Consider the following 57357-nt stretch of genomic DNA (forward strand, 5'->3'; position numbering starts at 1 on the left):
TGCACGCCCCCGGCTCGGAGCCGGCGCGGGCGCTGGGCGTCGACCTGGCCACGGCGCGCGCCGCGCTCGACGAGCTCGACCGGGTGGCGCTGCGCTCGATCGGCCTCGACCTCGGCGAGGCCCCGCGCGCGACGCCCCGGCGGCACCCGCCGATCTCCGGCACCGCCCTGACGTCGAGCGCCCGCACCGTCGTCAACACCGCCATCCGGGCCACCCGGACGAGAACGAGACCGCAAGTGCCCCGGCACCTGCTGCTCGCCCTCCTGGACCAGGACGGCCACGACCCGGTGGCCCACCTGATCGACCACCTCGGCGTGGACCGCGCGGCCGTACGCGCCCGCATCGCCTGACGCGCGACACACGGGAAATCCGGTTGAAGCCGCGGCGGGGGCACTGACAGGGTCGGAGGATGCGGCGTACATACGATGACCTGGTCGAAGAGGCCGACACCGTCTCGGTCGACGGCTGGGACTTCTCCTGGCTGGAGGGCCGGGCCACCGAGGAGCGGCCCTCGTGGGGCTACTCCCGCCTGCTGGCCGGGCGGATGGCGGCGGCCGAGGCGGCGCTCGACGTCCAGACCGGCGGCGGCGAGATCCTGGCCGGGCTGCCCGAGCTCCCGCCCGTCACCGTGGCGACCGAGTCGTGGCCGCCCAACCTCGCACTGGCCGCCGCCCGGCTGCGCCCGCGTGGCGCCCGGGTGGTGGCCGACGACGAGGAGCCGCGCCTGCCGTTCCGCGACGGCGTCTTCGACCTGGTGGTCAGCCGCCATCCGGTGGTGACCTGGTGGGACGAGATCGCCCGCGTGCTGCGTCCCGGCGGCGCGTACTTCTCCCAGCAGGTCGGCCCGCGCAGCGTGTTCGAGCTGACCGAGTTCTTCATGGGCCCGCAGGACGGCTCGGCCCGCGACCCGCGCGACGCCGAGGCGGCGGCCCGGTCCGCCGGTCTTGACGTCGTCGACCTGCGGGCCGAGCGGCTGCGGATGGAGTTCCGCGACATCGGCGCGGTGATCTACTTCCTGCGCAAGGTGATCTGGATCGTGCCGGGCTTCTCGGTGCGGCGCTACGACGACAAGCTGCGCGAACTGCACGAACTCATCGAGGCTGAGGGGCCGTTCGTCGCCTATTCGTCCAGGTTCCTCATCGAGGCCAGGCGTCCGCCGAAGCCGGCGGCGTGATCGCGGGCCCCCAGTACGGAGGCCTCCCCCGTCCTGCGGACGATGAGACGCACCGGCGCGCTACCGCCGCGGGCGTACGCCAGGCCCGCCTGAGCACTCCCCCGGGCGCACGCCGGCCGGATCCCGTCGGCCGATTCGCCCCGAGCCGGGAAGGCGGACCCTGGAGGCAGGACGAAGGAGGAAAGTCATGCACATGGGTTTCTGGCCGGTCATCCCGGTCTTCTGGGGGCTGTTCTGGGTCGCGCTCGTCGCGCTCGCCGTCACGGCCCGGCGCAAGGGGTGGTGGGGGCGCCGGCCGGCGGTCGCGCCGCACAGTCCCACGGCGTCGGCCGAGCGGATCCTCGCCGAGCGGTACGCCCGCGGCGAGATGAGCGACGACGAGCTGTTCGAGAAGATGTCCGTGCTCAAGGGCGCAACCACCTAAACATCACTAACGGTACAACAACTGTCACTGGCCGCATCCAGCCCACCGCGTTACGTTTCCCACAAAAGCTTCCAAGAAAGTGGGGACGGCCATGCGCTCCATCGTCAGCTCCCGCGACCGGCGCGCGGCCGGCCGCCCGGCGCCCGGCCGCTGAGCGTGGAGGCCGTCACCCTGTTCGCCGGGGGCGTGGCAGCCGGGCTGGTCGCGGGCACCGCCTCGTGCACGGCCGCCCAGGGCGGGCTGCTCATGGGCCTGGTCGGGCGGCAGGACGGGCGCGACCCCGTACAGGTGGCGTGGTTCCTGGGCGGCCGGCTGGCGTCGTACACGCTGGCCGGGACGCTGCTCGGGCTGCTCGGCTCGGCCGTCAGCCTGCCGCCGCGGGCGCGGGCCCTGCTCCTGATCGCGGCCGGCTGCGCGGTGATCGGGTTCGCCGTCCGGCTCCTGCGCGGCGGGAGCCACACCTGCGGCGAGCCCGCCCGGCCCGCCGGCTACCGGGCGCCGCTGCTGGGCGCGGCCACGATCCTGGTGCCCTGCGGGGTGACGCTCGGCATGGAGATGCTCGCCGTCTCCAGCGGCTCACCGCTGTCGGGCGCGGCGGCCATGGCGGGGTTCGTGCTCGGTACGGCGCCGGCGTTCGCGCTGCTCGGGTACGTGCTGCGCCGCGTCTCCCGTACCAGGCTGGCCAGGCTCGCCGGGATCCTCGCCATCGCCGCCGGACTCTGGACCGTCGTGGCCGGGCTCAACCTGGGCGGCTGGACGCAGGGAGCCGGCCCGGCCGCGGCGGGGCCCGCCGCCAGGACCGTCACGGTCTTCGCCACCCGCGACGGCTACCGGCCCGCCACCGTGTCCGCCCGCGCGAACGTACCGGTCGAGATCATCTTCAAACGGGTCGATCAGGGCTGCACGAGCACCGTCACCATCGACGGGCGCGACGTGGCCCTGCCCGCCACCGTACGGCTGCCGCCGCACCGCCCCGGTTCGCTGCGCTACGTGTGCGGGATGGGCATGTATTCCGGGTTCATCAGGTTCTCCTAGCGGCGTTGTCGGCGATTACGGTTCGCGATCGCGCGATCACGTGCCACGCTGTCGCCATGGCCTGGTGGCAGGGAGAGGTGGCGGCGCCGGCCGTTCCGGCGCCACGGGTGGGGGACGAGCCCGAGTTGACGGCCGCCGCGCGGGCGGGCGACGCCCAGGCGGCCCACCGGCTCGGCAAGCTCTACGCCCAGCGCGGCGACCGGGCGGCGGCCCGGCTCTGGTGGGAGCTCGCGGCCGGCGGCGGCAACGTCGACAGCGCCTACAACCTGGGCGTCTGGCACGAGAAACACGGCAGCCTGGAAGAGGCGGTCATCTGGTACGAGACGGCCGCGGCCACCGGCGACGCCGAGGCCGCCGCCAACCTGGCCACGCTCCTGCTGGAGCAGCGCGGCGACGCCGGGGCCGCGCGGGCCTGGTTCGAGCGTTCGGCCCTGGCCGGCTCCCGGACCGCGGCACGCCGCCTCGCGCTGCTGTGCGAGGACTACGGCGAGACCGGCGTGGCCCGCGAGTGGCACCGCAGGGCGGCCGACGACGGCGACATGGCCTCGGCCCACGACCTCGGCTTCCTGGCCTACTCCGCGGGCGAGGACGAGGAGACCGTGCGCTGGTGGGAGTACGCGGCCAGGGGCGGCCACGCCGACTCGGCCCACTGCATGGGCCTCTACCTGCACGCCAGCCGCGACCCCGAAGGCGCCGAGGCCTACTACCGGCTGGCCGCCAAGAACGAGCACCCCGGCGCCGCCTCCCGCCTCGGCGCCATCGCCCTGTCCCGAGGCGACCTGCGTACGGCCCGCGCCTGGTACGAGCGGGCCGCCGCCGCCGGACGGCTGGAGGACCAGCGCATGGCCGGGTTCGTCTGCGTTGAGCTCGGCGACACCCCGGCGGCCAGCCACTGGTTCGGCAGGGCGGCGGCCGGCGGCGACGCCGAGTCGGCCTTCAACTACGGCCTGCTGCTGATCGCCGAGTTCGGCGACCTGGCCGGCGGCCGCCACTGGTTCCGCCAGGCGGCGCGGGCCGGCCACCACGGCGCGGCGGTCGAGCTGGGCGGGCTGCTGACGGTGGCCGGCGAGCTGGGTGAGGCCGAGGAGTGGCTGGCCGACCCACCGCCCCCGGCGTGGGCCCGTACGGCCGAGCCCGAGCTGGCCGCCCGCGCCGAGCTGGCGGCGTCGGCCACGGGCCGCAGGGGCGGCGTGCCGCTGTCCGTGCCGGACCTGACGGAGATCCTGGGCACCTGGGACCTGGTGACCAGGCCGCTGCACGACCACTCCGACGTGATCGGCTGGCTGGTGGAGCGGAGCGGCGTGCACCGGAGCGCGATCGAGCACCTGGCGTCGGTGCGCGGCACGCTGCTGCGCCCCGGCAGCGCGCCCTGGCCGGGCACGGGCGAGATCGAGCACGTCCTCGCCACCGCCCGCGACCTGCGCCGCCGCCTGGGAATACGCTGAGGGGGCGCGGCCCGCCCGGACCGCGCCCCCTCGGGACACTCAGAGAACGTCGGCGACCGGCGTGCAGGCCAGCCCGAGCGCCTCGGCGACCGGCGCGTTGGTGAGCAGGCCGTCATGGGTGTTGAGACCGAGCGCGAGCGCCGGGTCCGCCTTCAGCGCCTCGCGCCAGCCCAGCTTGGCCAGCTTGACCGCGTACGGAAGGGTGGCGTTGGTCAGCGCGTAGGTCGAGGTGTTGGCCACCGAGCCCGGCATGTTCGCCACGCAGTAGAAGATCGATTCGTGCACCTTGTACGTCGGCTCGGCGTGCGTGGTCGGCCGCGAGTCCTCGAAGCAGCCACCCTGGTCGATCGCGATGTCCACGAGCACCGAGCCCGGCTTCATCCGCGAGACCAGGTCGTTGGAGACCAGCGTGGGAGCCTTGGCACCGGGGATCAGCACCGCGCCGATGACCAGGTCGGCCCCCAGCACCTCGCGCTCGATGGCGTACGAGGTGGACACGAGGGTCTTGAGCCGGCCCTGGTAGATGGCGTCGATGTGCCGCAGCCGGTCGATGTTGGTGTCGAGCACGGTGACGTCGGCGCCCATGCCGACGGCGATCTGGGCGGCGTTCAGACCGGAGACGCCGCCGCCGATGACGACCACCTTGGCCGGGGCCACGCCGGGCACGCCGCCGGGCAGTACGCCGCGGCCGCCGTTGAAGCGCATCAGGTTGTAGGCGCCCACCTGCGGCGCGAGCCGGCCGGCGACCTCCGACATCGGGGCGAGCAGCGGCAGCGTGTTGCCCACCTGCACGGTCTCGTACGCGATGGCGGTCGTCCCGGCGGCGAGCAGCGCGTCGGTGCAGGGGCGGGAGGCGGCCAGGTGCAGGTAGGTGAAGAGCACCAGGCCCTCGCGCAGGCGGTGGTACTCCTCGGCGATGGGCTCCTTCACCTTGAGGACCATGTCGGCCTGACCCCACACGGCGTCGGCGCTGTCGAGGATCTTCGCGCCCGCCGCGAGGTACTCCTCGTCCGTGATGTGTGAGCCGAGGCCGGCACCCCGCTGGACGGCGACGTCGTGACCGTCGCGGACCAGCTCGTGAACACCGGCGGGGGTGACCGCCACGCGGTATTCGTGGTTCTTGACCTCGGCAGGGACGCCGATCTTCATCACTGGGATCCTTTCGGAGACCGGCACATCGTCGTGCCGGATATGGAGGGTGTCACAGGCGCGCCCACGCTTCCGTGAGCACACCGCGAAGGATGGATCCGATCTCGTCGAACTCCTTGGGCCCCGCGATCAGCGGGGGCGCGAGCTGGATCACGGGGTCACCGCGGTCGTCCGCCCGGCAGTAGAGTCCGGCGTCGTACAGCGCCTTGGACAGGAATCCGCGCAGCAACCGCTCGGACTCCTCGGCGTTGAACGTCTCCTTGGTGGCCTTGTCCTTGACCAGCTCGATGCCCCAGAAGTAGCCCGAGCCGCGCACGTCGCCGACGATCGGCAGGTCGCGCAGGTCGTCGAGGGCGGCCTGGAAGAGGGGCTCGTTCCTGGTGACGTGGCCGAGCAGGTCCTCGCGCTCGAAGATGTCGAGGTTGGCGAGGGCCACGGCGGCGGACACGGGGTGGCCGCCGAAGGTGTAACCGTGGGCGAACATGGTGTCGCCCTGCTTGAACGGCTCGAACAGCCGCTCGTGCGCGATCATGGCCCCGATGGGCGAGTAGCCGCTGGTAAGGCCCTTGGCGCAGGTGATGATGTCGGGCACGTAGTCGAACTTCTGGCCGCCGAACATCGTGCCGAGGCGGCCGAAGGCGCAGATGACCTCGTCGGAGACGAGCAGCACGTCGTACTCGTCGCAGATCTCGCGCAGGCGCTGGAAGTAGCCGGGGGGCGGCGGGAAACAGCCGCCGGCGTTCTGGACGGGCTCGGCGAAGACGGCGGCCACGGTGTCGGGGCCTTCCATCTCGATAGCGCGGGCCACGCGGTCGGCCGCCCAGATGCCGTATTCCTCCGGCGACATGCCGGAGATGCCACTGATTTCGTCGGCGCGGTAGTAATTGGTGTTCGGAACGCGTACCGAGCCGGGCACGAGGGGCTCGAACATCTGCTTGAACGCCGGGATGCCGGTGATCGACAGGGCGCCCTGCGGGGTGCCGTGGTAGGCGATCTGGCGGCTGATGACCTTGTGCTTGAGCGGCTTGCCGACGAGCTTGTAGTACTGCTTGGCCAGCTTCCACGCGGTCTCGACGGCCTCGCCGCCGCCGGTGGTGAAGAAGACCCGGTTCAGCTCGCCCGGCGCCTGCTCGGCCAGGCGGGCGGCCAGCTCGGCCGCCTTGGGGTGGGCGTAGGACCACAGCGGGAAGAAGGCCAGCTCCTGGGCCTGCTTGGCGGCGGCCTCGGCCAGCTCGCCACGGCCGTGCCCGACCTGGACCACGAACAGCCCGGCCAGACCGTCGAGGTAACGCTTGCCGTGGATGTCGTAGATATAAGAGCCCTCACCGCGCACGATGGTCGGGATCTCGTTCTCCTGGTAGGCGCTGTGCCTCGTGAAGTGCAACCACAGGTTGTCCTGCGCGGCCTTCAGGACGTCGTTTTCCGGCTGCGTCATGGTTATCTTCCCTCGTGTCGAACTCCCCACAGTTTGCATGTTCACCTGCGGTTTGCCAAGCGAATCGGTCGCAGCACTATGCAAGAAAATCGAGATCCGCAGAAGCGTTGTGTAACAGCAACGAAATCCGCAGGTAGATTATCGCGCGGGTCATGCCTGTTTCCGTACTGCGGAACCTTCTGTGATCCAATGAGACCAAACTGTCGAGAACGACCCCCGGGGGACCGTCCCGTGACTCCTGACCAGATCGAGAGCGCAGTCGCCGCCGCGATGCCCCAGGCCATCGAGGAGCTCAAGCGGCTCGCCGCCATTCCCTCCGTGGCCTTTCCCGGCCACCCGGAGGAGCCGGTCTACGCCGCCGCCGCGGTGGTGGAGGAGCTCGTACGCTCGGTGGGCCTGCCGCACGTCCAGCAGGTCGCCGTCGAAGGCAGCTTCCCCGCGATTTACGGCGAGGCGCCCGCCCCGCCCGGAGCGCCGACGGTCCTGCTGTACGCGCACTACGACGTGCAGCCCGCCGGGGACCTGGCCGCGTGGCGCACGCCGCCGTTCGAGCCCACCCTGATCGACGGCAAGCTGTTCGGCCGCGGTTGCGCGGACGACAAGTCGGGCGTCATCTCCCACATCGCCGCTCTGCGCACCTTCCAGGGCCGCTTCCCCGTGGGCATCAAGGTCATCATCGAGGGCCAGGAGGAGTACGCGGGCGAGCGCCTGGAGTCCTTCGTCGAGCGCAACCCCGACCTGCTGCGCGCCGACGCGATCGTGGTGGCCGACAGCGGCAACCCGCGCGTCGGCGACCCGGCGGTCACGACGTCGCTGCGCGGCATGGCGGCCTTCACCATCGAGGTGCGCACGCTGCGCGAGGCCGTCCACAGCGGCTCGTTCGGCGGCGCCGCCCCCGACGCGCTGGCCGCCCTGATGCGCATGCTGACCGCGCTGCACGACGAGAACGGCGACATCCGGGTGCCCGGCCTGCCGCGCGGCAGCTTCCTCGGCCAGGGCCCGTCGGAGGAGGAGTTCAGGAAGACCGCCGGCGTGGCGGACGGCGTCTCGCTGGTCGGGTCCGGCTCGCTGGCCGACCGGCTGTGGGCGTCGTACGCGATCACCGTGACGGGCCTCGACGTGCCGACCGTGTCGGGCGCCGTGAACGCGGTCCAGCCCGTGGCGCGGGCCCGGGTGACCGTCCGCGTGCCCCCGTCCGGCGACCCGAAGACCACGGTCAACGCCGTGGTGGAGTTCCTGCGCCAGGTGGCGCCGTGGGGCGTGCAGGTGTCGTTCGGCGACTTCACCGTCGGGTCCGGCTTCCAGGCCGACTCGGGCGGCAAGGCGCGGGCCGCGCTCAACCGGGCGATGGAGCGGGCGTTCGGCCGCCCGCCGCGCGACGTGGGCGCGGGCGGCTCGATCCCGCTGGTGAACACGCTGCTCAAGCAGTACCCGGCGGCCGAGATCCTGCTGTTCGGCGCCGAGGACGAGGACGCCGCCATCCACGCCCCCAACGAGCGGCTCGACCTGGAGGAGCTGCGCCGCGTGGCCACCGCCGAGGCGCTGTTCCTGCACGAGCTGGGCGGGCCTTCGGCGCTCGGCGTCTGACCCGCTTCACCCACGCCCCGGACGGCCCCCCGCCGTCCGGGGCGCTTCGGCGTTCAGGGGCAACGGACCAGAGGCGTCTCGTAGTAGCTGAAGTTCGCGATGGACATCCAGCCCGTCGTCCCGGTGCCCTTCACGCGGGCGAAGACCCAGAGGGTGCCGTACCTGTTCTTCGTCCAGCAGTGGAAGTAGAGCACCGTGCCCCTGCCGACCGAGGTGACGATCGCGCACCTGCGCCCTGCGTACGGTCCGACCTTGAGGTTGAACCTTCCCTTCATGACCCCGTAGCCCGGGTCCACGTTGGCGACCGAGATCGGCGGGCACGAGCCCGCGGTGGTGGCCTCGGCCGCCTCGGCCGGTCCGGTCATGGCCATGGTGCCGGCGATCGTCCCGGCCGCCGCGAGGACCGCGAGTGTCCTGATCGTGTGCCGCATGCCGCCCCTCTCAGAGATCGACTGATGCGCACATCGTGCGTCCGGGGGCGTTGAGGGTTTGTTGAGGATCTGTTGACCCCCGCTCGGCGGGTCAGGCGTGCCGGTCCGCCAGGCGCGGTCCTTCGTACGTGCCGCGGCACACCAGGCGCAACCCGGCCTCCACCAGCGCCCAGCCCAGCCGCAGCTCCCATGTGGCGGCGGCCGTCCCCCGCCGGGCCCGGCCGTGGGCCTGGGCGGCGGCCCGCAGTTCCTGTGCGCGAACCCGTTCCACCAATAGGTATGAGTCGGGATACATCCTGCGCTCCTCACGTCCTGAACGGGAATCCGTACGTGTGCACGGCGGTGTTCTCGCGGCCCTCGGTGTCTCCCGCCTCGCGGGCCGCCTTGCCGCGGGCCTTCCACTTCTCGACGACCTCGCCGAGCTCCACACCCAGCGCGCGCAGCTCTTCGGCGGTCAGCGACAGCAGGCTCTCGGAGCTGAAGGCCGAGTCGCGCCAGGGCTCGGCCCAGGCCGCCTGCGTGTCGAGGTAGCCGTCGTACATCTCGGCGAGCTGGCGGCTGTGCAGGCGTGACATCGCCCGGTGGACCGCGTCGCCCTCAGGGGTGTCGCGGAAGTCGGAGCTCCTGGTCGAGATGCTGTCCGCCGACGGTTGCCACCAGCGCTCGCGGGCGTCGCCCCGGCCGTTGCCGGCCTCCTCGATGAGGTCGTGCTCGGCCAGTTTCCGCAGGTGGTAGCTGACCAGGGAGACCGCCTCGTCCACCTGGTCGGCCAGTTGCGAGGCCGTGGCGGTGCCGGCCACGGTGAGCGCCCGGTAGAGCCGCATGCGCAGCGGGTGCGCCAGCGCCTTGAGTGTGCCGACGTCCCGGATGCGCTGTTTCTCGTGCCGTGCCATACCTCCACGGTAGATGCGCAACAAAAATTGCGCAAGGAAAATTGTGCAATAAAAATTGCGGACCTTCTCAGAAGCGCCAGCGGGTCTGCGCGTAGTCGCCCTTGCGGAAGGCCAGGATCTTGGCGGGGACGACCCTGAAGACCAGGGCGGCGCCGCCCCCGCGGTTGAGGAAGACGCCGTCGCCGAGGTCGAAGTGCCATTCGGGGCCGTACTTGGCCTCCCACGCCGCGGCCAGGCGCTTGAGCCCGGCCGGGTCGGCGACCCGCTCGGCCGTGCCTTCGACCACGACGTCGAGGCCCTCGTGCAGGGCGCTCGCGCCGGTGGTGAGCGCGCAGCGCGGGCCGGCGGCGAGGTTCCTGGCCTTCTGCTCGTCGGCGCCCGTGGTGAAGTGCGGCGCGTCGTCCAGCCAGACCGCCAGCAGGGGCGTGACGTGCGGGCGGCCGTCGGCCCGTACGGTGCTCAGCCAGTACGTCTCGGCGCGTTCGAGCTGGTCACGGGCCTCGTTCCAGGTCGTGGGCGTGGCGCCGTCCGCGCTGAAACGGTGGTCGAGCTCGCCTGTCGGTTCCATGGTCGCTCCCTTTTCCGGTTGTCTCCCAGGACAGACCTGCCCGAGGTCAGGAACTCATCGCCGGACGCGGGAACAGGGTCAGGAAGCGGCGTACGGCCTCGCGGTCCCCTTCGACGCGCACTCCTTCGCCATCGAGGGCGGCGCCCATGAAGGCGAGACCGCGCAGCCGGTCGGCGTCGGCCTCCAGCACCGCGTCCACGCTGCCGGCGACGCCCCTGACGAGGGTGAGCCCGCCGGCCGCCACCTCGGCGAGGAACCGGTCGAGGCCGACGCGCAGCTCGACGCGGGCCTCGAAGCCGCGCGCCGCCTCGGCGTCGAACGTGGTCCGCAGGGCCACCACCAGGGCGTCCACGCTCAGGGAGCCGGTCGAGGGCATCGGCATCCGGCTGCCCCAGCGGGCCAGGGCGAGCACCGCGGGCTCCAGCTCCAGGCCGCGCTCGGTCAGCTCGTAGACCTGGCTGGCGTACGGCGGCGGCAGCCGGTGGCGGCGCAGCACGCCCGACTCCTCCAGCTCGCGCAGCCGCTGGGACAACACGTTGGGGCTGGCCGACGGCAGGCCCGCACGCAGGTCGGTGAAGCGTTTGGGGCCGAGCAGCAGCTCACGGACGATCAGCAGCGCCCACCGCTCGCCCACGTGGTCGAGCGCCCTGGCGATCCCGCACGGGTCGTCATAGGTGCGCATCCGGGCCTCCTTGTAGTTCAGGACTAGCTGGTACTAGTTTAGGACCATCGACGAAGGGAGCAAGAGCCATGAGCGAGTTGCCGCAGGGCGACCTTCGCCTGCTCGGCCATCCGGTCGCGCGCGGGCTGCTGGTCTCGTCCGAGCTGGCCAGGGTCGCGTACGTCGCCCGCGACGGCACGCCCCGCGTGTTGCCGATGTTGTTCCACTGGAACGGCGAGGAGCAGGGCACGAAGAACGTCGAGGCGGCCGACCGCCCCGGCGTCAGGATGGGCCGCATAGCCGTCCGCCCCACGTGGGTGGGCGTGCTCGACTTCCAGACGCGCCTGCCGGGCGCACTGACGAGGGGGTGACGCGGATGGCGACGTTCGCGCTGATCCACGGCGGCGGCAGCTCCGCGTGGGACTGGCATCTGGTCGAGTCCGAGCTGCGCGCCCGGGCCCACCGCACGGTGGCCGTCGACCTGCCGATCGAGGACGACTCCGCCGGCCTGGCCGACTACGCCGACACGGTGGCGCGGGCCGTCGGCGCGGCGGACGACCTGGTCGTGGTGGCCCACTCGTGGGGCGGTTTCGTCGCCCCGCTGGTCTGCGACCGGCTGCCGGTGAAGCTGCTCGTACTGGTCACGGCCATGATCCCGGTCCCCGGCGAGCGGCCGGGCGAGTGGTGGGCCAACACCGGCTTCCAGGGCTCCGACCTGGATCTCGTCGCCCAGTTCATGCACGACGTCCCGGCGGAGCTGGCCGAGGAGGGGCTGCGCAGGGGGCGTCCGCAGGCGGAGAAGTCGTCCGCCGAGCCGTGGCCGGGCACGGCCTGGCCCGACGTGCCGACGAGGTTCCTGCTCTGCCGGGACGACCGGTTCTTCCCGCCGGAGTTCATGCGGCGGGTGGTGCGCGACCGGCGCGGCGTCACGCCGGACGAGATCGGCGGCAGCCACATGGTCATGCTGGCGCACCCGAAGGAGCTGGCCGAACGCCTAGAGGCGTATCTCACAGCATGACGCGGCGCGCCATGGGCTATCTTTTGTACTGACTGGTCAGTTCAAGAGATGGGGTCGTGGTGATCGTCGCCGTGGGGTTGTCGCTCAAGGGGGTGTATCCGGAGGTCTCGCTGAAGGCGGGCCCCGGCACGCTCACGGCGGTCGCGGGGCCGGCGGGCAGCGGGCGTACGAGCCTGCTGCTCACGCTGGCCGGGCGGATGAGGCCGACGACGGGCACGCTCGCCGTCGCCGGGCACACCAGGCCGCGCGCCGTCCGCAAGGTGGCGGCGCTCGCGCTGGTGGACGGCGTGACGGATCTCGACAGGGCGCTGACGGTCAAGGAGCACCTGCGTGAGCGCAGGCGCAAGCCGTACCAGGAGGCTTTGGAGCGGACGGGGTTCGCGGTGCCGGACACGACGCCGGTGCGGGAGCTGGACCGCGAGCAGCAGGTGCGCCTCGGCCTCGCCCTGGCCCTGCTGGACGAGCCCGCGGTGATCCTCGCCGACAACGTGGACGCCGGTCTGCCCGACGACCGCGTACGAGGGCTGTGGGATCTGCTGCGTGACCTCGGCGGCGACCTCGGCACGGCCGTGGTCGCGAGCTGCGTACGCCCGCCCGCCCGCTACGACCACCTCGTGGAGCTGTGATGAAGGGCATGTTGCGGTCCCGGTTGACCCGGGCGGCGCTGGCGGCGGTGATCGTGCTGCCACTCCTGTACGCCGGACTGTATCTGTGGTCGTTCTGGGACCCGCAGGGCAATCTGAACCGGGTGCCCGTCGCGCTGGTCATGGAGGACCGCCCGGCCGCGGTCGACGGCAAGCCCCTGCACGCCGGCCAGGACCTGGCCGACGAGCTGCGCGAACGCGACACCTTCGCCTGGCACGAGGCCACGGCCCGCGAGGCCGCCGACGGCGTGGCCGACGGCAGCTACTACCTGTCGCTCACCGTGCCCGCCGACTTCAGCGCCCGCCTGGCCTCCCCCTCCGACGACGCCACCATGCCCACCCCGGCCCAGCTCGGCCTGCGCGTGGACACCGGCCGCAGCTACATCGTCGGCAGCATCTCCGACGCCGTCTTCAACGAGGTACGGGCCGCCGCCGAGCGCACGGCCATCCACGACTACTTCGACAAGGTCTTCGTCTCGATCGGCGACATCCACGAGGCGACCACCGAGGCCGCCGACGGCGCCGGCAAGCTGCACGACGGCGCGGTCAAGGCCGGCGACGGCGTCTCCAAGCTCAACTCCGGCCTCGGCACCGCCGAGAACGGCGCCCAGCAGCTCTCCGTCGGCCTGAACAGCGCCAACACCGCCACCGGCAAGCTGCGCGCGGGCTCGGCCCAGGTCACCGGCGGCATCGGGAAGGCGCAGCAGGCCATCGGCGAGCTGCGGGACGGCCTGACGAAGCTCCGCCGCGAGGGCACCTCCGAGCTGCGCAAGGGCACCCGCGAGGCGGCCGGCCAGGTCCACACCCAGACCCGCGCGGTCAACCAGCTCGCCGACAAGTACGTGCCCGTACTGAACGAGTGGGGCCCGAAGGTCGCGGACGCGGCCGAGGAGGTGGCCGCCGCGGCCGACCGGCTGGCGGACGGCGGCGGCAAGGGCACCGGCGCGACCCGCGCGGCGGGCAGCGCCCGGGAGGCCGCCTCCCAGGCCCAGGCCGCGCTCGACCGCCTCGGCGCCGACGCCGACCCCGAGCTGCGCTCCCTCCTGCGCAGCGCGGCGAACGCCGCCGAACGCGCCGCCGAGCAGGCCGGCTCGGCGGGGACCGGGGGCGACAGCGGCGCCTCCGACCTGTCCGCCCAGGCCCGCGCGCTGGCCAGGAACGCCAGGAAGATCGCCGCCGTGGCCCCGCAGATCGGCCCCAAGGTCGACCAGGTCAGAACCCAGGTGAACGCCCTGGACGACGGCCTGGCCAAGCTGGCCGCCGGCGCCGCGACCGTGGACGCGAGCCTGGCCAAGGCCGGCACCGGCGCGGGCACCCTCTACCAGGGCGCGACCAAGCTGCACGACGGCTCGGCCAAGGTCACCAGCGGCCTCGGGCAACTCGGCGGCGGCCTGGTCAGGCTGGGCGACGGCGCGAGCACCCTGCACGCCGGTGTCGACCGGCTGCACGACGGCGCCGGCCAGGTGGACAAGGGCATGGACCAGCTCGCCAAGGGCTCGAAGGACCTGGCCGGCGGGCTCGGCGAGGGCGCGGAGAAGATCCCCGACTACGACGCGCGACAGCGCGCCGCCCGCGCCGACGTGATGAGCGACCCGGTGCGGCTGGCCAAGACGGTCGACAACGAGGTCCCCAACTACGGCACCGGCTTCGCGCCGTTCTTCCTGCCGCTGGCGTTGTGGGTGGGCGCGATGATCGCGTTCATGGTGCTCAAGCCGCTGAACCAGCGGCGGCTGGCCGGGACCACGGGCGCGCTGCGCATCGCGCTCGCGGGCTGGCTGCCCGCGGCGGCGCTGGGCGCGGCCCAGGTCGGGGTGCTGGCGGCGGTGCTGCGGTTCGCGCTCGGGCTGGAGGCGGCGCACTGGCTCGGGGTGATCGGGCTGCTGCTGCTGGCGGCGGCCGCGTTCCTGGCGGTGGTGCAGGCGGTCAACGCGCTGCTCGGGCCGCCCGGCCGGGTGGTGGCGCTGGCGCTGCTGAGGGTGCAGCTCACCTCGGCGGCGGGGACGTACCCGATCGAGACCTCGCCCGGCTTCTTCCAGACGATCTCGCCGTGGCTGCCGATGAGCTGGGTCGTCTCGGCACTGCGCAGGCTGATCAGTGGCGGCGATCTGACCGTGGTGTGGCAGGCTTGCGGCGTGCTGTCCGCATTCCTCGTGCTGGGGCTCGCGCTCACCACCCTCGCGGTGGAGCGCGGCCGGGTCTGGTCCATGAAGCGCCTTCACCCCGAGCTGTCGCTGTGAGCAGGCAGGACACCCGGCTGAAGGTGTTCACGGCGGCGGTGGAGCTGATCGCCGAGCAGGGCTACTCGGCCACCACGGTCGACGCGATCGCCGAGCGCGCCGGGGTGGCCAAGGGCACCGTGTTCTACAACTTCGGCAGCAAGGAGGGCCTGTTCTCCGCGCTGCTCGACCACTCGATCGAACGGCTGGCGGGCGCGCTGGCCGCCGCCGACACCGGGGAGAGCGGCGTGGCGGCCCTCGACTCCGTCGTGCTCGGCCAGCTCCGCTTCTTCGAGGAACACGGCCCGTTCGCCCGCGTGCTGCTGGCCGAGATGTGGCGTACGGCCTGGCAGGAGGCGGTGGCGCGGCTGCGCGAGAGCGCGCTCGGCGTGTACGCGGCCGTGCTGCGCAGGGCGGCGGCCGCCGGCGAGATCCGGGCCGACCTCGACGTGGAGACGGCGGCGACGGCCCTGTTCGGCATGGTGCTGACGGTCGCCATCGAACGCCGTGCCCTCTATCCCGAGCGGCCGATCGAGCAGACCCACCAGACCCTGGTCGAGCTGCTCCACGGCCGCATCAGGTGAGGCGTCAGCGCACCGGCAGCTCGTAGACGCGGCGCACGCTGCTGCCCAGCTTGCCGACGTCGGCGCCGTACACGTGGAGGGAGACGCCGACCTCGTCGCTGGTGTTGCGCACCATGTGGATGTCCCCGGGCGGGGCGAACCCGCTGACCTCGCCCGGCCGGTTGCCGGCACGGCCGATCTCCACCAGGTGGTCGCCCATGTCGCGGTAGAGGGTCTCGTGCTCGATGCCGCTCAGGATGCCGAACGTGCACCACGAGACGTGGTCGTGGATCACCGTGTACTGGTCCGGACGCCACACGACGGCCACGATCGAGAACTCGTCCTGGGCGTGCAGCAGGTGGCTGGTGTAGCGGTCGGGCGTGCCGAGCCGTTCCTCGGGGGTCAGGACGTCCAGCCCGGGCAGCCGGTCGCGGAGCAGGTCGGCGACGGCGAACGCGGTCTCCCGGGCGACGAGTCCCCGGCCCACGATCTCCGAGATGCCGGACACCAGCACGTCGAGTCCGGGCCTCATTGTGGTCGCGACCATGTTCATGGCGTCTCCCTAGGAAAAAGCCGACAATTCGCCTTCCCTTCCTACGGTGGCCCATCGCTATCGATAGGTCCAACAGAAGTCTTCTGGCCTATCAATAGATACGATTGATGAATGCTCGACGTCGCCCGGCTCCGCGTCCTCGTCGCGGTCGCCCGCAAGGGGTCGCTCACCGCGGCCGCCAAGGAGCTCCACTATTCCCAGCCGTCCATCAGCCACCACCTGGCCCGGCTGGAGGCCGAGACCGGCGCCAAGCTCGTCCAGCGGGTGGGCCGCGGCATCCGGCTGACGGAGGCGGGCCGGCTGCTGGCCGACCGAGCGGCCGACATCATCGGCCGGCTCGACGCCACGGCCGAGGAACTGGCCGCCCACGTGGGCCTGCGCGAGGGCCGCGTCCGGCTGGCCGCCTTCCCCTCCGCGCTCGGCACCTTCATCCCGGCCGCCGCCCGCCGCCTGTCCGCCGCCCACCCCGGCCTGCGCCTCCAGCTCACCGAGACCGAGCCGCCCGAGGCCCTGCGGCTGCTGCGCGCCGGCCGCGTCGACGTCGCGGTCATGTTCCGGTACGACGACACCGCCCCCGAGGACTCCGGCCTGCACCTGATCCACCTCCTCGACGACCCCAGCTACCTGGTCTCCCCCGAGGCGGGCGGCACGCTGGCCGACCATGCAGATTCGCCCTGGATCGCCGGTTGCGACCGTTGCCGCAGCCATTTGCTCGACATCTGCGCCAAGGCCGGGTTCGAGCCGCGGATCTCGTTCACCAGCGACGACATCGTGGCCGTACAGGCGCTCGTGGCGGCCGGCATGGGCATGACCGTGCTGCCCGGCCTGGCGCTCAGCGCCCACCGCAACCCCGAGGTCGAGATGACCCGGGTGCCCGGGTCCACCAGGCACGTCTACGCCGCCGTCTACGGCGAACCGCCCCACCCGCCGGCCACCGGCGCCCTGCTCGAAGCCCTCGCGGAAAGCCTTTGACGCCGTTCCTACGATGAGCACATGCCAGACATCGCAAAGCTCGCGCTCTTCTGCGCGGCCACGCTCACGCTCCTGATCGTGCCCGGGCCGGCGGTCCTCTACATCGTCACCAGAAGCGTCGCCCAGGGCCGGTCGGCCGGGTTCATCTCGGTGCTCGGCGTGCACGTCGGATCGCTGGTGCACATCGCCGCGGCGGCCCTGGGCATCAGCGCGCTGATCGCGGCCTCGGCGACCGCGTTCACGGTCGTCAAATACGTCGGCGTGGCGTACCTGCTCTGGCTCGGCCTGCGGAAGCTGATCCGCCGCGGCGGCGGCGAGGCCGAGGAGGTCGTCGAGTTGCAGGTGCAGTCCAGGAGGCGGCTGTTCTGGGAGGGGTTCGTGGTGAACGTGCTCAACCCGAAGACGGCCGTGTTCTTCCTGGCGTTCCTGCCGCAGTTCACCGACCCCGCCGCGGGGCCCGTGGGGCCGCAGATCCTGGTGCTCGGCGTGGCGTGGCTGGTGCTGGGGATGGCCAGCGACGGCACGTACGCGCTGCTGTCGTCGGCGCTCGCCGGGCGGCTGCGCAGGTCCGTACGAGTGCGGCGGGGGCTCGACGTGGGCAGCGGCGTGGTGTACCTGGGATTGGCCGCCTGGCTCACCACTGAGAAGGCATGACAAGCCAGGAAATTTCGTGCTCATAATGCGATAGTGAGATCAATCGGGGGGACGACAAGCCGGGACGTAGCAGGACGTAGCAGCTAGGCGGATCCATGCACGCGCCACCGCACCGCCTCGGCCTCGAACGGGTTGTCGAGGTCTACTCGGGTCACGACAACGTGGTCGGCGTGACCGGATCCGGACATGTGATCGGCGTCGACCTCGTACTGACCTCGGCCCTCGTGGCCGACCTCGGGACACCCTGCCAGGTACGCCCGCTGTGGTCGTCCCGGTGGGCGGCGGCCGAGCAGATCTGGCGTGGGCACGGCGTGGCGCTGCGCGGGGTGGCCGAGCCGCTGTGGGGCGACGTCCCGGGCATCGACCACGTCCGGTGGGCCGTCCTGGAGGGTGCGCGGGTGCCGTGCGTGGCCATGGGCTTCCCGCAGGTGCGGCGGCGGTCGGGATTCCGTGACGTACGGGTGTTGTCCGGCGTGGCCGCGGCCCCGACGAGCCCCGCGGCGCGGACGCTGTCCATGGACGTGCTCAGCCCCTCGCCCGACGCCGTTGCGGCGGAGGTGTGGGCGGGCCTGCCGGGATCCGCCGTGCTGACCGATCCCACCGGCCACCTCGCCGCCGTCGTCACCACCACCCACGCGCTCTCCGGGGCCGCCGGGCGGCGGCTGGTCGCGGTGCCTGTGGGGGTGTTGCTGGCCGATGACCGGTTCAGGGAGTTGACCGGGGCGCCGCCGGGGCCGCCGGAGCGGGTGCGCGCCGATGATGTCCGGGTGGTCCTGTCCGGGCTGCTGCTGCCGGCGCGCGAGCCGTTGCCGTCCGACTGCCCCGACTGGCGGCTGCTGCTGCCGCGGCACGCCGTGGTGCCGTACACGGGGAGGGAAGGGCAGCTCGCGGCGCTGCGGGCATGGGCGGGGGAACCGGCGGCCCTGTCGGTCGCGGTGCTGACCGGGCGCGGCGGCACCGGCCGTACGCGGCTGGCCGGGGAGTTGTGCGAGGAGCTGCGGGAAGCGGGCTGGGACGCCGGTTTCCTGCCCCTGGACACCGCGCTCGCCACCCTGTCCGGCCCGCCCGGCGGCCCGGCGGCGATCCTGGAGGCGGTACGCCCCTCGCTGGTGGTCGTGGAGTCGCCGGAACCGTCCGCGCCGCTGGTGGGCGAGCTGGTACGACGGCTGGCCAAACACGGGCACAACCCCCGCGTACGAGTGTTGCTGCTGGCCCGCGAGCCCGGCGAGGCGGATTGGTGGCGGCGGCTGGACACGGCGTCGGGCGGCTGGCTGCGCCGGCTCAACACCACGACCGTCCAGCTCAACCAGCACCCGCTCACCCTGAACGAACGCACCGAGCACGCGTTCGCGGCGATGAAGGCGTTCGCGCCGAGCCGCGCCGCGCTCCCCACGCCGCCGCGCCTGGACGACCCCGAGTACGGCCTGCCGCTCCGCGTCCACCTGGCGGCCCTGCTGCGGCTGCGGGGCGGGGAGACCGAACTCCTGCCCGCCCCCACGGTCCAGGGCGCCCTTCCAGGCAGCGGCATCGGCACCCCTCCCTACCGAAACCCCCTCCCACCTCCCCGAACCGGACCTTCGACCGCCGGGCCGCGTACGGCCTGGAACGCCTTCCATCCCGGCGGCGGGCGGGCGCGTGGTACGGCGACCGGCGGTGAAGAACTGCTCAGCCGCTTCCTCGACCGCGAACGCGACCAGTGGGCCACGGTCTGGCCCACCGGCCGCGAACAAGTGGACGAGACCACCGCCCGGCAGGCCGTCGCCCTGCTCACGCTCGCCGCCCCCACCCCCGCCGAGCTGCCCGTCCTGCTGTCGGCCGTGCCCGGACTGCACGGCGACGCCCAGGGGACGGCGGTCGTCGCGGATTGGCTGGGGCGCATCTTCCCGAGCGTGGACCGGTTGTGCCCGCTGGGCCCGGACCTCGTGGCCGAGCAGGCGCTCGCCGAGACCGACGACCTGGACACGCTGGTCCTGGCCCTGCACGACCACGAACGGCGTTCGGCCGGGCATCTGGTGCGCATGCTGGACGTGCTCCGCCTGGGCGCGGGGCGGCCGGAGGTGGGACGGGCGCTGCGGGTGCTGGTGACGTCCAGGATCGGGATGCTGGTCGCGGAGGCGACGGCGAACCCGGCCACACGTCTCGGCGACCTGCTCAACGCGGCCCTGTCGCTGCTGCCCGCCGACCGCCCGCCGACCCGAGTCGTGGGTGAGTTGCCCGCATGTCGGGCGGTGGTCGGGCGGGTGGAGGCGCCGCTCGGGTTGCGGGCCCTTGAGGTGACGCTGGCCGAGCTGGCTGTCCGGCACTTCAGGGAGGGGGGCAGGCGTACCGCGCCGGCGGGGGCGCTGGCCCGCCTGTCGGCCCGGCTGGCGAACGTGGGCCGGGTGGGTGAGGCCGTGGTGGCCGCCGCCGAGGCCGTGGAGATCTTCGCCGCCGCTCCCCCGTACGAGGAGGCGGCCGGGCACGCGGAGGCGCTGTTCACGCTGGGGGCATGCCTGCTGCTCGCGGGCGAACCCGGCAGCGCGCTCAGGCCCGCCCAGGAGGCCGCCACCCGGTTCCGCATCCTGGCCGAGGAAGCCCCCCGGTACGCGGTCCAGGCGGCACAGGCGTACCACAACCTGGCGTGCGCGCTGCTGGAGACGGGACGACCGGCCGAGGCCGTGGAGGCGTTCGAGGAGGCGGGCGGCGACGACACGTTCGCCGCGGCCCTGGCGGGCGTCCTCGTTGTCGGCACTCAGGAGCCGGTGCGTGGCCCGTCCCCAGGTAGCGGCGGCGGGTCTCTGGAGGGGGGTGCGATTGCGGTGGTCAGGGGGACGCCCGCGCCGGTGCCGCCGCTCGCCGTACCCGATCCGGGCGCGTTGCCCGAGCTGGCCGCCGGTCTCGCCGTCACCGCGACCGCCGCCGTGAAGGGCCTGGCGCCGACCGATCGGGACCTGGCCCACCGCCTGTGCCTGCTGGCCGCGTGGCTCGGCGACCACGGCAGGACGTCCGAGGCCGTCGCCCCGGCCGCCGAGGCCGTCGTACGGCTGCGCGGCCTGGCCGGCGAGGAGCCCGGCCTGCGGTCGATGCTGGCCGAGGCCGCCGGCCTGCTGTCCAGGCTGCACCGCGACCTGGACGACCTCGACCCGGCCGAGCGGTTCGCCGCCGAGGCGGTGCGGAGCCTGCGCGCGCTCGTGGCGCTCGAACCCGACGAACATCGTCCGGCTCTGGCCGCCCAGCTCCTGGACCTGGGCGAACTGCTGCTGGCCGACGGCCGGCCCCGGGAGGCGCTCGACCCGCTCCAGGACGCCGCGATCCTGGCCGCCGCGCTGGACGCACCGCACAACGCGGCGAAGGCCCGGTCCGGGCACCTGCTCGGGCTCTGCCTGGCCGAGCTCGGCCGTCCCGCCGACGCCCGTGCCCATCTGGCGGCAGCGGCCGGTCTGTACGACGCCTTGAGCGGTGACGACCCGGCCTGCCTGCGCCATCGCGAGGAGGTCCGGGCCGCGCAGGAGCCGGCGAGCGGCCCGGCCACCGCCGCCTGGGAGGCTGAGCAGCCCTGGATGCTGGCCCTGATCACCCCGCCCCCCGACGTGGCCAGAGCCGAACGCCACCTCGCCGACCAGCGGGCGGCGGTCGAGGCCGCGGCCGCCGAGCAGGCAGGCGTCACCTCCGCGGAGCCCGACGGCGGGGAGGCGCGGGAAGGGAAGATCGGGGACACGCGGGTGCACGCGTACGTCTTCGCGCAGGCGACCCTGGCTCGGGCCTGGGCCGACGCGGGCCGGGTGCACGACGGTCTCGTGCTGGCGACCCAGGCCGCCGAGCTGCTGCGACGGGCCTCCGTGCCGGACCGGCCGCCGGTGGTGCTGGCGGGCGCGGTCGCCGGGGCGCTCGGGCGTACGCTCGTCGGGCTCGGCCGCGACCAGGAGGCGCTGCCGCACCTGCGGACCGCCGTCGAGTCGTACGGGCCGCAGGCCGAGACCAGCTTCGTGGTCCAGCAGGAGCTGGCCAAGCTGCTCGTCCTGGAGGTCGTGGCGCTGGACCGCGCGGGCGGCCGTCCGGACGACGCCGACGCCGCCGCGGAACGGCTGGTCGCGTTGTGCGAGGGCCTGGTGGCCGAACGCCTGGAGTCACCGGTCGCGCTCGCCGGGGCGTTGCGCCTGCACGCGGGACTCCGCCTGGCCGCCGGGAACGTGACAGGAGCGCTCCAATCGGTCACCCGCGCGCTCGACATGCTGGTGCCCGAGCCGCCCGAGCGTACCCGCCGGCTCACCGCCACCTGCCTGGAGCTCAGCGGCCTGTGCCACGCCGACCTGGGCGAACGGGACCTCTCCGCCGCGGAGCTGGCCAAGGGCAGCGCCCTGATGGCCGAGGAGGGCCCGCTCACCCGCGACCTGACCGGCGTGCACGTACGCGCGCTGGCCCGCCTGGCCCGGCTCCGCGTCACCGGGCACGGCCCGACAGCCGGAACCGACCTGTACGCCCAGCTCCTGCGGGTACGTCCGCTCCCCCACGCGGACGTGCTCACCGAGGTCGTGGACGAGCTGTCGGCCCACCTGCGCGCGGTCACCGCCCGGACGGCCGCCAGGCTGCTGCCGCAGCTCGCGGCGTTCGCGGAGGCGCTGGAGCGGGAGGCGCCGGTGAGCGAGCACCCGCTGCTGCACGACCGGCTCGGCCGCTGCCTGATGCTGACCGGCGTGACGGCGGCGCCGGCCGTACGCCTCTACAAGGGCCTGGCCGCGGCCGACGCCCGCCACCGGCACGCCCTGGGCCTGGCACTGGCCGGGCTCGGTGACGCCGGTCTGCCCGCCCTGGAACAGGCCGTGGACCTGCTGTCCGAGGACGGGCGGGCGCTGGCCGAGACGCTGAACAGGTACGCGGCCAAGCTGCTGGAGGCCGGGCGCGCGGTGGAGGCGCTGGCCCACACCGAACGTGCCGCCGACCTCTGCGACGAGCTGGACGAGCCCGCCCTCGCCGCCGTCACGTACGCGCAGCTCGGCGCGGCCCTGGCCGTCCTCGACCGCCCGCAGGCCGCGCTGGAGGCGGTGACCTGGTCGCTGGCCGAGCAGGAACGCGCGGCGGCCGAGCAGGGCGGCGAGGCCGGGCTGCTCGGCGTGCGCGCGCAGGCGGTCCAGGTGCGTGGGCAGGTGCTGCGCGCGTCCGGCAGGGCCCAGGAGGCGCTGGCCCACCTGGTGGAGGCCGTACGGCTGTACGTCCGGCTCGCGCGGCCCGCGGCCGCCGCCGAGGTGGCCGGGACGATCGCCGACGACCTGCTGGCCGCCGGGCGTCCCGAGGAGGCCGCCGAGTACGCCAGGATCGCCGCCACCGGCCACCCGCCGCGCACGCTCAGGCATGCCCTCGCCGTCCAGCGCCTGGTCAGGTGCCACATGATGCTGGGCGAGGCGCGAGAGGCGGGCGCGCTGGCCGAGGAGCTGATCCGGCTGGCCAGGCGCGCGCCGGGTGAACTGACGTACCGGGCGATCCTGGCCGACTCGCTGGCGCAGAGCTCGGAGCTGCTGCCCCTGCTGCGCCCCGGCGCGGCGGAGGAGGCCGAGGAGCGGGCCCGGGAGGCCATCGCGATCTACGACGAGCTGCTGACGACGGGCATGAACGCCGAGGCGCTGCACGTCAGCCGGGCGGGCGCCGGGCTGACGCTGGCCGCCGCGCTCAGCCTGCGCGACCAGCCGGCGGAGGCGGTGGGGCCGCTGCGCGAGGCCGTCGCCGCGCTCGAACGCCACGCCCCCGCGAACTCCCTGCTCGGCGGCCTGCTGTCCCGGGCCATGCTGATGCTGGGCGACGCCCTGATGGAGTCGGGCCGCCCGCTGGAGGCGAGCCTGGTCTTCCACCGTGCCACCCAGGTGGTCGGCGACGAGCCGTCCGGCGCCGTCGCCCATGCCCGGCTCGGCTTCTGCCAGGAGGAGCTGGGCCGGGGCGACGCGGCCGACACCGCGCTGCGGGTCGCCCACGGCCTGCTGCGCGGCCTCCTCACGGACGGCGGCGCCCCGAACGGCACCGGTGAGCTGACCGAGCTGCTCCGCGACGTGCTGCGTGCCCGGCTGAGGTTGCTGGAGAAGTCGGGCCGGCGCGAGGAGACGGCCCAACTGGAGAACGAACTCCGGACGATCTAGGCGTCGGCCGCCTCGACCGTCTCCCTGGCCCACCGGTAGTCGGCCTTGCCCGCGGGCGAACGCACCATTTCCTTCACGAACGCGTACGAACGCGGCACCTTGTACCCCGACAACGATCCCCGGCAGTGGGCGTCCAGCTCGGCGGCCGTCACCTCGACACCGGGGCGCGGCTCGACCACGGCCGCCACCCTGCTCCCCCACCGGTCGTCCGGCACGCCGGTCACCACCGCGTCGAACACCGCCGGGTGGCCCTTGAGCACCGCCTCGACCTCCTCGGGGAACACCTTCTCGCCGCCGGTGTTGATGCACTGCGAGCCGCGGCCGTACACGTGCACCGTGCCGTCGGCGTCCACGGTGGCCAGGTCGCCGGTGAGCAGCCAGCGGGTGCCTTCGGCGTCGGTGACGAACGTGCGCGCCGATTTGTCCGGGTCGTTGTAGTAGCCGAACGCCACCCGCCCGGACCTGGCGACCGTCCCCATCTGCCCGGAACCGGGCGGGACGGGACGTCCCCGCTCGTCCAGGACGCTGATCCTGGCCGACGGGTTGGGCTGGTAGCGCAGCCCGGTCTCGGGTGTGGAGCCGGGCAGCGCCGAGGCGGTGTACCCGGACTCGGTCGAGCCGAAGCTGTCCATGATCACGATGTTGGGCAGCAGCCCCTGGAGCCGGTCGCGGACCGCGCCGCTCAGGATCGCGCCGGTCGAGCTGACCACGAGCAGCGACGACAGGTCGTACGAGCCCGTCTCCAGCGCCTCGGCCAGGGGCCTGGCCATGGCGTCGCCGGTGATGCTCATGGTGAACACACGCTCGCGCTCGACCGCCCGCCACACCTCGCCCGCCTCGAACCTGGGCACGAGCACCATCGTCCCGCCCATCCACCAGCTGATGAACGTGGCCATCTGCGCGGCCCCGTGCATGAGCGGCGAGGTGGCCATCATGACCATGGGGCCGGCCTTGACCGCCTCGTCCACGACCTCCTGCGGGGTGGCGCGCGGCTCGCCGTACGGGTTGCCGCCGCCGAAGGCCATGAACAGGTCCTCGATGTGCCACATCGCGCCCTTGGGCATGCCGGTGGTGCCGCCGGTGTAGATGATGTAGACGTCCTGGCCGGTGCGGGGGGCGAAGCCGCGTTCCGGGTGGCCGCGCTCCAGGGCCGCCGCGTACGGCACGGCCGAGGCGATCGACGGCTCGCCCCCGACCGCGATCAGGTGGTCGAGCAGCGGCGCCCGGTGCACGACGGCGGCCACGCGCGGGTCGAACTCGACGTCGTAGATCAGCGCGCGCAGGTCGGCGTCCTGGTAGAGGTAGAGCAGCTCGGCCTCGACGTACCGGTAGTTGACGTTGATCGGCACGGCCCGGATCTTGAGCGCGGCCAGCAGCCCGGCCAGGTACTCCACGCCGTTGTACAGGTGCAGCCCGACGTGCTGGCCCGGCCGCACGCCGAGCCCGGTGAGGTAGTGGGCGAGCCGGTTGGCCTCGGCGTCCAGCTCGGCGTAGGTGCGCCGGTCGTCGCCGCAGACGACGGCCGTGCGGTCCCCGATCGCGTCGGCGAGTCCTTCGAACAGGTCCGCGTGGTTGAACTCCATCAGGGTCTCTCCCGTCCGACGATCCACATCGCGAAGAACTGGGCTCCCCCGCCGTAGGCGTGGCCAAGCGCCGTACGGGCGCCGTCCACCTGGTGCTCGCCCGCCTGGCCGCGCACCTGCAAGGCGGCTTCGGCGAACCTGATCAGTCCCGAGGCCCCGATCGGGTTGCTCGACAACACGCCGCCCGAGGCGTTCCACGGGATGTCGCCGTCGAGCGCGGTGGCGCCGGACTCGGTCAGCTTCCAGCCTTCGCCTTCCGCCGCGAAACCGAGGTTCTCCAGCCACATCGGCTCGTACCAGGAGAAGGGCACGTACACCTCGGCCACGTCGATCTGGCGGCGCGGGTCAGTGATGCCGGCCTGGCGGTAGACGTCGGCGGCGCAGTCCTTGCCGCCCTGCGGGCTGACGGTGTCGCGGCCGGCGCGGAAGATCGGTTCCGAGCGCATGGCGGTGCCGTGCACCCAGGCGGGTACGCCGGTGACCTTGTGCTCGGCGGCCAGCACGATCGCGCACGCGCCGTCGCTGGACGGGCAGGTCTCCAGGTAGCGGATCGGCTCCCAGAGCATCGGCGTGGACTCGACCATCTTCTGGTCGATGCCGGGGATCCGCAGGTGGGCGTAGGAGTTCTTCAGCGCGTTCAGCCGGTCCTTGACGGCGACCAGCGTGCCGATGTGGCCGGGGGCGCCGGACCTGCGCATGTACTCGCGGATGTGCGGCGCGAAGTAGCCGCCCGCGCCGACCACCAGCGACGCGCTGAAGGGCAGGTGCGTGGACAGCGCCCAGGTCGCGTTGGACTCCGACTGCTTCTCGAAGGCCACGACGAGCACCCGTTCGTGCACGCCGCCCTGGATGAGGCTCGCGCCGACCAGCGCCGTCGAGCCGCCGACGCTGCCCGCGGTGTGCACCCGCATCATCGGCTTGCCCGCCGCGCCGAGCGCGTCGGCGAGGTACGACTCGGGCATCATCACGCCCTCGAACAGGTCGGGCGCCTTGCCGACGACGACGGCGTCGATGTCCTTGAACGTCAGCCCGGCGTCCTCCAGGGCCCGCAACGCCGCCTCGCGCACCAGGCCCGCGATGGAGACGTCCCTGCGTTTGGTGGTGTAGCGCGTCTGCCCGACCCCGATCACCGCACACCGGTTACCCATGGTTCACGCCTCCAGGACCGTGACGAGGTTGTGCTGAAGGCAGGGGCCGCCGGCGGCGTGCCCGACGGTGCGGCTCGCGCCGCCGTCGAGGATGTGCCGCGCGGCCTCGCCGATGCGGATGAGTCCCGTGGCCATGACGGGGTTGGCGGCCATCGGGCCGCCGGAGGGGTTGATCACGGTGTCGCCGCCCAGCTCCAGCGCCTGGCGCAGGATGAGCTCCTCGTGCGGGAACTGGGCGTGCAGCTCGGCCACCTCGACCGGCCCCTTGCCGACCCCCGCGGCACGTGCGGCGTCGGCCGCGGACGCCGACCGGGCCAGGTCCCGGACGCCCAGGTAGTGGGGCTCGATGCGATGGGCGATGCCCCTGATATAGGCGGGCCGGCTGGTGAGCCGCCGGGCCAGTTCGTCCGTGGCGAGCACGATCGCCGCCGCGCCGTCCGTGACGGGCGGCACGTCCGTCTTCCTGAGCGGTCCGACCGCGACGTCCTCGTCGTCCGGATCGGGCAGGTCGAGCGCGTACGGGTTGCTCCTGCCGTCCGCCCGGGATCTCCGGACGATCTCGTCCAGGTCCTTTCTGTCCGCGTCGAGCGCGTTCGCCTGGAGTGCGGCCAGGGAGAGCTGGTCGAGGCCGAGAGGTTCGAGGTAGTAGGGGTCGAGCTGGAGAGTCATGATCGTGCGCAGGTCGCCGAGCGACGACTTGCCGAAGCCGTAGACCAGGGCCGAGTCGATGTCACCGTGCTGGAGGCGTACCCAGGCTTCGTACAGGGCCCAGGCGCCGTCCATCTCGACGTGGCTCTCGGAGATGGGCGGCCAGGCGCCGAGGGCGTCGAGCGCGCTGACGAACGAGAACGGCGCGCCCGCCAGGTAGTCGCAGCTCCCCGAGCAGGTGAAGCCGAACCTGGTCAGCCCGGTCCGCTCCTTGACCTCGCTGATCACGGGCAGGATCAGTTCGGGCTCGGTCAGCCCGGTGTCGTGGTCGGTGTGGCGGGTCTGCGCGAACGCGACGATCGCGACCTCTCTCATGACAGCTCCACGTCGGGCTCGCCGGTGGGGGCGAACCAGCGGATGTTCGCCATGGACTTGGTCCGTTCCTCCTCGGGCACCCACACGGCCCTGACCCGCATGCCCTGGCGCACCTCGTGCGCGGGTATGTCCCCGATCAGGGCGATCATGGGGATGTCGGTGCCGTCGAGCAGGATGTAGGCGGAGACGAACGGCACTTCCGGAGCACGCGGATCCGGCAGGTTGTTGATGGCGAACGTGGTGATCGTCCCGGTGTCGGGCACTTCGAGCGTGTCCGCGATCAGGCTTCCGCACTGGGGGCAGGACATCCGGTACGGCACGTACACCTTGTCGCACTGGTCGCAGCGCCCGCCGAGGAAGACGCCGCGTTCGACGCCCTCCAGGAAGACGCGGAGCGAGCCGCCGGCCTGGAGGCGGTACTCGGCGCGCACGTTGGACACGATCTTCGTGACCTCGGGCGCGAAGTGGGCGATGTCGGTGATGTGGCCGGTGGGCCGGTCGCGCCAGACCGGCCAGACGCGGGAGCCCTTCGACAGCGCCTTGGGGTCGTCGGCGGCCACGCCGCGCACGAGGGCGGTGTCGGCGCCGTCCAGCAGGATCGTGGCCCAGGCGAAGGGGCGGTCGAGCGGGTGGCCCGGCAGGGGCTCGGGCACCCAGGCCCAGGAGGTGACCGTGCCGGCGGGGCCGACCTCGACGTACTCGGGGGTGACGGGCTCGCCGGTGGCGGGGTCGTATTCGAGGGGCGGTACGAGGACCTTGCCCTCTTTCGTACGCACTCCCACGATGCGGCGGCCGCGTAACTCGGTGAGGAAACGCCCGATCACCGGCCCGGTCGTCCGGGTGTAGCCGCCGGGGAACTCCAGGACATGCCGGGCGACCAGCGGATCGTCAGATGGCACGGTCGTGACCCTCCCAGTACGGTGCGCGGAGCTTGCGTTTGAGCAGCTTGCCGTTGGGCTCACGGGGCATCTCCGCGATGAAGTCGACGCTCTTGGGCCACTTCATCCGGGCCAGGCGGCCCTCCAGCGAGGCGATCAGCTCGGCCGCGAGCTCGGGGCCCGGCGCGATCCCCGGCGCGGGCTCGACGACGGCCTTGATCTGCTCGCCCCAGTCGTCGTCCGGGATGCCGAACACGGCCACGTCCGCCACCTTGGGGTGGACCATGAGCTCGTTCTCGATCTCGGCCGGGTAGATGTTCGTCCCGCCGGAGATGATCATGTCGGCCTTGCGGTCGCAGAGGAAGAGGAAGCCGTCCTCGTCCAGGTATCCGATGTCGCCGACCGTGAAGTAGTCCTTGAGCCGGTTCGCGGCGGTCTTGGCGGGGTCGCCCTTGTACTCGAAGGGCACGCCCATCATCTTCATGTAGATCGTCCCGGGGCTGCCGGTCGGTACGGGTTCGCCCTGGTCGTCCGCGATCAGCAGCTCGCTGATCGGCCAGGCGGAGCCGACCGTTCCCGGGTGGGACTTCCAGCCCTCGGGCGTGGCCAGGGTGCCGCCGCCCTCGGTGGCCGCGTAGTACTCGTAGATGCAGTCGCCCCACCACTCGAACATCGCCCATTTGACCGGGACCGGGCAGGGGGCGGCGGCGTGGATCATCCACTTGAGCGAGGACAGGTCGTACCCGGCCCTGGTGGACCCGGGGAGCGCGAGCAGGCGCTTGAAGTGCGTGGGGACCAGGTGGGAGTTCGTGACGCGGTAGCGCTCGCACAGCCGGAGCGTGTCCTCGGCGTCCCACTTGTCCATGTAGACGAGGGTGTGGCCCATGTGCAGCGCGCTGCCGCCGAACTGGGTGACAGCGGTGTGGTAGCTCGGGGAGGTGACCAGGTGCGCGTTGGGTGGTCCGGCCGTGATGCCGAACAGGCCGAGGAGGAAGGTCATCAGCTCGGCGCCGTCGTCGGGGTCGAGGCCGCTCAGCGTGCGCCTGACGCCCTTGGGCCTGCCGGTGGTGCCGGAGGTGTAGTGCATGGTGGCCCCGGCCGTACGGTCGGGCGGCGCGGTGTCCGGCTGCCCGTCGGTCAGCTCGGCCGCCGGGCGGAAGCCGTCCTGCTTGCCGTCCCCGAGGAGGAAGCGGCGGTGCGGCTCGATCGCCTCGGCTCCCCTGACGCCCTCCTGGAGGAACCTGGGATGGACGAAGTACGCCTTGGCCTCGCTGTCGGAGACGATGTAGCCGATCTCGGGGCCGGTGAGATGCCAGTTGATCGGCGTGTAGTACCAGCCCGCCTGGAGCGCGGCCAGATAGAGGACGAGGCCGTCCGCACCGTTCGGGACCAGGCCGCAGATGCCGTCGCCCGGCTGTAGGCCGAGCTCGCGTAACCCGTGGACGAGGCGGTTCGAGCGGGCCAGGAGGTCACCCGCGCGGTGCTCCGTGCCGTCGGGGTCGACGGCCGCGATCCACTCGGGATCCGCCTGCGCCAGCCTCCAGAAACCGAGCGTGCCCATCTGATCTCCTCAGCTCAGGCGTAGCAAAACAGGAACTTGTTCTCGTTTGCTGTGGGGAGCGTATCCCGCGGGTAAAGTTCGTAGCAAGCGCTTGATTCAGTAGCTTCTGGGACTTGGGAGGCGTACATGGAGCTTCTGCCGATCAGCACCCCGCACTGCCGGGTGGAACGCGACGGCCACGTCCTGACCGTCACGATGAACCGGCCGGAGGCCCGCAACGCCCTCTCCTCGGACATGCTGATCGGGCTGGCCTCGGCGTGGGCGTACGCGTCGGCCGAGCCGTCGATCCGGGTCGCGATCCTGACCGGGGCGGAAGGGACGTTCTGCGCCGGGGCCGACCTCAAGGCCATGGGCCAACCCTCGACCGATCCGGAGGTCCAAGCAAGGGCCGCCCAGATCCCGAATTTTCACTGGAAAGGGCTTTTAAGGGAGGATTTGCCGACAAAGCCGATCATCAGCGCTGTCGAGGGCTACGCGGTGGCCGGCGGTACGGAGCTGCTGGTCGGGACGGATCTGCGGGTCGTGGCGGAATCGGCCACCCTGGGGCTCTTCGAGGCCAAACGCGCACTCTTTCCGATGGGCGGCTGCGCGGTGCGGCTCCCCCGGCAGATCCCGTACTGCCACGCGATGGACCTGCTGCTCACCGGCCGTGCCGTCACCTCGGCCGAGGCTCTGGCGATGGGGCTGGTCAACCGGGTCGTACCGGACGGGCAGGCGCTGGCCACGGCCCGGGAACTGGCGGAGGACATCGCGAGCTCGGGGCCGCTGGCGGTGCAGGCCATCCTTCGGACGTACCGGGACACGCTGGGAATGCCGGAGCCGGAGGCGCTGAAGGTGTCGGACGAGCTGGGATGGCCGGTGATCGGCTCGGAGGACGCCAAGGAGGGCACCCGCGCCTTCCGTGAAAAGCGCCCACCCCGCTACGAAGGCCGCTGACCTCTCCTCGCCGTCCGGGTGCGCGGCGGGGAGACGCATGTCACATCCGTTCCTGTCATGAAGTCGTGAGCTGTCCCGTCAGAGAGGTGGAAGCAGCGAACCACGGCAAGGAGCGCATCATGGAAGCTCGTATGAACCTGTTCGAGAACCAGGTCACGGTCAAGGTGCTGAAGCACCTCATCAGCTCGAACAAGATCATCACCGGCTCGACACTGCCGATCGCGACGCAGGAACTGGTGAAGATCCGTGCCAGCCAGATCAACGGGTGCGGCTTCTGCACCGACATGCACACCAAGGACGCGGCGCACGCCGGGGAGACCTCGGTGCGGCTCAACCTGATCGCCTCGTGGCGGGAGGCCACGGTGTTCACCGAGGCCGAGCGGGCGGCGCTGGAGCTGGCCGAGCAGGGCACCCGCAGCGCCGACGCGGCCGGCGGGGTGCCGGAGGAGGTCTGGGCGAACGCGGTCAAGCACTTCGACGAGGAGCAGCTCGGCGCGCTGGTGTCGCTCATCGCCCTCATCAACGCCTTCAACCGGGTGAACGTCATCACCCAGCAGCCGGCGGGCGGCTACCAGCCGGGCATGTTCGACTGACGCAGGAAAGGCGGGACGGGGGCGGGGCGCGGGGGCCGGGGCGGCGGGGTGCACGGATCGGGCCCGGCGGGGTGCTCAGGCCTGTTGGGCTCGAAGGTCGGCGAGGATCGTCGTCACCAGGTGTTCACGGGTGCCGTCCGGGTCCGCACGGCCCGGATGCCAGGTGCAGGCGAGGTTGAGGGCGGCGAGCCGCCCGCTGTCCAGCACCACGCGCGCGGCCCGCAGCAGGGCCGCGACGCCGGGCCCGTCCGCCGCCGGGTACCTCAGCCCCGGCAGGCAGGACGGGTCGAGGACGTCCAGGTCGAGGTTGAGCAGGATCGGACCGGGCGGCAGGGTCTCGGGCGTCAGCGCGTCGAGGCCCGACCGGCTCACGCCCGACGACGCCAGGTAGTCGGCCTCGGGCGGATCGAGGTCGCGGGCGTCCACGAGGAGTACGCGCTCCTCGGCCGGCGGGCGCAGGGCCAGCCGGTCGGCGACGTGGTCGGGCCGGTAGCCGAGCAGGAAACGCAGCGCCATGCCGCCGAGGTAGCCGGACGGCGTCGTCTCCAGCGTCTGGAGGTCGCCGTGGGCGTCGATCCAGACGATCGAGGGGTCGAGCCCGGCGCGTTGCAGCCCCGCCGTCATGCCGATCGACACCGTGCAGTCGCCGGAGACCACGACGGGCAGGGTCCCTGCCCGTACGGTCCGCTCGACGGTGGCGGCGACGGCGTCGTAGAGCTGCCCGAGGCGGGACCAGACGTCGGGTCCGGGCAGCTCCACGGCGAACTCGGCGACGGGGACGCCACCGGGCAGCGGGACGTTGAGATCGGGCTGGTGCTCATCGAGGTGGTACGGCACATACAGGACCGACACCCCCCAACGGTAACAGCCGGACGATCAGTCCTGGGTGATCCGGTCGAGGCGTTCCAGGGCCTCCGCGTACTCCTCCACGAGCCCGAACATCACGTCCTTGGTGGAGCGCACCTGGTTGGTGAGGCCGATGACCTGCCCGGCGGGGAACGTGGCCAGCTCGGAGGCGTCCGAACGGCCGATCCGGCGCAGCGCGTCCGACACGAGCATGAACTGCAGCGGCATCGGCAGGGTCCCGGGCGACTCCTCCGCCTCCCACGCCTCGGTCCACTCGTTCCTGAGCAGGCGGGCCGGCTTGCCGGTCCAGCTCCGGGAGCGCACGGTGTCGCGGGAGGTGGCCTCCAGGATGCGGCGTTTCGCCATCTCGGGGGTGTCGGCCTCGTCCACGGTGAGCCACAGGGAGCCGGTCCAGACACCTTCGGCGCCCAGCGCCATGCCGGCCGCCATCTGCCGGCCGTTCCCGATGCCGCCGGCCGCGAGCACGGGGACGTCCACGGCGTCCACCACCTGCGGGATGAGCACCATGGTGGAGATCTCGCCGGTGTGGCCGCCGGCCTCGGTGCCCTGGGCGACGACGACGTCCACGCCCACCTCCACCTGCTTGAGCGCGTGGCGGGGGGTCGAGGCGAGGGCGGCGACCTTGACGCCGTGCCGGTGGGCGAGGTCCACGACGTCGGCGGGGGGCGGGCCGAGGGCGTTGGCCAGGAGCGCGATGGGGTGGCGGAGGGCGACCTCGACCTGCGGGCGGGCGGTGGCGTCCGTCCAGCCGAGCAGGACCCTGCCGGGGTCGGCGTCGGACGACAGGGGCGGGACGCCGTGCTTGCCGAGCAGGTTCTCGACGAACGCCCGATGGCCCTCGGGGATCATGGCCTGGAGGCGGCCGACCAGCTCCTCGGGGGCGAAGTCGGCGCCCTCGTAGGAGGCGGGCATGACCACGTCCACCCCGTACGGTTTGCCGTCCACGTGGTCGTCTATCCACTTGAGCTCGGTCTCGAGCTCTTCCGGGGTGAAGTAGAGCGCGCCGAGCACTCCCATGCCGCCCGCGCGGCTGACCGCGGCGACCACGTCCCTGCAGTGGCTGAACGCGAAGATCGGGAGCTCGATTCCGAACATGTCCGTGACACGTGTCCGCATGGCCCGACGATAAGCCGCCCGACCGCCGAACTGCAACGTGTTCTACTCTAGAACCTTCCGTCGGTACGGCCCGGCGTACCGGAACCGGTTCTAGCGCGGCAGCCTGCGCCAGAGGGGCCGCGGGAGCAGGCGCAGCAGCCCGAACGCCGGCCCGAGCGCGCGCGGCACCCACACCGACGACGCCCCCTCCCGCAGCGCCCGTACGGTGGCCAGGGCCACCTGGCGGGGCGTCGAGGACAGGGGCGCGGGCGGCAGGCCCTTCGTCATCCGGCCGACGACGAAGCCCGGACGGACGATCAGCACGCGCGCGCCCGAACCGTGCAGCGCGTCGCCGAGCCCCTGGGCGAACCCGTCGAGCCCGGCCTTGGCCGAGCCGTAGACGAAGTTGGCCTTGCGCACCCGGGCGCCGGCGACCGACGAGAGCATCACGAGGGTGCCGTGTCCCTGCGCGCGCAGGACCCGGGCGGCGTGCAGGCCCACCGAGACGTGGCCGCCGTAGTTGACCGCGACGGCCTCGGCGGCGGCGGCCGGGTCGGCGTCGTAGTCGTCCTGGCTGCCGAGCACGCCGAACGCGGAGATCACCACGTCGAGGTCCCCGACCAGGTCCACGGCCTTGGCCAGGACGGCGGCGTGCGACCGCACGTCCAGGGCGTCGAACGGCAGGACGTGCACCTCCGCGTCCAGGCCCGCCGGCGGCGCGAGGTCGCCCCGGGCGGCCAGCACCACCCTGCTCGCGCCGAGCCCGACCAGCAGCCGGACGATCTCCATGCCGATCTCGCTGCGCCCGCCCAGCAGCAGCACGCTGCCCACGGCCCCGAGCGCGTCCCTCACGCGGCCACCTCCCGAAGCGAAGCCGCCCGCCGAGGGGAAGCCGCCATCCGAAGCGAAGGCACCCTCGGAAGCGAAGCCGCCCTCCGAGCCGAAGTGCTGGGGTTCACAGTCGCAGTCTCCTGGACAGGTCCGAGCGGAACAGGCCCGTGGGGTCGGCCTCGTCCCTGATGGTCCGCCATCGTGCCAGTTCCGGGTACATCGCCGCCATCATGTCGGCGCGCAGCCGCGCGTCCTTGGCCAGGTAGACCCGCCCCCCGGCCGCCGCTACGCGCTCGTCGAAGCCGCGCAGGAGCCCGCTCAGGCCGCGCTGACCGGCGGGGATGTCCAGGGCGAGGGTCCAGCCGGGCACGGGGAAGGACAGGAAACCACCCGAACCGGGACCGAACCGCTTGAGCACCGTCAGGAACGACACCGTCCCGTGCGCCGACAACGACCCGACGATGCCGCGCAACGTCTCCTCCGCGCCGAACGGCACCACGAACTGGTACTGAACGAAGCCGCGCGAGCCGTACATGCGGTTCCAGCCCTCGACGAAGTCGAGCGGATGGAAGAACGGCGCGATGCCCTGCGTGACCGTCGCGCTCCGCGGCGCCCGGCGGTACCAGACCTCGTTGAAGGCGCGCACGCTGAGCCCGTTGAGCAGCCCGTCCGGCACCCACGGCGGCGCGTGCAGCCGGGCGCGCGGCGCGAAGACCGGCGGCGGCTTCCCCGCGTCGCGGGGCGCGTGGTCGCCCCTGGTCAGGACGCTGCGGCCCATCGAACGGCCGCGGGCGAGCAGGTCGATCCAGGCGACCGTGTAGCGGTAGCGGTCGTCGGTGCGGGTCATGACGTCGAGGGTCTCGTCCAGGTCGGCGGTGCGCCGTACGTCCACCCGCATGCTCGGCGTCTCGACCGGCACGCAGCCGAACGTCGCCTCCGCCACCACCCCGGTCAGCCCCATGCCGCCGACGGTCGCCAGGAAGAGCGGGTCGCCGGGACGCAGCACCCTGGCGGCGCCGTCGGCGGTCACGAGGGTGAGTGAGCGGACGTGCGCGCCGAAGGAGGAGTCGCGGTGGTGGTTCTTGCCGTGCACGTCGGCCGCGACGGCCCCGCCGACGGTGACGTGCCTGGTGCCGGGGCTCACGGGCACGAACCAGCCCCGGGGCACCAGCGCCGTCATCAGGTCGTGCAGGCTGACCCCGCCCGCGGCGGTCACGACGCCCGAACGCTCGTCGAAGCTCCAGTCGTCCAGACCGGTGCAGTCGAGGACGAGGCCGCCGGCGTTCTGGGCGGCGTCGCCGTACGAGCGGCCGAGGCCCCGGGCGACGACCCCGCGGCCCGGCGCGGCCAGCACGAGGTCACGCAGCTCGGCCAGGGTACGGGGACGCCGCAGGTCGGCCGGAGTGGGCGAGGTGCGCCCCCAGCCGGTGAGCAACGTGCTCATGCGTAGATCCCCAGTGCCACCAGGACGACCAGCGTGGCGGCGAAGACGAGGGTGGGCCGGTCGCGGATCACCAGCTCCTCGGGCTCCTCCCCGCTCCCCCGCTCGACGAGCAGGTTGTGCCGGAGCACGAGGAGCAGGAACGGCACGATGCTGAGTCCGTAGAACACGTTATCGTGCGCGTTCAGCGCCCACAGGCAGTACGTGACGATCATCGCCCCGGACGCCATGATCCGTACGTGCGTCAGGTAGGCGGCCGGATACGCGGCGAGCGTGGCCCGCGTGCCGGACACGCCCCGGGCGCGCAGTTCGGCCTCGCGCTTGCCGGCCACGAGCTGCAGCGCGGCCAGCGAGACGACCACCAGGAACCACCCGGTCACCGGCACGCCCACGGCGACCGCCCCGGCGTAGGCCCTGATCACGTGGCATCCGGCGACCGCGATGAGGTCCACGACCTCCTGGTGCTTGAGCCACGTCGTGTACGCCAGCGTCAGGGCGACGTACCCGGCGACCACCGCGGGTGACTGCCAGCCGCCGGTGAGCGCGGCGACCGCGGGCGCGAGGACCAGCAGGACGACGCCCGCCACCCGGGCCGTGCGCACCGACACCGCGCCGGAGGCGACGGGCCGGTGCCGCTTACGTGGGTGCAGCCGGTCGGCCTCGACGTCGGAGGCGTCGTTCAGCAGGTAGGAGCCGCTGGCGGCCAGGCAGAAGGCGGCGAGGACCAGGAGCGCGGCGAGCAGCCGGCCCGGCTGTCCGAGCACCCCGGCCGCCATGGGGGCGGCCAGGACGAGCAGGTTCTTCAGCCATTGTCGCGGTCTGGCCGCCCTGGCCAGGGCCAGTGCGGGCGCGGGCGACCAGGGCCGCGCGACCGCGCCCTGGCTCATGCGGCGCGGCGGCCGCGCAGGGCGAGCAGCAGGCCGCCCAGGAGCAGGACGACGCCCACGACGTCGAGCACGATCGGCAGGGTGGTCCTGATCAGCATGATCTGGCTCTTGCCGTCGGCGGCGCTGTCGACCAGGCCCTTGACCGTGTCGTCGGTCATCTTGGCGGTGGCCACGAACGCCTTGGAGCGCTCGATGCCGTCCTGGCTCTTGAGCACCTCGTTGCGGACCTGCTCCTGCTTGACGGGGGCGCCGGTGGTGGGCTCGATCCAGTAGGTGACCGTGCCGGAGTAGAACCGGTTCAGCTGCACGTCGCCGGAGGTGCCCATGCCGAACCAGGCGGCGGGCGCGTTCAGGGTCTGCGTCCTGGTCTCGGGGACGGTCTGCTCGAACTTGTACGTGGCGAGCCCGTTGACCTGCTCCTCGCCGACGAACCTGGCGTCGAACGCCTTGCCCGCGCTGGAGTTGAAGACCAGGTACGTCTTCTTCTCCACGTCGAACGGGAACTTGTAGATCTGCCCCTGGAGCTGGACCGGGGCCTTGTCGATGCTGACGCCGCAGCAGTTGAGCCCGACGCCGGAGCGCTTGTCGAAGGCGCTGCGCCGCTCGCTGAAGTTGATGCCGGGCTTGCTGTTGGTGACGTCGTTGACGGCGGTGAACTCGTCCCAGACGACGCGGTCGTCGCTGGCCTCCTTCACGTCGCCGCGCGTGGTGACGATGATGTCGAGGTCGGCGGTCAGCACCTTGCCGTCGGGGATGCTGAAGTACTGGGCGCCGGTGGCGTGCAGCTTGCTGATGCTGTACTGGTCGCCCTTGGCGGCCATGAAGGCGGGGGCGACCTGGAGGCGCACCAGGGGAGCCAGAACGATGAGGAATGCCCCGACGGCGATGAGAACGCTGCCAACGACGACCCGGTTCATGGACCCTCCATGTGCGCAGGTGCACGGACGCCTGTTTGGGTGGTTAAGTACTGAAACGAACTACCTACTCGCCGGTATGTTATTGCGACGAGTGACCGACGTCACCAGGGATGCGGAAACGTGACCGAAACAGGTTCTACTTCGGGCGGGGTTCCGGTGGTCTCAGGACACCAGACCTCCCTCGACGGCGTGCGCGCCGTGGCCGCCTTCGCCGTCCTGCTCTTCCACGTGTCCATGGAGGCGGGGACGGCGCTGGAACCGGGGTTCCTGGGCGGCGTGCTGGCCAGGGGTGAGATCGGCGTGCCGATCTTCTTCACGCTCTCCGGCCTGCTGCTGTATCGGCCGTGGGCGGCCCAGGTCCTGCTCGGCGACCGGGCCCCGGACACGCGCCGCTACCTGTGGAAACGCTTCTTCCGGATCATGCCGGCGTACTGGCTGGTGGTGGCCGTGGCGCTGCTGCTGTGGGGCGACGCGCACCGGGCCGACCCGTGGACGTGGGGGCAGATGTTGTTCCTCGTGCACACCTACGACATCACCCCCTGGTGGTACGGCCTCGGACCGAAGGGGCTCGGCCAGATGTGGAGCCTCGCGGTCGAGCTGACCTTCTACCTCACGCTCCCGCTCATGGCCGCGATCCTGCGCAGGTTCGCCCTGCGCGGCGACCCCGACCTGCGGACCAGGGCCAGGCGGCTGCTCGTCGGCCTGGCCGCCTTCGGCGCGCTGTCGTACGTGTACACGGTCTTCGAGTACTTCCCCGACTACCGGCCCTGGATGAACGTGTGGCTGCCCCGCTCCTGGACGTTCTTCGTGCCCGGCATGGCGCTGGCCGTGCTGACCGTCTGGGCCAGGGCCGAGGACGGCCGCGCGCGACGGCTCAGCGCCGCCCTGGCCTCCTCCTGGGGCACGTTGTGGGTCATCGCGGGCCTGGCGTACCTCATCGCCTCGACGCCGCTCACCGGGCCGCGCGCGGTCGGTCTGGGCAGCATCTGGACCGCGTTCTACGAGCAGGGCCTCTACACGCTCGTCGCCTTCTGCCTGGTCGCCCCGGCCGCGCTGGAGCCCGGACGGTCCACCCGGGTGCGCGAACTTCTCGGCGGCCGGGTCATGAGCTACCTGGGCCAGATCTCCTACGGCGTCTTCCTGTGGCAGTTCGTCATCCTCTACCTCTGGTACGACTTCACCGGGCAGAAGCCGTGGACCGGCAACCTGCTCCTCAACCTGGTCGCCGTCACCGCCATCACAGTGGCCATGGCCGGGCTCACCCACCGCTACGTGGAGGAGCCCGCCAGGCGGCTGATCCGCCTGCTGCCTCAGCGCGCCGCCGGCTCCGGCTCGCCGAAGGCCACCGCCCTGAGGCAGAACGCCTGACCCTGCGCCCCGGCCGCGCTGATCCGCAGGCCCTTGCCCGGCCCGTCGTGCGGGACGTAGAACAGCGCGCCCATCGCGCCGGTCGCGGGCAGCGTGGCCGCCCGCTGGACCTCGCCGACCTCCACCACGACCTGCACCGGCCGCGGGCTGACGTACGACATGGCCGCCACCACGCCGGGCCCGCCGAAGGACTCGACGGGGAACACCTTGCCCGCCGGGTAACACTTACTGCCCTTGACCGCGTCGAAGAACGGCACCACCCGCCCCACCGGGACGAGCTTGCCCGTGTCGTCCAGCACGTACGGCTCGGCCGAGGGCCGCGGGTCGCGCATGCGCTCCCTGGTCTCGTCGTCGGCCAGCGGCGCGAGCACGTACGAGGTCATCCGGCGCTCGCCGTTCCACGGCAGGACGATGTGCGGCGGCACCGGGCGCGCGTAGATGTCGGCGTCCCCGGCGGCCGTGGCCAGCGAGGTCCTGACGTTGTCCAGGTACGCCCTGACCCGGTCGCCGGTGAGCGTGTCGCCGAAGGTGTTGATCGAGATCAGCGACACGACGAGGAAGACCGCGGTCAGCGCGGCGCCGGCGGCCGGCAGGCCCGCGGGCACCGGCCTGCGTACGACGTCGGGCTCGTCGAGCACCGGCATGACGGCCAGGGCCAGGCAGAGCGCGAACAGGACGGCGGCGTCGGCGACGTACCGGGTCTCGGCGCCCACCAGGTCCCAGGCCGTGGCCCGCGCGATCACGGTGGGCAGCGCGTCGGCGACCACGACGTAGGCCGCCAGGACGGCCCACGCCCGCCAGGCCCGCCTGCGGTACACGCAGGTCACCACGACCAGTGCCGCGATGACGGCCCACGCCACGACCACCGTGACCGGCGCCGGATCGGCCAGGCCGCCGGTCGAGGTGACGCCGCCCCAGCGCAGCGGGCCGCCGACGGCGCCCGTGGGGAAGGTCTCGCCCAGCAGCCTGCGCAGCAGCCCGGGGACCACCTCGGCCTTCGGGCCGGTCAGCGCGTCGGCCCCGGCGGTGTCGCGGCGCAGCCAGTAGAGCACCGCGTACCCGGCCAGCAGCAGGCCGTGGGCCCACCAGACGGGCCTGCGCAGCTCGGCGAGCAGGGCACGGGCCCACAGGCCCCTGCCGAGGTAGGCGCTGCTGATCCCGAGCAGCACGAAGGGGATGAACACCCCCTTGGTGGAGAAGGCCATCCCGACGGCCGTCCAGGCCAGCGGGCGCCAGCGGCCCTCGCCCTCGCGTACGTACCTGACGTGCGCGGCCAGCGCCGCGACCAGCGCGAGTTGCAGCGGCACGGCGTTGAGCGCGGCCGACCACCAGCTCATGGCGGGCACGGTGAGCGGCGCGAACACGAAGACGGTCAGCGCGGCGAGCACGCCCGCCTCGTCGCCGAACAGCCGCCGCAGCAACACCAGGAACATGACCGAGGCCGCGCCCTGCACCGCGACGGTCACGAACGACACCAGCGCCCAGCCGTACGGCGCGATCCAGGTGAGCAGCCACACCAGCCCGAGCGCGCCCGGCATGAGGTGCCCCTTGTGCACCCTCATCAGGTAGTCCCAGGTGAACCCGCTGTCCCCGGCCCCGGCGACGAAGAGGAAGTCGTCCTCGACGAAGTAGGACCTGCTGAGCAGGCTCGCCCGGAACACCAGCGAGACCAGGATGATCAGCAGCCCGACGCCGATGACCGGCCCGGTGCGCACCGCCGGGATCGTGATCTGTAAGGGCTCGGCTCGCCTGACGTCTTCAGCCATGGACGTATCCCTCCACTGGAGTAAGCTCCGCGCCGTGGACACCCCCGAAGCGTTCCGAGCGGATCTCGGCAGATCCGTCCGGTTGCTGCGCGCCTTCCGCCTGGAGCAGAGCGACCCCGACTTCTTCTACGGGACCCTGGCCAGGGACACGGTGGCCCAGCTCGCGACGTACACCGACCTGGCCGGCGCCACCGTGGCCGACATCGGGGGCGGCCCCGGCTACTTCGCCGACGCCCTGCGCGCGGTCGGCGCGCGGCCCCTGTGCGTCGACTGCGACGCCGGTGAGATGCGCCTGCGCGACGGCGTGCCGCCGCGCGACGCCGAGCTCGGCAGCGCGCTCGACCTGCCGCTCGCCACCGGCTCGGTGGACGTGTGCTTCTCCTCCAACGTGCTGGAGCACGTCCCCGACCCGCTGCGGATGGCGTCGGAGATGGTCAGGGTGACCCGGCCCGGCGGCGTGGTCTACCTGTCGTACACGATCTGGTTCTCGCCCTGGGGCGGTCACGAGACCTCCCCCTGGCACTACCTCGGCGGCCGGTACGCCGCCCGCCGCTATGCCCGCACCCACGGCAGACCACCCAAGAACGTCTACGGCGAGAGCATGTACGCCATCGGCGTGGCCAAGCCCCTGGCCTGGGCCCGCCGGCGGCGTGACGTGGAGATCCTCGACGCGATCCCCCGCTACCATCCCCGCTGGGCCAGGCACGTCGTCCACCTACCTGGCATCCGCGAGCTGGTCACCTGGAACCTGCTCCTCGTCCTGCGCCGCAGGTGATCGTCGCCGCGACGACCACAGCGCGGCCACCACGAAGCCCACGCCGAGCAGGCCGCCGCCGACCGGCGCCGCCGTGCCGAGCAGCAGGATCCAGCGGCGGTAGGCGGCCGCCGTCGCCAGCGCGGCGGCGACGTCCGACTCCGAGGTGCGGAAGTCGGCGTCCAGGGCGGTCAGGCGGCCCCGGCCGTCGGCGGTGACCAGCGTCTCGGTCACCTCCTCCCGCGTCCTGACGGGCAGGCCGCTGACCGGCTCGACCCAGTACGTGCGCCGGATCTCGGCGTAGCGGCCGAGGCCGACGTCGCCCTTGCCGGTCAGGCCGAGCAGGCGGCGCGGCAGCTCCAGCGTCTCGCCGGGCACCAGCTGGCGCGGCGTGCGCTGGACGTAGCGGTACGTCTCGACCCCGCGCACCCGCTCGACCCCGTCGAAGGCGGCGCTGACCGGGCGGCGCAGGCGCAGGTCGAACAGCGCGTAGTCGCGGCGCTCGGCGTTGAAGGGCCACCGGAACGCCTGTCCCGTCTGCCGGATCGACACGTCCTCGTCGAGGTACTCGCCGCAGCAGTTCACGATCTCGCTCGTACGCCGGTCGAAGGCCAGGCGGCGCTCGTGGTAGTCCAGGCGGTGGCCGTCGCGGGTGGCCAGGGAGACCGACTCGCCCCACACCGCCCGGTCGCCGTCGCCGGCCAGCACGTCGCCGATCAGCCAGCGGGTCTGCACCAGGTCGCCGGTCGCCGGTCGCATGGTGGCCGGATCGACGTACGTGGCGGACTCGGCGGTCGCCCTGGTCATGCTCTGCTGTTCGAGGGGGGCCTTGAGCACCTGGTCGTAGACGTACAGGCGGGTCAGGGGGATGAGCGTCAGCAGGAAGGCCCCCACGCCGGCCAGCACCGGCGCGAGGCTCCTGCGGCTCAGGGTGTTCACGGCCTGGGCACCGCCTGTCCCGGGGTCACGTCGCCCAGGCACAGGCCGGACGGCACGTCGTGCACGACGATCCGGTCGGCGCCGGGCACGGCGAGCACGAAGACCTTGCCGAAGCCCGCGCGCAACGTCAGGTCGGTGGCGCGGTCGCCCATCCACAGGGTGACCGTCGTGTCCGTACGGGCCGCGTACCCCAGTCTGACCAGGGTGCCCTCGGCCCGCGTGACGCGGTTGTCCAGCGGCACCTGGACGGTGCCCCCGGTGACCGGCCAGCACCGGTCCGCCGTGGTGGGGACGAGCGGGATGCCCTGGACGTCCACCGGCCGCAACCGGCCCTGGTCGTCGAAGACCAGGCCGTCGAGCGCGGCGGGCGGCGCCTGCATCCTGGCTCTGAGCGCGGGCGTGGCCATCGCGCCCAGCACCCGCGAGGTCAGGCTGTAGGCCCGGTACGAGCTGGGCAGCACCTCCGTGGGCACCAGCCGGTCGTAGATCACGCTGTCCGGGGCCGCCCTGGCCAGCTCGGCGCGGGCCGTCTCGATGTAGTCGTGCCGCCGCTCGGCCCCCATGTACCCGGCGAAGAGCGTCACCGTGACCAGCGACGCGCCCGCGAACAGCCCGAGCATCGCGCCGGCCGCCCCCGTCACCCGCTCCCGGCCCGGCAGCGCCCTGCGGTACGGCTCCTCCTCGCCGCGCAGCGGCAGCAGCACCAGGCCGACGACCAGCGCGAGCAGCGGGACGGCGTCGGCGACGTACCGGGTGTCGGTGCCGGCGAACGAGCCGAGCAGGTGGACCCGTCCCCACAACACCGGCAGCGCGTCCGCGACGAGCAGGTAGCCCAGCAGCGTGGCCCAGGCCAGGAGGGCCCGCCTGCGGTAGTGGCCGGTGACCGCCACGAGCGCCGCGAGGACCACGAGGGAGGCGATCACCAGCGGCAGCGGCGGCGCGGCCACTCCCCAGTCGCCGCCCGCGAACCATCGCCACGGCCCGCCGAGCACGGTGGTGGCGAACGTCTTGCCCAGCAGCTCCCACAGGAAGCCGAGGGCCTGGTCGAAGATCGGCAGTGCTCCGGTGCCCGGCGCCGCCAGCGAACGCTGGACGTAGAGCGCGCCGAAGGCCGCCACCGCCGTGGCGTACATGGCCCAGGCGGCCAGGTGGCGGCGCAGGGCGGCGCGCAGGCCGCCGTGGTAGATGGCGGTGAGGGCGAACAGCAGCAGCGGCAGCGCGAAGCCCTTGACGAAGCCGAGCAGGCCGAACAGCACCCACAGCGCCGCGGCCACGGCGTGCCGCAACCTGCCGGTCCGTACGTGATGCCAGTGCGAGGCGACCGCCATGGGCAGCGCGACCTGGAGGAACACGGTGTTGAGCCCGGCCGCCCACCAGGCGAGCGCGGGCACGGTGACCGGCGCGAGGAGGAACACCAGGAGCGGCACGAGCGTCGCCGGCCGCCTGCCGAAGACCACGCGCAACATGCGCAGCACGCCGAGGGCGGCCACGGCGTGCAGCGCCAGCACCGTTCCGGCCGCCCATCCCCAGTCGAAGGGATGCAGCCGGGAGGCGAGCCAGGCCAGCAGGAAGCCGCCCGGCATGAACTGGCCGAAGTGGATCCGGGTCAGGTAGTCGAAGGAGAGGTCGCTCTCCATCGCCCTGGCCACGAACTCGTAGTCGTCCTCCTTGAAGTAGGACTCCTGGACGACGGCCGCCTTGCCCGCCATGGCGGCGGCGACGAGCGCGAGCCCGGCCAGCAGGACGCCGTGGCGGCGGATCCAGCGGGCGACCCGCGCCACCGGGCCCGGGACCGTGAGGACGGTCCCGGCGCGCGGCTTGATCGTGTCGGTCACGGAACACTCGTCATGGTCGGGCCGCCCGCGGCGACGGAGATGGGTACGGTGGCCTGCCTCGCCGGCGCCCGCCTGGCCGCGACCTCGACGAGAAGCTGCCCGAGCAGCGGCAGGCAGAGGAGCTGAGCCCAGAGGCCACCCGCGCCGAGCGCCACCGTGACCGCCGCGACCAGGTACAGCGCGAGCCCGCCGGGCGGCCCGAGCAGCAGGGTCCAGCGCCGCCGCCCGCGCAGGTGCTCGGCCTCGCGCAGCGGACGCGACCAGGCGGCCAGCACGAACGCCACCCCGGCCACGCCCGCCCCGGCCGGCCCGCCGACCCAGTACCCGAGCGCCACAGCGAAGACCGCGACGTGCCGGACCCGTGGGCGGGCGGCCAGGACGGGCGCCAGATGACGTCCCGGCCTGCCCCTCCCCACCAGCGCCAGCCCGGCGACGAGCAGCGCCAGCGCCCCGCCCGCGACCAGCCCCGCCCGGTACGGCTCGTCCGGCTCGTACGTGAGTGTCACGGTCCCGGCCGTGAACGCGGGCAGGAACCACGCCTGCCGCCAGCCGTCGAGCCGGACCGGCTTGAGCGCCGTGGCGCCCAGCGTGGCCTTCCACCCGGCGTTGAAGTTCTCGTTGACCACCAGGTAGGAGTCGTCCTTGACGCCGACCTGGACGACCCGCTCACCGGCCGCCCACTTCTCGACCCGCGTCTCCCGCATGACGGTGGGCCCGGCCGCCGGGCTGCCCGGCTCGTGCCGGACGACGGCCGACTCGATCCGGTACGACTCCCCCGGCCGTACCGACAGCCGGGTCGGACCGGCCACGAGTTGCAGCCGCTCGCAGGTCTCGAAGGTGACCGGCCTGCCGGTGACCACGTCGTGCAGCGTGCCGCCGGTGACGGCGGTGTGCACCTCGTTGCCGTCGACGGTGAGCGTCGGCCCGAACCCGCACGGCAGCGTGAGCTTGAATCCGGTCAGCGCGCCGAGCGGGCGCACGCCGGGGAAGGCGACGTCGCTGATCTCGATGGGCCGGCCGCCCGACGCCCCGAACTCCAGCGCGACCTTCCTGGCCCGCATCTCCGGGAAGCGGATGAGGCCGTCCGGGCCGACCCAGCTCTGCCGGACCCCGCCCTCCGCGCGGATCGTCACCCGGACGGGAGGCGCGCCGAGGTAGGAGTCGGGCGTGATGACGCGGATCTGCGACAACTTCGTCTCGCGGGCCAGCTCGACGGACAGCGTCGGCCTGGGGTCGAGCGGGTCGGCGAACCAGGCGGTCCTGGGGTCGCCGTCGAAGGCCCAGCGCCCGCCCGCCGCGCCGCTGTCGACCGAGGTCGAGGAGGCGTGCACGGTCAGGGAGTCGCCGGGCAGCGTGCTGAGGCGTTCGATGGTGGCGCGGTCGGTGATCGTGGTGCGGCCGGAGATGCCGTACGAGCCGTCCTTGCCGGTGACGAAGGTGCGGTCGAAGCCGTTGCCGTCGTCGCCCAGCACCTCGTGGCCCTTGGCGCAGCTCCAGGCGGCCGAGCCCCTGACGCAGCCGGGCACGTCGACGGTCCTGGCCAGCGCGATCGTGGCGGGCTCGCCGGTGTCCTCGCGCGGGTCGGGAACGACGATCGAGCGTCCCGGGGTGACGCCGGGGACGGTCAGCTCGGTGATGCCGACCCGGCCGCCGAGCCTGCTCGCCGGCTCGTACGCGGTGGCGGCGACCGTGACGCGCAGCCGGTCGACCGGGCCCTTCGGCACGGCCAGTTCCTGCGGCTCGGCGGTGGCGCGTACCTTCTGGCGCAGCGCGCCGGAGCCGGTCTCCACGACGACCTCGCTGGGCGGCGGGCCGATGGGCGAGTTCTCGAAGGCCACCTGGATCGTGGGGACCGTCAGCGGGTCGGCGAAGGTCACCTCCAGCCACTCGCCCACGGCGCCGTTCCAGCCGGTGGAGCGCCAGCTCGTGCGCCGGTCGCCGTCCAGGGCGGCGAAGGGCTGGTGGCCGGGCTCGCGGCTGTTGGGGGCGGCGCCGACGTCGGCCTCGGAGCTGGAGGCGGTCACCCCGGCGACGCCGGTGAGGCCCGCCGTGGACAGGTACCGTTCCCAGCCGGGGTCGAGCAGGTCGTTGGAGGGCGAGCTGCCGCGCAGGGGCTCGTCGGCGGTGAGCGTGGCGCTGGCGTTTCGGCGCAGGTCGGCGAAGGCGACCTCCCGGCGGCGCAGCGTGTCGGTCAGGATCGTGTCGTGCGCGGGCACCTTGACCACGCCCGCGTCGTCGTTGAGCAGGACGGGGCGGTCGTCGTCCAGGAGGCCCTGCTCGGCCAGGGAGAGCACGGCCTCCGGGGCGCCGCCGACGCGCAGCGGGCGGGTGGCGTCCACGGTGCCGACCAGCGGCGCGGCCCCGGCGACCCGGTAGATCTCGATCGCGGGGTAGGGCTGGTCCAGCCAGGCGGCGGCCTGGCCGTACTGGGCGATGCCGACGCCCGGTCCCATCCGGGCCGCGAGCGAGATGCCGGGCGAGTCCTCCAGTGCCTGGTGCACCCGGACCGGCCAGGCCGTGCCGATGGTGGCCCGGTCCAGGTCGTTCCTGACCACCAGGTACGACACCCCGATCCGGCGCAGCGTGGCCGTCAGCCCCGGCGAGCCCTTGCCCGTGGCCAGGCGGTCGTCCACGGCCGCCATGAGCCGCGAGATGCCGGCCGAGCCCCACGGCACGATCGTGTGCGTGGCCCAGCGGGCCTGCGAGAGCGCCTGCAACGGCTCGTCCAGGGGGCGGCCCCAGAGGTACTCGCCGCGTTTGGCGCCGGGCACGGCCAGCACCATGCCGTCGCCGGCGTTGCGGTTGAGCCAGGAGATGGCCTGCTGCCAGTGGTCGGGGATGGCGGCGAAGCCGCCGGTGGGGGCGAGGCCGGCGTACAGGACGGGCAGGCCGGACAGGGCCACGAGCCCGGCGGCCAGCGCGGTGAGGGGCGCGCGCAGGCGCGGGCGGGCGAGCGAGAGCAGCGCCGCGAAGCCGAGCGCGACGGGCAGCCGGATCAGCGCGTCGAACTTGTGCAGGTTGCGGAAGGCGGCGAGCGGGCCGTCGAGCAGCCCGACCATGAACTGCTCGTGCGGCGTGCCGGGATGGCCGGTCGTGATGATCGCGAGCCCGCACAGCAGGCTGATCAGCAGGAACGGCCGCTCGGTCAGCCTGCGCAGCGTCAGCCCCGCCGGGCCGAGCGCGGCCACGGCCGCGGTGACCACGATCAGCCACGGGACGGTGGACTGCTGGTTGGCGTCGGGCAGCCAGGTCTGGCCGTCCACGGTCAGGAAGCTGAGCCAGCTCGACGTGCCGCGCAGGGCGTTGACCAGCGACGTCACGCCGGTCGTCGCGGTGGCGGTCTCGATGTAGGGCAGGAACGAGAAGATGTAGCCGCCGAGCGTCAGCAGCGGGACGGCCCACCACAGCCCGGCGAGCGCGATCAGCGGCAGCCACCAGGCGATCAGGCGGCGTTTGACCGGCCCGCCGCGCCTGGCCAGCACGCGCACCATCGGCACCACGAGCACGGCCAGCTCGGCCACCGCGTTGACGCCGCCGCAGAACAGGAAGGCGAACGCGGACAGCGCGGCCGACCGGCGCGGCGTCAGCTCGCCCCTGGCCCCCTTGACCAGCGGGAGGACGATCCACGGCAGCACGGCGCTGGGCAGGAACTCCGAGGAGTTGATGCCGATCAGCGCCTGGGCGTGGGGGGCGAGGGCGTACACGAAGCCGGCCAGTACGCGGGTGTGCGGGCCGCCGACGCCGAGCGCGCGGGCGAGCTGGACCGTGCCGAGGAAGGCGACGCACAACACCAGCGACATCCACAACCGCTGGACGGCCCACGACTCCATGCCGAGCTTGAGGAAGAGCGCGTAGAACGGGCCCATCGGGAACAGGTAGCCGTACGCCTGGTTCTGCAGGTGGCCGAAGTAGGCGCCGTCCCACAGGTGCAGCGCCCGGCCGAGGAAGCCCAGCGGGTTGACCGCCATGTCGAGCTTCGTCTCGGGGATGATCTTCTCGGTCGAGGTGTTGAACGCGATGGCGCCGAGCAGGAGGCAGGAGGCGAGCAGCCGCAGCCTGTGCCTGATCCGCGCCTCGTAGCTCTCGGCGCCGTAGCTCTCGACGGTGGAGTCCCCGCGTTGCCCCGGGGGTCCAGGCGAGGCTTGGGTCACTGAGGGGCTCCGCCGCAATCTTGGAGTTTCGCCAGGATAAGTCCGGTCATGCTAGCCCCAGTTCGGGCCCACGTAAATTCCCTGGCCCAGGCGCGGCAGGCCGCGGCCACCTCCGCCCGCCGCCGCGGGTCGGCCAGCTCCTCCAGTGCGCGCCCGGTCACTTCGGCCAGGCTCTCCCCCTCCCGTACGAGCCACCCGGTGACGCCGTCCCGTACGGAGTCGCGCAGCCCGGCCACGTCGTAGGCCACCGTCGGCACGCCGAGCGCGGCGGCCTCGATCACGGTCAGCCCCCAGCCCTCGAACTCCGAGGCCGTCACGTTGAGCCGGGCGGCGGCCAGCAACGCGTTCTTGTCCGGCTCGGACAGGAAGCCGTGCAGCTCGACCCGCCCGTCCAGTCCCGCGTCCGCGACCCGCGCGGCCAGGGCGTCGTGCTCGGGGCCGCGGCCCACGATGTGCACCCGCAGGCCCGGCCAGGCCTCGCCCAGCTCGGCGGCCAGGTCCACGACCCGCTCGATGCGCTTGTGGCCGATCAGGCGGCCGGCGTACACGAGGGCGGGATCGCCGTCCCCGGCCTGCCGCTCGGCCCGCGCGGGCGTGGCGCAGCCGTTGGGCACGACGGCGATCGGCGCGAGCCAGCGCAGCTTGCCCTCCAGGTCGTGCCTCGACGACTCCGAGACGGTGATCGTCAGGCAGCGCCGGTAGACCAGCCTGGCCACCTCGCCCTCGACGAAGCAGCCGATCCGGGCCAGCCAGGCCGGCAGGAAGGCGTGGAACTGCCGGTCGTGCACATGGTGGACGAGGCTGATCACGGGCGTGCGGCGGCGGACGACGAGCGGGGAGAAGAACGGGATGCCGTTCATGGTGTCGATGACGACGTCCACGCGCCGCCGGTGGAACAGCAGCCAGAGCGGGACCAGCAGGTAGACCAGGTACGGATTGCCCATCCTGCGCAGGTCGACGCCGTCGAGCGTTTCGGTCCGGAGCTGCCCGCGCTGGCGGCCGGTCACGAACACGACCGAGGCACCCTGGGTCAGCAGGAACCGGCTGACCTGCCAGGCGTACTCCTCGGCGCCGCCGGCCGTCGACTGCGTGGGCTCGCGGAAGTTGAGCATCGCCACGCGGACTCCGGCGAGGGGTCGTTCGTCCGCTTTCCTGTCGCGCGTACGCGACTCGGTCCGCCGGGCCGTGTCCGCCTTGCGCTCACCGGTAAAGACCACCGTCACTCCTCGTCGGCGAGCATGCGGGCATGGCGGAGCCACACTCCGTGCTCGCTGTATGGCCCCGTCAAGCGGGAAGGATCACCTGGTGCCGTAGTTGTAGAGCGGCTGGTTGGGCGGGGTGAGCGAGGGTGACGCCACGTTGACCACCGCGACGGAGGCTCCGACCGCCAACAGGGCTCCGATGGCCAGGGCCACGAGAAGTCGCAACACGAAGCACTCCTTCCTTTCCGGTGACGCGGTGTGCCGAGACTAGAACGTGTTTCGTCTTGAATCCATAACATTGGTCAAACCGTGATAAAGCAAGTTACCCTCCGGTACATGATGAAACAGCCGGTCAACGCCGCAGCAAGCGGAGCTGTTTTCCGTCGAAGACTGTTTTCCAGCCGGGCGGGGCGGACGGGAACCCGTTCTCGCCTGCGGCCATGAGCAGGTACCTGGCGGGCAGTTCGCCGTAGGCGTGGGCGGCCAGCAGGTCGCCGGTCCGGCGGTTCAGCGGGTCCTCGCCGCGTACCAGCAGCCGGCCGCCGCCGGGCAGCCCGACGAGCAGCGTGTCGTCCCACGACACGCGGCGCCGGAACAGCTTGGTCGCGGGGTCGAGCACCACCCGCCCGCCGTTCCAGGCGAAGGCCCGGTGCGCGCCCCACGGCAGCGACACCAGCGCGCCGGGCGCGGGGTCGCCGTCGACGATCGCCCGCACCTCCGTCCACTCCGCCGGGTACGTCACCGCTTCGAGCCGCCCGAACGCCCCCATCGCGAACGTCGGCAGCGCCAGCACCGGAGCCAGCACCCCGACCAGCGCGGGCGCCCCCGACCGCAGGGCCGAGGCCAGGCCGACCGCCGTCAGCAGGACCAGCGGGGCCAGATAGACCTGGCCGTCCCGCAGCGGCCCGAACCCGGGCCACAGGGCGATGAGCCACTTGAGCGCCTCCCGCCCGCCCTGGAACGCGCCCAGCGCCGCGACGCAGAACCCGGCCGCGGCCGCCACCGCCAGCCCGCCCCACCAGGCGGGCCGTCCGGGGGCCGTACGCAGGCGGGCGTAGCCGTACAGACCGGCGGCGACCAGGAGGAGCCGGGCGGTCGCCGTCCACCATGTCTCCTGGCCGGGCAGCCCGGCCTCGGCGTTCCAGATGCCGCCGAGCGAGAGCAGGCTGCCCAGGACGCCGAAGGGCCCGTCGGCGCGGGCCGCGAACGCGTCCACCCCCGCCGGATCCGTGACGGCGCCCGACCCGAGCGCGGGCACCGCCCACGGCAGGCTGTACGCGACCAGCACCCCGGCGGCGACCGGCACCCTGCGCCGCGCGACGGCGACGGGCATCAGCGTGAGCCAGGAGACCAGCATCGCCTGGAACCCGCCGACGGCCGCCGGCAACAAGGCCACCCCCAGCCGCCCCCAGGACCGCCAGGCTCCTGGACGGCCCTCAAGGGTGAGCGCGCGGATCGCCCAGGGCAGCCCGGCCACGCCCAGGAGCAGGGCCCACTGGCCGAGCATGAGCCGCTGGGCGAGGTAGATGTTCCAGGCGTAGAACGCGGCGGCCACGAGCCGGGCGAGCCTGCGCTCCGCCGGGACCAGCGCCGCCGCACCGGCCGCGGCCAGCACGAACACCGCGACCAGGGCCGCCTTCTGCACGATCTCCACCGGCAGCACCCGGGACAGCAGCGCCACGACCAGGTCGCTGGGCACCGCCCGGGGAAACCCGCCGCGGTCCGGCCACAGGGGCGGATCGGGCACGAAGAGCAGGTCGTACCGGAGCACCAGCCCCCACCCGAGCGCCGGCCCGAGCGCCAGCAGCGCCAGCCCGAACCCCAGCGCCACGGGCCCCCAGCGGCCCGCACGGCCTTCGCGCACCGTGACACCGCCTCTCCCTCGGGCCAGGACCGACAATCCGGGCACAAGGGAGAGTAGCCGCAGGTGCGTCACATGCGTTACTTGCCCGGCTCGGGGTCCCTGGGCAGGCCGAGCATGCGCTCGCCGATGATGTTGAGCTGCACCTCGGTGGTGCCGCCGTAGATGGTCATGGCCCTGGTCGCGAGCACCGCCCGGTTCCAGTAGCCGGCGTCGCCGAGCTTCATGTCGGCGGCCACCACGGCCTGGGTGCCGAGCAGGCCGACGGCCGTCTCGGAGACGTGCTGGGCGTGCGAGGTGGACAGCAGCTTCCGTACGGAGGCGTCGGCGCCCGGCTCGGTCCCGGCGAGCTGCTTGAGCGTGACCCGCAGCGACAGCGCGTTGATCGAGTGCCCCTCGCACACGACCCCGGCCACCTCCTGCTCCTCGGCCGGCGTGAGCTCGCGCCCGAGCCGGCCGATCAGCCCGAGCAGGTCGGGCACCGACGCGCCGGTGCCGCCCGAGCCGGAGGAGAGCGAGACACGCTCGTTGGACAGCGTGTTGCGGGCGACCTTCCAGCCGTCGCCGACCTCGCCCACGACCAGGTCGTCCGGGACGAAGACGTCGTCGAGGAAGACCTCGTTGAACAGGTTCTCGCCGGTCATCTCGGTGAGCGGCCGGACCGTGACGCCGGGCGCCTTCATGTCCACCAGGAAGTACGTGATGCCCTCGTGCTTGGTGCCCTCGGAGGAGTTGCGGGCGATGCAGATGCCCCATTCGGCGACGTGGGCGACCGAGGTCCAGATCTTCTGGCCGTTGAGCCGCCAGCCGCCCTCGACCCGCTCCGCCTTCATCTGCAACGAGGCCAGGTCGGAACCGGCGCCCGGCTCGGAGAAGAGCTGGCACCAGATCATCTCGCCGCTGAGCGTCTTGGGCAGGAAACGTTCCTGCTGCTCGCGCGTGCCGTACACGGCGATGGACGGCACCACCCAGGCGCCGATGATCATCGCGGGCAGCCTGACCTTGGCGGCCTTGAGCTCCTGGGCGATGAGCACCTGCTCCAGCGGCTTGGCCGCGCGGCCCCACGGCTTGGCCAGGTGGGGCATGACGAACCCGCGCTCGGCCAGGGCCCGCTTCTGCTCCTGGCCTTCGAGCAGGGCGATCTCGGCGATCTCCGTACGGATCCGCTCGCGCAGCTCGTCGGCGCCCTCGGGCAGGTCGATCTCCATCTCGCGGCCGACGCCCTGCAACGCGAGCGCGGTCACCGAGGCGGCCCACTCGGCCGACGGGCCGAGCAGGGCGCGCAGGGTGAGGGCGCGCCGGTAGTAGAGGTGCACGTCGTGCTCGAAGGTGTAACCGATGCCGCCGAACGTCTGGATCGCGTCCTTGGCACACTGGACGGCCGCGTCGGGGGCCATCACACCGGCCACGGCGGCGGCGTACTCCAGCTCGCGGCCCTCGGCCCTGGTGGCGTCCCATACGGTGGCGCGGGCCTGCTCAAGGGCGACGAGCATGCGGGAGATCTTGTGCTTGATGCCCTGGAACTGGCCGATCGGGCGGCCGAACTGCTCGCGTACCTTGGCGTAGGCGGCGGCGGACGTGACGCACCAGGACGCCAGGCCGGCGGCCTCGGCGCCGAGCAGGATCGCGGCCAGGTTGAGCACGTCGGGGCTCTCGACGCCGTCCAGGACGCGATCGGCGGGCACACGCGCCTCCGACAGCTCCACCTTGGCCACCGGCCGGGTCAGGTCGAGCGACCTGACCGGCGTGACGGTGGCGGCGGCGGCGTCGACCGCGATCCACTCCTCGCCCTCGGACGTGGTCACCGGCAACACCAGCACGTCGGCCAGCGAGCCGGCGAGCACCGGCTCGGCCGTGCCGGAGACGACGAGCGTCCCGTCGTCTCCGCGGGTGCCGGTGAGCGAGCCGGACAGCGCGACCGCGCCCGTGAGGGTGCCGTCGGCGAGCGATTCGAGCAGCTCGTGGCGCTTGGAGGCGTGGATGACCGCGCTCGCCAGCACGGTCGGCACGTACGGGCCCGGCGCGAGCTTCTCGGCCAGCGCCTCGACGGCGACGGCGGCCTCCAGCCGCCCGTAGCCCGAGCCGCCGGACTCCTCGGGCAGGTGCAGGCCGAGGAGCCCTTGCTCGGCCAGGCCCGGCCAGAAGGCCGGACGCTCTTCCGACCCGGATCGCAGCAGCTCCGAGGGGATGTTCCGGTCGGCCCAGCCGCTCACCGAGTCGCGGAGCGCCTCGTGCTCCTCGCTCAATCCGATCGCCATTGCTCATCCTCCAGCCAGGTCAACGTGCATGCCTCACACCCAGAACCATATTCTAGAGCATGCTTCTGGCCTAGAGGGGCTTCACCTGCTGGACAAGTGTGTTCAGATCAGCCCAACGCGCCTTGTTCTTCTCGGGGATCGAGGCCATCAGCATCGCCGGCTTCGTCTTGCCCACCTCGACGATCGTCACCATGGCCTGGGCGGTCTGCGTCTTGCCGCCGGAGACGAAGGTGACCTTGTAGCCGAGCGACCAGCCCTTGCCGAGCGGCACCTTCTTGGAGCCGGTCCAGGAGGTCAGCGTGGCGCCCGCCGGGTATTGCGTACGCAGTGTCCAGCGGGCGGCCCGGGCGGCCATCTCGCGGTAGTCGGCGTCCTTGGAGGGCTTCTTCTCCGGCGCGTCACCGGGGAACATGGCCGAGGCGATGACGGTGTGCGGCACGGCGACCTTGCCGATGCGCTGGGCGACGGTGAACGGCGCGAACGACTTGGCGTCCCAGGGCGCGGCCAGGCGCGGATAGCTGATGCCGGACGTCCGGTCGGTGATGATCCCGGTCACCACGGACGCCTTGCTGCCCGCCGGCGTGGCGAACGCCTTGCTCTCCGGCACCGGGGGCAACACGATCGGCGTCTCGGTGGGGGTCGGCGAGGCGGTCGGGGTGGCACTGGCGGCCGGCACGGGGGCGACCGACACCGGAGCCCCGGCAGGGTCGCCGCCCGTCGGCACGTCGCCGGAGAACACCACGAAGACCAGCAACACCGCCACGACGGTGGCGAGAATGGCGCCGGCCAGGTAGATGGCACGGATGGGAATGTCGCCGATGCCACGCTTATGAGGCTTGGTAACAACCGCCACCACCGGCCCACCCGCGCCAGGCCCACCCATGCCAGACCCACCCGCGCCCGGGCCGCCTGTGCCCGGCCCACCCGCGCCTGGACTGCCCGCCATGGGGCCGCCTGCGCCCGGATGCGGCGCTCGCGGCGACCCGGGGGGCCACACCTGCACCGGCTGATGCTGTCCCGGCCTCCCCGCGCCAGCCCCGGCCCCGGCCTGCGGCCCCGACGCCACCCCTGACCCCGACGCCGACCCTGGCCCCGGCGCTACCCCTGGCCTCGGCCCCGACCCGCCGCCGACCTGCGCACCGGCCTGCGGGTGACGGCTCCCAGGCTGAGGCTGCGGAGGCCCACCCAAGTGGACCGGCGGCACCGCCTGCGGCCCGGACGGCCGCTGCGGACGCACCTGCGCCCCCGAAGGCGGTCCCGGCTGCGGCCCTGACGGAGGCTGAGGGCCGGACGGAGGCTGAGGGCCGGACGGAGGCTGAGGGCCGGACGGAGGCTGAGGGCCGGACGGAGGCTGGGCGGCGGGACGGAGAGGCTGGGAGGCACCCGGCCGAGGAGGACGCGGGATCTTGACCGTCTGCTCGGCAGGCGGCACCACGACCTTGCGGAAAGGTTGCGTGTCCTGCGCTGATCTCTGGTCGCCGACGTCCGCCATGGCCTTGAGGTTACGTCACCAAACAGCGGGATAATTCCTCTATTCCCCCAGCAGAATCAAATTCTGTATGGTCAGCGAACATGAGGGGTTTCTACGAGATCGCCGCCGCCGACCCAGCCCGTCCCGCCCTGCTCGGCGACGACGAGAGCGCGACCTACGGCGAACTGCTCACCCGCGCCGACCTGGCCTCCCACGGCCTGCTCGCGCGCGGCGTCCGGCCCGGCGACGCCGTGGTGACCGTGCTGAAGAACGGGCTGGACGCCCTCACCATGATGCTGGCCACCTACCAGATCGGCGCCTACCTGGTCCCGGTCAACTGGCACTACACCGCCGAGGAGATCGACTACGTCATCGCCGACTGCGGCGCCACCGTCGTGATCGCCCCGGACGCCCTCACCGTCGCCGACCTGACCGCCGGACAGCCGGACACCGCCCCCGGGCACCGCCGGGCCGGCTCGATGATGCTCTACACCTCCGGCACCACGGGCCGCCCCAAGGGCGTACGCCGCCGCCTGCTCGACCTGACGCCCGAGGACCTCTACCCGATCCTGATGCGCAAGAGCTGGCGACACTTCGGCCTGCCCGCCGACGGCGTGCACCTGGTGTGCTCGCAGCTCTACCACTCGGCCCCGTACGGCCAGGCGATGATGGCCCTGCAGTTCGGCCACGCGATCGTCGCCCCGGAGCGGTTCGATCCGGCCGGGACGCTGGAGCTGATCGAACGCCACCGGGTGACGAACGCGTTCATGGTGCCCACGATGTTCCACCGGCTGCTCGCCGTACCGGATCGGGACAGGTACGACCTGTCCTCCCTCACCCACCTCTACCACGGCGCCGCCCCCTGCCCTCCGGCCACCAAACAGGCGATGATCGACTGGCTAGGTCCCGTGTTGTGGGAGTACTACGGCTCGACGGAGGCGGCCGTGGCCACCATGGTGTCGTCCCAGGAGTGGCTGGAACGGCCCGGTACGGTGGGCCGGGCCCTCGACGGGATGGCGTTCACGATCATCGGCGACGACGGCCGCGAGCTGGGCCCCGGCGAGCCCGGGATGGTCTACATCGGCGGGATCAACCGTTTCGAGTACCACGGCGACCCGGACAAGACCGCCTCGGCCATGCGCGGCGCCGCGTACACGCCCGGTGACATCGGCCAACTCGACGCGGACGGCTACCTGTTCCTGCTGGACCGCAGGACCGACCTGATCATCTCGGGCGGCGTCAACATCTACCCCGCCGAGATCGAGGCCGCGCTGCTCGAACACCCGTCCGTGGCCGACGTCGCGGTGATCGGCGTACCGGACCCGGAGTGGGGGCACCAGGTCGTGGCGCTGGTCCAGCCCGCGCCGGGCGTGACGGGCGGCGCGGCGCTGACCGCCGAACTGCTGCGGCACTGCGCGCCTCGGCTGGCCCGGCTGAAGCATCCGAGAGTGATCGAGTACCGGGCGGCGTTGCCGCGCACCCCGACGGGCAAGCTGAGCAGACGCGACGTACGGGAAGCGTATCTTTCGGGCTGAGCTGGGCAGAGACCTCCCCATGAGGGAGATCGCCGCAGGCCTGGCAGCCGTCGCACTGCTCGCGGCCTGCGGGCCGTCCACCTCCACGTCCACCTCCACGTCCACGGCCTCGCCGGCCACGACCGCCCCCGGCTCGCCGTCGCCGACCGCGACCGCGTCCCCGGAGGGCGCGCCGCAGCCGCTGGAGGGCCTGTACGAGCAGGTCATCACCGACGTCCTGCCGTCGATCGTGCAGATCAACACCAAGGTGGGCCTCGGCTCCGGCATCGTGTACGACACGGCGGGCCACATCATCACCAACGCCCACGTGGTCGGCGAGGCGACCGAGATGAACGTCACGATCGCCACCGGCGGCGCGCCCCGCTCGGCCAAGCTGGTCAAGGCGTTCGGCGCCGGCGACCTGGCGGTGATCAAGGTGGACCGGCCCGACGGGCTGCGCCCGGCCAGGTTCGGCGACTCGGGCAAGCTGCGGGTCGGCCAGATCGTCCTGGCCATGGGCAACCCGCTGGGCCTGTCCGGCAGCGTCACGGACGGGATCGTCTCGGCGGTCGGCCGTACCGTCAGCGAGCCCCAGAGCCCCGACTCCCCCGGGGCCACGATCAGCGGCGCGATCCAGACCTCGGCCGCGATCAACCCCGGCAACAGCGGCGGCGCGCTGGTCAACCTGGCCGGCGAGGTGATCGGCATCCCGACGCTCGCCGCCACCGACCCCCAGTTCGGCGGCGGGGCCGCGCCGGGCATCGGGTTCGCGATCCCGAGCAACACCGCCACCGACATCGCAGCGCAGATCGTGAAGTACGGCAAGGTCACCAACAGCCACCGGGCCGCCCTCGGCATCAGCGGCAGCACGATCATCGGCTCCACCCGGCAGCCGAGCGGCGTGGGCGTGGCCAGCGTGGAGAAGGGCGGCGGCGCGGAGAAGGCGGGCATC

General features: G+C 72.8%; 48 protein-coding genes (2 of these 48 cut by a window edge). 20 read left to right on the forward strand and 28 right to left on the reverse strand.

The features are described from left to right. The 5 genes from DMB42_RS08220 to DMB42_RS08240 all read left to right on the forward strand — a co-directional run. Positions 1–350, forward strand: the 3' portion of a protein-coding gene (locus DMB42_RS08220) for a Clp protease N-terminal domain-containing protein (RefSeq protein ID WP_229824380.1). It extends 124 nt beyond the left edge of the window; the window shows 350 of its 474 coding nt (coding positions 125–474); its start codon lies off the left edge, out of view; it ends in the stop codon at positions 348–350. Positions 351–409: 59 nt separating this feature from the next. Further along, positions 410–1174 (forward strand): class I SAM-dependent methyltransferase, encoded by a 765-nt coding sequence (locus DMB42_RS08225; RefSeq protein ID WP_125632200.1) that lies wholly within the window; start codon positions 410–412, stop codon positions 1172–1174. Between the two features lie 187 nt (positions 1175–1361). After that, on the forward strand, positions 1362–1598 hold the full coding sequence (locus DMB42_RS08230; protein WP_125632202.1) for an SHOCT domain-containing protein: 237 nt from the start codon (positions 1362–1364) through the stop codon (positions 1596–1598). A gap of 156 nt (positions 1599–1754) precedes the next feature. After that, entirely contained in the window at positions 1755–2633 is an 879-nt protein-coding gene (locus tag DMB42_RS08235) for a sulfite exporter TauE/SafE family protein (protein WP_221762050.1), read from the forward strand. A 56-nt stretch (positions 2634–2689) separates the two neighbouring features. Beyond that, positions 2690–4078, forward strand: a complete 1389-nt coding sequence (locus DMB42_RS08240; RefSeq protein WP_125632204.1) for a tetratricopeptide repeat protein — start codon at positions 2690–2692, stop codon at positions 4076–4078. 39 nt (positions 4079–4117) lie between these two features. Here DMB42_RS08240 and ald read toward each other — a convergent pair whose 3' ends face one another. Together ald and DMB42_RS08250 are read right to left on the reverse strand one after the other, a co-directional pair. After that, the gene (gene ald / locus DMB42_RS08245; RefSeq protein WP_125632206.1) at positions 4118–5227 is read right to left on the reverse strand and encodes an alanine dehydrogenase; all 1110 of its coding nucleotides are present in this window, start codon (positions 5225–5227) and stop codon (positions 4118–4120) included. Positions 5228–5279: 52 nt separating this feature from the next. Next, positions 5280–6662 carry an aspartate aminotransferase family protein gene (locus tag DMB42_RS08250; protein WP_125632208.1) on the reverse strand — a complete coding sequence of 461 codons (1383 nt, stop codon included), beginning with the start codon at positions 6660–6662 and terminating at the stop codon, positions 5280–5282. Positions 6663–6893: 231 nt separating this feature from the next. Here DMB42_RS08250 and DMB42_RS08255 point away from each other — a divergent pair, with 231 nt between their 5' ends. Further along, complete coding sequence (locus DMB42_RS08255; RefSeq protein ID WP_125632210.1) at positions 6894–8249, forward strand: dipeptidase; 1356 nt, start codon at positions 6894–6896, stop codon at positions 8247–8249. A 53-nt stretch (positions 8250–8302) separates the two neighbouring features. Here DMB42_RS08255 and DMB42_RS08260 read toward each other — a convergent pair whose 3' ends face one another. From DMB42_RS08260 to DMB42_RS08280, 5 genes are all read right to left on the reverse strand, one after another. Further along, on the reverse strand, positions 8303–8680 hold the full coding sequence (locus tag DMB42_RS08260) for a hypothetical protein (RefSeq protein WP_125632212.1): 378 nt from the start codon (positions 8678–8680) through the stop codon (positions 8303–8305). Between the two features lie 91 nt (positions 8681–8771). Next, the gene (locus DMB42_RS08265) at positions 8772–8975 is read right to left on the reverse strand and encodes a hypothetical protein (protein WP_125632214.1); all 204 of its coding nucleotides are present in this window, start codon (positions 8973–8975) and stop codon (positions 8772–8774) included. Between the two features lie 10 nt (positions 8976–8985). Continuing rightward, positions 8986–9573 carry a helix-turn-helix domain-containing protein gene (locus DMB42_RS08270; RefSeq protein ID WP_125632216.1) on the reverse strand — a complete coding sequence of 196 codons (588 nt, stop codon included), beginning with the start codon at positions 9571–9573 and terminating at the stop codon, positions 8986–8988. Between the two features lie 67 nt (positions 9574–9640). After that, the gene (locus DMB42_RS08275) at positions 9641–10141 is read right to left on the reverse strand and encodes a pyridoxamine 5'-phosphate oxidase family protein (RefSeq protein ID WP_125632218.1); all 501 of its coding nucleotides are present in this window, start codon (positions 10139–10141) and stop codon (positions 9641–9643) included. A 46-nt stretch (positions 10142–10187) separates the two neighbouring features. Further along, positions 10188–10823, reverse strand: coding sequence for a helix-turn-helix domain-containing protein (locus DMB42_RS08280; RefSeq protein ID WP_185844521.1), 636 nt, complete (start codon positions 10821–10823; stop codon positions 10188–10190). Positions 10824–10891: 68 nt separating this feature from the next. Between DMB42_RS08280 and DMB42_RS08285 the strand changes: the two genes are divergently transcribed. Genes DMB42_RS08285 through DMB42_RS08305 form a run of 5 tightly spaced genes read left to right on the forward strand, consistent with a single transcriptional unit; the run spans position 10892 to position 15264 of the window. Then, positions 10892–11173 carry a hypothetical protein gene (locus DMB42_RS08285; RefSeq protein WP_125632220.1) on the forward strand — a complete coding sequence of 94 codons (282 nt, stop codon included), beginning with the start codon at positions 10892–10894 and terminating at the stop codon, positions 11171–11173. Between the two features lie 5 nt (positions 11174–11178). After that, entirely contained in the window at positions 11179–11820 is a 642-nt protein-coding gene (locus DMB42_RS08290) for an alpha/beta fold hydrolase (protein ID WP_125632222.1), read from the forward strand. Positions 11821–11876: 56 nt separating this feature from the next. Next, a complete protein-coding gene (locus DMB42_RS08295) occupies positions 11877–12446 on the forward strand; it encodes an ATP-binding cassette domain-containing protein (protein ID WP_260477559.1) in 570 nt (189 codons plus the stop codon). Next, on the forward strand, positions 12446–14701 hold the full coding sequence (locus tag DMB42_RS08300) for a YhgE/Pip family protein (protein ID WP_125632224.1): 2256 nt from the start codon (positions 12446–12448) through the stop codon (positions 14699–14701). The genes DMB42_RS08295 and DMB42_RS08300 overlap by 1 nt, the downstream gene beginning before the upstream one ends. After that, on the forward strand, positions 14698–15264 hold the full coding sequence (locus DMB42_RS08305; protein WP_125632226.1) for a TetR/AcrR family transcriptional regulator: 567 nt from the start codon (positions 14698–14700) through the stop codon (positions 15262–15264). Before DMB42_RS08300 ends, DMB42_RS08305 begins: the two co-directional genes overlap by 4 nt. Before the next feature lie 4 nt (positions 15265–15268). Here the strand turns inward: DMB42_RS08305 and DMB42_RS08310 are convergent, their stop codons facing one another. Next, on the reverse strand, positions 15269–15796 hold the full coding sequence (locus tag DMB42_RS08310) for a cysteine dioxygenase family protein (RefSeq protein ID WP_125632228.1): 528 nt from the start codon (positions 15794–15796) through the stop codon (positions 15269–15271). A gap of 111 nt (positions 15797–15907) precedes the next feature. On the opposite strand from DMB42_RS08310, the gene DMB42_RS08315 reads away from it, so the two are divergent. The 3 genes from DMB42_RS08315 (at position 15908) to DMB42_RS08325 (ending at position 23526) form a co-directional block, all read left to right on the forward strand. Beyond that, entirely contained in the window at positions 15908–16768 is an 861-nt protein-coding gene (locus DMB42_RS08315; RefSeq protein WP_125632230.1) for a LysR family transcriptional regulator, read from the forward strand. Between the two features lie 21 nt (positions 16769–16789). Continuing rightward, positions 16790–17422 (forward strand): LysE family translocator, encoded by a 633-nt coding sequence (locus tag DMB42_RS08320; RefSeq protein WP_125632232.1) that lies wholly within the window; start codon positions 16790–16792, stop codon positions 17420–17422. A 95-nt stretch (positions 17423–17517) separates the two neighbouring features. Then, positions 17518–23526: a tetratricopeptide repeat protein gene (locus DMB42_RS08325; RefSeq protein ID WP_125632234.1), complete on the forward strand. Its 6009-nt coding sequence runs from the start codon at positions 17518–17520 to the stop codon at positions 23524–23526. On the opposite strand, the gene DMB42_RS08330 is transcribed toward DMB42_RS08325, so the two are convergent. The 5 genes from DMB42_RS08330 to DMB42_RS08350 are packed head-to-tail and all read right to left on the reverse strand — an operon-like array spanning position 23523 to position 29719. Continuing rightward, positions 23523–25109 (reverse strand): acyl-CoA synthetase, encoded by a 1587-nt coding sequence (locus tag DMB42_RS08330; RefSeq protein WP_125632236.1) that lies wholly within the window; start codon positions 25107–25109, stop codon positions 23523–23525. The two genes, DMB42_RS08325 and DMB42_RS08330, sit on opposite strands and share 4 nt — an antisense overlap. Beyond that, complete coding sequence (locus tag DMB42_RS08335; protein WP_125632238.1) at positions 25109–26257, reverse strand: thiolase domain-containing protein; 1149 nt, start codon at positions 26255–26257, stop codon at positions 25109–25111. Before DMB42_RS08335 ends, DMB42_RS08330 begins: the two co-directional genes overlap by 1 nt. 3 nt (positions 26258–26260) lie before the next feature. Then, on the reverse strand, positions 26261–27280 hold the full coding sequence (locus tag DMB42_RS08340) for a thiolase domain-containing protein (RefSeq protein WP_125632240.1): 1020 nt from the start codon (positions 27278–27280) through the stop codon (positions 26261–26263). Next, positions 27277–28179: a Zn-ribbon domain-containing OB-fold protein gene (locus tag DMB42_RS08345; RefSeq protein WP_260477560.1), complete on the reverse strand. Its 903-nt coding sequence runs from the start codon at positions 28177–28179 to the stop codon at positions 27277–27279. The genes DMB42_RS08340 and DMB42_RS08345 overlap by 4 nt, the downstream gene beginning before the upstream one ends. Further along, a complete protein-coding gene (locus tag DMB42_RS08350; protein ID WP_125632242.1) occupies positions 28169–29719 on the reverse strand; it encodes an acyl-CoA synthetase in 1551 nt (516 codons plus the stop codon). The genes DMB42_RS08345 and DMB42_RS08350 overlap by 11 nt, the downstream gene beginning before the upstream one ends. Positions 29720–29845: 126 nt before the next feature. Here DMB42_RS08350 and DMB42_RS08355 point away from each other — a divergent pair, with 126 nt between their 5' ends. Beyond that, positions 29846–30655: a crotonase/enoyl-CoA hydratase family protein gene (locus DMB42_RS08355; protein ID WP_125632244.1), complete on the forward strand. Its 810-nt coding sequence runs from the start codon at positions 29846–29848 to the stop codon at positions 30653–30655. A 119-nt stretch (positions 30656–30774) separates the two neighbouring features. Beyond that, positions 30775–31248: a carboxymuconolactone decarboxylase family protein gene (locus DMB42_RS08360; RefSeq protein ID WP_125632246.1), complete on the forward strand. Its 474-nt coding sequence runs from the start codon at positions 30775–30777 to the stop codon at positions 31246–31248. 75 nt (positions 31249–31323) lie between these two features. Here DMB42_RS08360 and DMB42_RS08365 read toward each other — a convergent pair whose 3' ends face one another. The 6 genes from DMB42_RS08365 to DMB42_RS08390 form a co-directional block, all read right to left on the reverse strand. Further along, a complete protein-coding gene (locus DMB42_RS08365) occupies positions 31324–32100 on the reverse strand; it encodes an arginase family protein (protein WP_125632248.1) in 777 nt (258 codons plus the stop codon). 24 nt (positions 32101–32124) lie between these two features. Further along, complete coding sequence (locus DMB42_RS08370) at positions 32125–33231, reverse strand: nitronate monooxygenase (protein WP_125632250.1); 1107 nt, start codon at positions 33229–33231, stop codon at positions 32125–32127. A 90-nt stretch (positions 33232–33321) separates the two neighbouring features. Then, positions 33322–34062 (reverse strand): SDR family NAD(P)-dependent oxidoreductase, encoded by a 741-nt coding sequence (locus DMB42_RS08375; protein ID WP_125632251.1) that lies wholly within the window; start codon positions 34060–34062, stop codon positions 33322–33324. Between the two features lie 103 nt (positions 34063–34165). Beyond that, on the reverse strand, positions 34166–35485 hold the full coding sequence (locus DMB42_RS08380; protein ID WP_125632253.1) for an FAD-binding oxidoreductase: 1320 nt from the start codon (positions 35483–35485) through the stop codon (positions 34166–34168). After that, positions 35482–36369 carry a decaprenyl-phosphate phosphoribosyltransferase gene (locus tag DMB42_RS08385; protein ID WP_125632255.1) on the reverse strand — a complete coding sequence of 296 codons (888 nt, stop codon included), beginning with the start codon at positions 36367–36369 and terminating at the stop codon, positions 35482–35484. Before DMB42_RS08385 ends, DMB42_RS08380 begins: the two co-directional genes overlap by 4 nt. Beyond that, positions 36366–37286 carry a DUF3068 domain-containing protein gene (locus tag DMB42_RS08390; protein WP_125632257.1) on the reverse strand — a complete coding sequence of 307 codons (921 nt, stop codon included), beginning with the start codon at positions 37284–37286 and terminating at the stop codon, positions 36366–36368. Before DMB42_RS08390 ends, DMB42_RS08385 begins: the two co-directional genes overlap by 4 nt. Positions 37287–37406: 120 nt before the next feature. Between DMB42_RS08390 and DMB42_RS08395 the strand changes: the two genes are divergently transcribed. After that, positions 37407–38654 carry an acyltransferase gene (locus DMB42_RS08395; RefSeq protein WP_185844522.1) on the forward strand — a complete coding sequence of 416 codons (1248 nt, stop codon included), beginning with the start codon at positions 37407–37409 and terminating at the stop codon, positions 38652–38654. Here the strand turns inward: DMB42_RS08395 and DMB42_RS08400 are convergent. Further along, positions 38597–40420 (reverse strand): hypothetical protein, encoded by a 1824-nt coding sequence (locus tag DMB42_RS08400; RefSeq protein ID WP_125632261.1) that lies wholly within the window; start codon positions 40418–40420, stop codon positions 38597–38599. The two genes, DMB42_RS08395 and DMB42_RS08400, sit on opposite strands and share 58 nt — an antisense overlap. Positions 40421–40454: 34 nt before the next feature. On the opposite strand from DMB42_RS08400, the gene DMB42_RS08405 reads away from it, so the two are divergent. Beyond that, a complete protein-coding gene (locus DMB42_RS08405; protein ID WP_396981484.1) occupies positions 40455–41195 on the forward strand; it encodes a class I SAM-dependent methyltransferase in 741 nt (246 codons plus the stop codon). Here DMB42_RS08405 and DMB42_RS53030 read toward each other — a convergent pair. The 8 genes from DMB42_RS53030 to DMB42_RS53040 form a co-directional block, all read right to left on the reverse strand. After that, positions 41136–42113 (reverse strand): DUF3068 domain-containing protein, encoded by a 978-nt coding sequence (locus DMB42_RS53030; RefSeq protein ID WP_185844523.1) that lies wholly within the window; start codon positions 42111–42113, stop codon positions 41136–41138. The two genes, DMB42_RS08405 and DMB42_RS53030, sit on opposite strands and share 60 nt — an antisense overlap. After that, on the reverse strand, positions 42110–43948 hold the full coding sequence (locus DMB42_RS53035) for a hypothetical protein (protein ID WP_185844524.1): 1839 nt from the start codon (positions 43946–43948) through the stop codon (positions 42110–42112). The genes DMB42_RS53030 and DMB42_RS53035 overlap by 4 nt, the downstream gene beginning before the upstream one ends. Continuing rightward, a complete protein-coding gene (locus tag DMB42_RS08415; RefSeq protein ID WP_185844525.1) occupies positions 43945–48099 on the reverse strand; it encodes an alpha-(1->3)-arabinofuranosyltransferase in 4155 nt (1384 codons plus the stop codon). Before DMB42_RS08415 ends, DMB42_RS53035 begins: the two co-directional genes overlap by 4 nt. Next, positions 48096–49316, reverse strand: coding sequence for a glycosyltransferase family 4 protein (locus tag DMB42_RS08420; protein WP_260477561.1), 1221 nt, complete (start codon positions 49314–49316; stop codon positions 48096–48098). The genes DMB42_RS08415 and DMB42_RS08420 overlap by 4 nt, the downstream gene beginning before the upstream one ends. 81 nt (positions 49317–49397) lie before the next feature. Beyond that, positions 49398–49529 (reverse strand): hypothetical protein, encoded by a 132-nt coding sequence (locus tag DMB42_RS54840; protein WP_260477562.1) that lies wholly within the window; start codon positions 49527–49529, stop codon positions 49398–49400. Positions 49530–49653: 124 nt separating this feature from the next. Continuing rightward, positions 49654–51165 carry a hypothetical protein gene (locus tag DMB42_RS08425; protein WP_260477563.1) on the reverse strand — a complete coding sequence of 504 codons (1512 nt, stop codon included), beginning with the start codon at positions 51163–51165 and terminating at the stop codon, positions 49654–49656. 77 nt (positions 51166–51242) lie between these two features. Further along, positions 51243–53420 (reverse strand): acyl-CoA dehydrogenase, encoded by a 2178-nt coding sequence (locus DMB42_RS08430; protein WP_125632267.1) that lies wholly within the window; start codon positions 53418–53420, stop codon positions 51243–51245. A gap of 70 nt (positions 53421–53490) precedes the next feature. Continuing rightward, positions 53491–54276 (reverse strand): hypothetical protein, encoded by a 786-nt coding sequence (locus DMB42_RS53040; protein ID WP_185844526.1) that lies wholly within the window; start codon positions 54274–54276, stop codon positions 53491–53493. Positions 54277–54992: 716 nt separating this feature from the next. Between DMB42_RS53040 and DMB42_RS08445 the strand changes: the two genes are divergently transcribed. Then, complete coding sequence (locus DMB42_RS08445; protein WP_125632271.1) at positions 54993–56426, forward strand: AMP-binding protein; 1434 nt, start codon at positions 54993–54995, stop codon at positions 56424–56426. 19 nt (positions 56427–56445) lie between these two features. After that, positions 56446–57357 carry the 5' portion of a S1C family serine protease gene (locus DMB42_RS08450; RefSeq protein WP_125632273.1) on the forward strand. The gene runs 174 nt beyond the window's last position, so 912 of the gene's 1086 nt are visible here — the first part of the coding sequence; its start codon is at positions 56446–56448; the stop codon falls past the right edge of the window.

It is taken from the genome of Nonomuraea sp. WAC 01424 (genome assembly GCF_003947315.1).
GTDB lineage: Bacteria > Actinomycetota > Actinomycetes > Streptosporangiales > Streptosporangiaceae > Nonomuraea > Nonomuraea spiralis.

Bases quoted from the DNA above. Each gene is read 5' to 3' on its own strand.
- DMB42_RS08225 (WP_125632200.1), top strand. From the start codon at position 410: ATGCGGCGTACATACGATGACCTGGTCGAAGAGGCCGACACCGTCTCG.
- DMB42_RS08230 (WP_125632202.1), top strand. From the start codon at position 1,362: ATGCACATGGGTTTCTGGCCGGTCATCCCGGTCTTCTGGGGGCTGTTC.
- DMB42_RS08240 (WP_125632204.1), top strand. From the start codon at position 2,690: ATGGCCTGGTGGCAGGGAGAGGTGGCGGCGCCGGCCGTTCCGGCGCCA.
- ald (WP_125632206.1), bottom strand. From the start codon at position 5,227: ATGAAGATCGGCGTCCCTGCCGAGGTCAAGAACCACGAATACCGCGTG.
- DMB42_RS08250 (WP_125632208.1), bottom strand. From the start codon at position 6,662: ATGACGCAGCCGGAAAACGACGTCCTGAAGGCCGCGCAGGACAACCTG.
- DMB42_RS08260 (WP_125632212.1), bottom strand. From the start codon at position 8,680: ATGCGGCACACGATCAGGACACTCGCGGTCCTCGCGGCGGCCGGGACG.
- DMB42_RS08265 (WP_125632214.1), bottom strand. From the start codon at position 8,975: ATGTATCCCGACTCATACCTATTGGTGGAACGGGTTCGCGCACAGGAA.
- DMB42_RS08270 (WP_125632216.1), bottom strand. From the start codon at position 9,573: ATGGCACGGCACGAGAAACAGCGCATCCGGGACGTCGGCACACTCAAG.
- DMB42_RS08275 (WP_125632218.1), bottom strand. From the start codon at position 10,141: ATGGAACCGACAGGCGAGCTCGACCACCGTTTCAGCGCGGACGGCGCC.
- DMB42_RS08280 (WP_185844521.1), bottom strand. From the start codon at position 10,823: ATGCGCACCTATGACGACCCGTGCGGGATCGCCAGGGCGCTCGACCAC.
- DMB42_RS08285 (WP_125632220.1), top strand. From the start codon at position 10,892: ATGAGCGAGTTGCCGCAGGGCGACCTTCGCCTGCTCGGCCATCCGGTC.
- DMB42_RS08290 (WP_125632222.1), top strand. From the start codon at position 11,179: ATGGCGACGTTCGCGCTGATCCACGGCGGCGGCAGCTCCGCGTGGGAC.
- DMB42_RS08300 (WP_125632224.1), top strand. From the start codon at position 12,446: ATGAAGGGCATGTTGCGGTCCCGGTTGACCCGGGCGGCGCTGGCGGCG.
- DMB42_RS08310 (WP_125632228.1), bottom strand. From the start codon at position 15,796: ATGAACATGGTCGCGACCACAATGAGGCCCGGACTCGACGTGCTGGTG.
- DMB42_RS08315 (WP_125632230.1), top strand. From the start codon at position 15,908: ATGCTCGACGTCGCCCGGCTCCGCGTCCTCGTCGCGGTCGCCCGCAAG.
- DMB42_RS08320 (WP_125632232.1), top strand. From the start codon at position 16,790: ATGCCAGACATCGCAAAGCTCGCGCTCTTCTGCGCGGCCACGCTCACG.
- DMB42_RS08325 (WP_125632234.1), top strand. From the start codon at position 17,518: ATGCACGCGCCACCGCACCGCCTCGGCCTCGAACGGGTTGTCGAGGTC.
- DMB42_RS08330 (WP_125632236.1), bottom strand. From the start codon at position 25,109: ATGGAGTTCAACCACGCGGACCTGTTCGAAGGACTCGCCGACGCGATC.
- DMB42_RS08335 (WP_125632238.1), bottom strand. From the start codon at position 26,257: ATGGGTAACCGGTGTGCGGTGATCGGGGTCGGGCAGACGCGCTACACC.
- DMB42_RS08340 (WP_125632240.1), bottom strand. From the start codon at position 27,280: ATGAGAGAGGTCGCGATCGTCGCGTTCGCGCAGACCCGCCACACCGAC.
- DMB42_RS08350 (WP_125632242.1), bottom strand. From the start codon at position 29,719: ATGGGCACGCTCGGTTTCTGGAGGCTGGCGCAGGCGGATCCCGAGTGG.
- DMB42_RS08355 (WP_125632244.1), top strand. From the start codon at position 29,846: ATGGAGCTTCTGCCGATCAGCACCCCGCACTGCCGGGTGGAACGCGAC.
- DMB42_RS08360 (WP_125632246.1), top strand. From the start codon at position 30,775: ATGGAAGCTCGTATGAACCTGTTCGAGAACCAGGTCACGGTCAAGGTG.
- DMB42_RS08370 (WP_125632250.1), bottom strand. From the start codon at position 33,231: ATGCGGACACGTGTCACGGACATGTTCGGAATCGAGCTCCCGATCTTC.
- DMB42_RS08380 (WP_125632253.1), bottom strand. From the start codon at position 35,485: ATGAGCACGTTGCTCACCGGCTGGGGGCGCACCTCGCCCACTCCGGCC.
- DMB42_RS08385 (WP_125632255.1), bottom strand. From the start codon at position 36,369: ATGAGCCAGGGCGCGGTCGCGCGGCCCTGGTCGCCCGCGCCCGCACTG.
- DMB42_RS08390 (WP_125632257.1), bottom strand. From the start codon at position 37,286: ATGAACCGGGTCGTCGTTGGCAGCGTTCTCATCGCCGTCGGGGCATTC.
- DMB42_RS08400 (WP_125632261.1), bottom strand. From the start codon at position 40,420: ATGGCTGAAGACGTCAGGCGAGCCGAGCCCTTACAGATCACGATCCCG.
- DMB42_RS08430 (WP_125632267.1), bottom strand. From the start codon at position 53,420: ATGGCGATCGGATTGAGCGAGGAGCACGAGGCGCTCCGCGACTCGGTG.
- DMB42_RS08445 (WP_125632271.1), top strand. From the start codon at position 54,993: ATGAGGGGTTTCTACGAGATCGCCGCCGCCGACCCAGCCCGTCCCGCC.